The following is a 42,776-nucleotide window of genomic DNA, read 5'->3' on the forward strand; positions in this document are numbered from 1 at the left end:
TTAAATACAAACCGGCGATGGCAATATCGAGATTGAAGATGCTGTAACCCACGGTGGCCTGTAGTGCCGCTTTCCATGAGAAATCGAGGATCCCTTTGATTTTGGATGTAAGTTTGCCGGGCCGTACCCATTTACCGGCACGGATGAGATAACCGGTTTGCCGCACCGTTTCCATCGCCAGAACACCAAACACGATTGACCAGTAACCCAGCCCGTACCATGCCATAAATACAGTGGAAAGCGCGCCGACAGACTCTGACGCTGCATCGACCATCGACAACTTCTTGAAGCGCATCTCCTTGTTGAGCATGGTGCCCGACATGAAACCTATCAGGGAAATCAGGAAAGTGAGGGATGACACGCGGATGACATCTTCCAGCCTGGGATCGTCGTACACACCGGCAAGAACCGGCGCCAGTAGCTGAAGTAACAGAAACAGTGAGGTGTGGGCGATAATGGTCAGTGTATAAAACTGTCCGAGAATGTCATCATCGACGTCTTTTTCCCGGATAAGCGCAGCAGCAATACCGTTTTTACTGAACGCCCACAGCAGTGATGTAAAGAACGACGATAAAGCGATAACAGCGTAATCTTCCGGAAACAGGAAACGCAGGGTGAAGATGGTGGTAAGCCAGCGCACACTCTGTCCGAGGATTTTACCGATAGCCACCCACTTCAGTGAATGCAGAACAATGTTTTTCATTATTTAGACGCTTTCCCTTCACCGGCGGATTGAAGAAAAACGCGGTAATATTGTTCAGCTGTCTCTTTCCAACTGAAAGAGCCGGCATGTTTGACAGCAGCTTCAATCGCCTGCTCTGAAACAGGATTCAGCATCAGTGATTCCATCGCTGACGACAGAGCAGAAACAGATGCCGGATCGACCAGCGTTGCGTAACTGGCGGCAACCTCTTCACAGGCGGTACCTGATGAAGTGATCACCGGGCAGCGCATGGCCATCGCTTCAATAATCGGGATCCCGAAGCCTTCGTAAACAGACGGGAAGACAAATGCGCCGGCACCGGCATACAGCGCAACCAGCTCTTCTGCCGACAAGCGCTTATTGATAATTTTAACCCCGGGTACATCGCAGGTACGGTCACCGGCCAGCTTTAAAATTAGCGGCCACTTGTTGTCTGCTTTGATTTTTTCGTACGCTTTAATAATACGGTCAACGTTCTTGCGGGACTCGTCGTTGGACACATGCAGAAAGTAAGGCGCAGTATTTTCAGCGGGGTTCTCAGGCGGCGTAAATACCGATAAATCCACGCCGTTGAGAATAACGTCGATTTTATCTGACGGAATATTCAGGGTGTCTTTTATTACCTTTTTAGAAAATTCTGACACGGTAACAATGCGGCTGTAGCGACCGGACGCCGCTTTCCACGCTTTTTTCTTACGACGGTTACTTTTATAGATTTCAAAGCGGTGACGCAAACCTTCACTGTAATGTTCCGGAAATACCAGCGGGCCCACACCGTGCAGAGTAATGATTAGCGGCTTTTCCAGCAGCGTCAGCCATTTCGGCGGTGCATGACCACCTCCTGCGCGGGGATCCCAGATAACATCAGCAGCGGATAACTGCGCAGGATCACCGGAACAAAAGTAAGACGCACCGAGCTCCGGCAAATACTGCACGATGTTGTCGATACAGACATTAAAGCTTTCCGGCAGCGTCTGCGGCCGGTACACGCCCACTGTGAACATTTACTACTTTACCTTTTAAAATCTTACTTTTTGCTTTTAACGAACTGTTCCAGCTTTTTAAGCGGCCAGCTGACTTTCCACCACAGTGATTCGTAGGCTTCAAGAAAATGACGGCGGAAGTACACTTCTTCTTTCTTCAGCGATAACAAATGTTCCACCAGCACGGGGGACAAATTGTCCAGATACGCCTGATACCGCGCACTGAGTGCGACCAGTTTATCATGATCTGTTTCCGGTGCAGTAAGTGCGTTATACACCTGCGAAGCAATATCAGACAGTTCACCTTCAGGTACGTTAACGCTTTTCTGATTACGCATTTTCTTGTCAACAAAACCCAGTTTCAGCGCATCCACATCGATGTTGAGTCCGGCAGCATCAGATACGGCCTTTGCCATCTCCTCAGGGCGCTCCAGTAACGTGTGATAGCTTAAGATATAGCGAGGCTTTCCCTGGCTGCAGAAGTAGCCGGTGAGAGTATAGTTTAGCCATAACATTAATGATTTATCGGCAGAGAAGCCGTCACGCTTTTTCAGCGAGCCGTATACTTCAAAGGGAGAGCGCACCATCAGCAGATAAAACGGTGACAACGCCATTTTATCGAACACCTGTTGCCAGAAAGGCAGCAGTAACGTGGTACGGGGATCTTTCATTCCCCAGCATGATTGTTTGCCGTAATCGCTTTCAAGCACCTTTACCGCTTCATCAAGCAAATGACTACCGTTTTCCGGTGGCGCGGTGTACATGTTCTGTGCAAGAGGATCGTCCCATGACCATAAGGCCTCATCAAGAAGCTTTTCGTTCATGTTGACCAGATACGAGTTCTCGTAAAACCCTTTCTCGTTTACCCCTTTTTGTGGCGCAAACAAAGCACTGCCCATGAAAACACCGAGTTCGGCAAGCATACCGGAGACAGCGGAAGTACCGCTGCGGTGCATTCCGATCACAATAACGGCTTTCTGTTCCATTTATACAACTCTCTTACGGAATGATTTCAGGGTGCGCAGCAAAGGCGGCGGCGTAACAGATAACAACAGCCCGGAAATGAGGTATTTCACCTGCCCGGGTTTTACTTTCCAGGCATTCAGATAACAGTGACCGGCATCCTGCGGGTGATTCTGATATAACAAATTATTGGCATAGTGCAGATAAATGCCGTACTCGGCTTGTTTACACAGTGCTTTTTCCTGCGCACTAACACCGTCCATAGCTGCAATTTTACGCACACAAACCAGATCAGCGATCAGCATTTTCTTTTCATTCAGAGAATAATTTTCTCCGTGAATGAAATAAATAGCGAGAGGACGCTTTATTACGGCAAGATTAGAAACACGTGCCATACGCAGCCACACGTGGCGGTCATCCACACCATGCAATTCGCGGCTTTCATCGAAGCCACCAATTTCAAGAAACAGTGATTTACGGGCCATGGCGGTACAGCAGGAAATGAAATTCCGTTTCAGTAACGCTTCAAAACACTGTCCTTCGAATTCCGGCTTACTGACCGACACTTCGCCGTGTTTTCTCACTTCTACCCAGCTGTAAACCAGACCTGTTTCCGGATTATCAAAGGCCGGCAGTTGGTACTCCAGCTTTTCAGGTTTCCATTGGTCATCCTGGTCGCAAAAACCAATCACATCCCCTTCGGCCACGCTGATACCGTAATTACGTGCAGAGGCAACACCACCGTTCTGTTTAGCGTGATATTTCACCCGCGGATCGTGCAGATAGGTTTCGATCAGTGCTTTTGAGCCGTCGGTAGAGCCGTCATCAATAAGCAGTATTTCCAGGTTGGGATACGTTTGTGCCAGCAGGCTGTCTATGGTTAAGCCCAACGTTTTCTCACCGTTGTATACGGCAACAATGACACTGGCTTTCAAAGTACTCAATTTACCTCTCCCTGAATGCTTTAGTAGAAGTACGACAGCAAGCTTTTCAGCAGCAGGTACAACAGAATCAAACTGACAACACTGTATCCGATACCCCGCGCAATATCTTTACCCTGTAACGCCAGCGGCAACTTCGGATATTTATTACGCAAGCGGTAGAAAGACGCCGACACGATTGCCGCAAAAATGTAGAAGAACATGGCATAGCTGCGGCTGATGAAGAATGCCGTTACAGCAAAGCCGATAATTGACACCGCCATGTACAGGCTCAGCGTTTTCTCCTGGCGCAGGCTGTCTCCGGCTTCACCCGGAATATCCGGCATTCTGCGGATACGGAACAGCATGTAAAAGATGAAGATGAAAAACGCCATCCACAGCGTATACCCGATGATGCCAAGCTCGGACATGATGGTTACAAATGAGTTATGAGCAACCTTGGGGTGATACTCCAGAAAGCGGTTTTTACCAAACCCAAACAGAGGCCGGTATTTAACCATCTGGATCCCTTCGTACCAGGCAGTCAGACGGTCCATGGCACTGGCGTCTTTATCGTCAATTGACCGGAAAGACATCAAAGCAATAAATCCGGCAGGCACGCCCATTGCGGCCACCAGCATAGCTTTTACCTTGCCGAAGCGGATATAGAAGAAAGCAAAGAAAACAGCAAACGCGCCAATCATGGAGCCGCGGCTTCCGGTCCAGTAAACCCCGAGCAGTAACAGCGCAAACACACTTAAGGATGCCAGCTTGGCCAGTTTGCCTTTAGCCGTCACCAGAAAGTAAGCAGCAAAAGGAATGTTCATGACCAGGAACATCCCCATGTCGTTGGGATCGTTAAAGATACCGATATAACGAACCTGCTGAATTTCGTTAGCACTGTCGTACCGGTAAATGGCGCTTTCCGCCCAGCCCTGTCCCAGAGGATCTGCAAGCTGGCTCCATGCCTGATGAACCATCACAAGACACGCCACAAGCGATATCAGCATGATAATGCGTTGCCGCTTCAATGACACCAGAAAGCCAAGATACAGAATGAATGGAATAACGTTGGAGTTTACCCAGTCAATTACCGGCGTGAGATCACTTAAGAACCGCCCGGCGCGGAATTCAGACAACACCATGGAAAACAGCAGCAACACCAGCAAAGTACACTGGATATCCCATATTTTCGGTCTCAGGAAAAGCAGATAAGCAACGAATGTGGAGATCAGAATGGTACGCAGGATCGGGAATTCAACTTCCCAGAACGGCCATTCGTGAGGACGAATAAAAACCAGCGCCGTGTATAAACACAACAAAAAGAAACCAAACGGCGAGGTTGCCGCATCGTTAAGCGGCTTTAATTTATGCGCGGAGGGCGCTTTGGGTATGGCCTGCTGTTCGTTCATCGGTTCACACCTTGTGACGAACATCTGCCCCGTAAAGTGTGCCCACTTTCAGCATCCGTGCCATTCATCCAATAATTCATAACTTCCGTACCGGGTTATACAACATTTCGCGCTTAAAACACGCAGAATAAACAGTATTCAAGCGGTATTCAACTAACTCGGCGGTAACGCATTCGCACCACCGTATGCATTACGATATCTTCGCTTAAAGGATCGGAATTATTTCATCCGGACACGCACGACGTACTCAAAACCCTAAAGCTTCGGCTAACGTCTTCATGAATCTGGCGTTTTCATGACCGAAATCAGGTTAAAGAATATTTCACCCACTTTTTCCAGGTATTTGTGACCAAAATGTTGTCGGGGACTTTTTAACCGCTATAATCAGGCAATTACTGCTAATAAGACCGTTGCCGGAGACAGATGTGAAAGTAAAAGCATTGATAGCGATGACTGTTGCTTTGGGGCTCACCACCGCCCATGCACAGGAAATGACAGACGAAGCAATAAAAGAAAGAACAAAGCCTTACGGTGAACTGAACATCGCAGGTGCAGCGGCTGCAGGCGCCGGCGCATCTGCCGCCCGTTCCGGTGAGGATGTATACAATGGCGCGTGTGTAGCCTGCCATGGTTCAGGTGTTTTAGGCGCGCCGCGTTTGCACAATGCTGCAGACTGGCAACCCCGCCTGGATGAGCGTGGGCTGGACGGCGTATGGCAAAATGCTTTGAATGGCATTAACGCTATGCCACCCAAAGGTACCTGTGCCAATTGTAGTGATGACGAGATTAAAGCAGCCATCGAGTTCATGATCGAAGGCATTTAATTAACAAATACTTTACCCTGCACTCATAATAAGCTTTTTGGCTGCAGGGTATTAATCTTCATACACTTCCCCGCCAGTTCCTGACAAATTCCCTCAGATTAACGTCAATAAGTAGCATTTTTCATACAAATCGGTTAATTTATTAGCGGGCACTAAACAGAATAATAACCGGCTTATCAGGATGTCTTCAGAGTCAACGCAGTACGAGTTGTCAGAGGAAGAGCTTCGCGAACTCATACCGCAGCTGCAACAACTTACGGACAAGTACAAACGGTCTGAGCGAGTACAGAAAGCGCTTTTCGATATTGCCGAACTGGCAAGTTCCGTCAGCAATCTAAACCGCCTCTATCCGGCTATCCATGAAATCATTGGTGACTTCATGAATGCGGATAATTTCTTCGTTGCCTTCTACGAAAAAGACGCCAACCTCGTTAACTTCGTTTATTTTGTCGATGAATTCGACGAGCAGACTATCAGACAAATCCCGGCAGAATCGTTGATGGACGGGATCACCGGCCACATTCTGCGTACCGGCCGTCATGTATTCCTTGAAAAAGATAATCAGGAAGCCTTCACCCGTGAAACCGGAGTGAGCATTGTCGGTGCTGTTCCTCACCAGTTTCTCGGTGTACCACTCAAGCGTGGCTCTCAGGTTATTGGCGCAATGGTGGTGCAAACTTACGACGACACAATGTTCTATACAGATGAAGATCTGGAAGTGTTGTTGTTTGTCTCCCAGCACATTGTGAATGCGGTAGACCGGGTAAAAAGCCGCGAGCTCACTGAGCGCACAATCCGGGACAGAACGCGGCAACTTCGTAAAATCAATGATGAGTTACAGGAAGAAATTCTTGAGCGCCAGAAAATAGAGACCCTGCAACAGGCGTTGTATGAAATTTCAGAGTTGTCGGCGAACCTGGAAGGCGACATGGATGCCTTCTACGCCAGCATACACAAAATACTGGCCCGCCTGATCACTGCTCCTAACTGTTACATTGCCACGCTGGATGAAACCGGAGAATACCTCGACTTCCCCTACTTCAGCGATACCACCGAAGATACTATTGAACGCCGGCCGCTGGGACTGGGCTTATCGGAATTCGTTTTACGTACAGGCCAGACGGAGCTTATCAACCCGCCACGGGTCCTGGAACTGACTCAGGCAGGCGAACTGGATGTGGCAGCTGCCCAGCGAATGCTGAAAAGTGCGAACTCCTGGCTTGGTTCCCCGTTAGTGGTAGACGGAAAGATTTCCGGCGTTATAGGCATTCAGACCTACGGTAAGCTGGCTAAATACACGGCTAAAGATCTCGAACTGCTGCGCTTTGTCTCCCACCACATAGCAGCAGCAATAGGCAGAAAGCGGAATACCGACGCGATTCAGCAATACAATGCACTGCTTGAGGAAAAGGTCAGAGAACGTACCCGGGAACTTGATAAGATCAACTCCTTCCTGAAACAGCAGATTGAAGAACGAAAAGAAATAGAACTTAAACTGATCCATGACGCGCATCATGACAGTCTCACCGATTTACCTAACCGCACGATGTTCACCAGCCGGCTTGAGCTGGCTGTTGCCAACAAGCAGCGCTACCCGGAAAACCTGTTTGCAGTACTGTTTATCGACTTAGATCGCTTCAAAACCATTAATGATACCCTCGGGCATCATGCCGGCGATGAGTTCCTTATCGAAGTCAGCCGCCGTATTGCTTTGTGTATCCGCGGACACGATCTGCTTGCCCGCCTTGGCGGTGATGAATTTGTGGTATTGCTGGATAACTTTGAAGATGCTGCCGCTGCTGAAGACGTCGCAACCCGTATCATTGATGCGATTTCTAAACCTTTCCTTCTTGATGGCAAGGAGATGTATTCCGGCGCAAGCGTGGGAATAGCTCATCTTGAGTCATACTACCGCGCCGCTGATGAAGTGCTGCGGGATGCAGATGCAGCTATGTACCAGGCCAAAACGCTGGGACGCGGCCGTTTTGTGATGTTCGATAAATCCATGCGCGACCGCCTGATTGAGGAACTTGAGCTGGAAAACGAGTTCCGTCTTGCTCTGCGTCAGGAGGAGTTCGACTGTTATCTGCAACCGGTGATGGATTTGCGGAACGACAGCGCGTTTTATCATGAACTTTACGTGCGTTGGGAACATTCAAGACACGGTAAAGTTAACCGTAAGCATTTCCGGGAAGTGGCAGAGCAAAGCGGCCTGACACTCGACCTTGATTTATTCCAGCTCCGTAAAGCCTGTGAATTGCTAAACAATGAAACGGAAGCACCTGCCGGCATCGAAAAGATTGCAGTGAATGTATCGATTAATCATCTGCTTCAGGCATCACTGGTCACAAAAATTCTGCAGTTAGTAGAAGAATACAAGGTATCCCCTGAACGGCTGGTGTTTGAGTTTGATGAAAACGATTTAAACCGGCGTTCCCAGTTTATCCTGCCTGCGATTAAGAAACTGAAACGGGCCGGCATCACCCTGGTGCTGGATAACTTTGGTAGTGGTCTGGCATCATTGAGCTACCTGTTTGCCTACCCTTTCGACTACATCAAAATTGACCACAGATTCGTGAAATCACTTCCCCGCTCACAACGGAACCTGAAGCTGATCCAGTCGGTTATGCTGATTTCAGAACATCTGAAATTCGACGTTATCGCTGAAGGCGTCGACGCCAGAGCCCAGCTTAAAGCCTTAAATGAAATTGATTGTCACTATGCCCAGGGCAAAATACTTTCAACTCCGGAACCGGTGGCAAGACAGAAACGCGCGTAACAACGCGCTTTAATTCTTCCCTAACATGGCTTTTAAGCTGGCGAGTCCGGCTTCGTTGGTCTTTTTGCGCTGCTCTGCTGAGGGTTTCACTTTCTTTTCTTCCCACACAACATCATCTACAGGCAGTTCGTAGAGGAAGCGGCTGGGTTCAGGGTTGATAACTTCACCGAACTGTCTGCGCTCTTTCGCCAGACTGAAGATAAGTTCACGCTGGGCACGGGTGATCCCTACATAAGCCAGACGCCGTTCTTCTTCCACGTTATCTTCATCAATACTGCTCTGGTGAGGCAGTAAGCCTTCTTCCATTCCCACCAGAAACACAACCGGAAACTCCAGACCTTTTGAGGCGTGCAATGTCATCAGCTGCACCTGGTCGGCTTCGCCGTCTTCCTCGCCCCGCTCCATCATGTCGCGCAAAATAAGGCGGTTCACCACTTCCTGCATGGTCATCGGTGTATCTAAATCAGACCCTTCCAGCATATCAGTCACCCAGCCAAACAGGGTACTGACGTTCGCCATGGCCATTTCAGCCGCTTTGGGACTGGGGCTGTGCTCATACAGAAACTCTTCGTACTGCATGGAGCGGATCATATCCCTTAATACCGCTTTGCTGTCGCCGCGCACAACGTTGTCTGAGGTTTCCACCACCCACCGTCCAAACCCGGCAACACGCTGATAAGCCGATTCACCTAATACGCCGGAAAGGCCTGAGTGTGTGGTAGCAGCAAATAGCGAAATACCGACCTGATTAGCGAAATTTCCCAGCTTCTCAAGAGTTGCACGGCCAATTCCCCGGTTCGGTGTGTTAACAACACGCAGGAAGGCGTTATCGTCATCCTGATTTACCAGCAAACGCAGATAGGCCATGATGTCTTTTACTTCAGTTCTGCCGAAGAACGACATGCCACCGTTGATACGGTACGGAATACGGTTGCTCATCAGCAGCTTTTCGAACAGACGGCTCTGGTGATTACCACGGTACAAAATCGCGTAGTCCTTGTACTGGGTGCGGTTCATAAACTTATGCGCAATCAGTTCGGCGACGACTCTTTCCGCTTCGTGTTCTTCGTTCTTGGCCGAAAGAACACGCAAGGGTTCACCGTAGCCCATCTCAGAGAAAAGGGTTTTATCAAACAGGTGCGGATTGTTCTGAATAAGAATGTTGGCGCAGTGCAGGATCCGGCCTGAAGACCGGTAATTTTGTTGCAGCTTTATCACATTCAGTTTCGGGAAATCCTCTTGCAGCAAATGCAGGTTCTGCGGGCGCGCACCACGCCAGGAATATATCGACTGGTCGTCGTCACCTACCACAGTAAACCTTGCCCGCTCTCCCACCAGCAGTTTAACCAGTTCATACTGACTGGTGTTGGTATCCTGATATTCGTCCACCAGCAAATAGCGGATTTTACTTTGCCACTTCAACCTGACCTGCTCATTGGTTTTAAGCAGTAAGGTAGGCAGCAGGATAAGATCATCAAAATCCAGCGCGTTATAAGCCCGCAGGTGATTCTGATAATGGCGGTAAGCTTCTGCAAATTCCCGTTCACCGGCACTGGTGGCTTTTTTCGCCAGCGCATCGGGTAATAACAGGTCATTCTTCCAGTTTGAAATACAGCTTTGCAGCAACTGAAGTTGATCTTTGTCGCCGTCGATAGTGTCTTCGGTCAGGTCATTCAGTAGCGCTGTGGAATCTTTATCGTCAAATAATGAAAAGCCGGGTTTTAGCCCAAGCTCTTTGACATGAGCCTTGATGATGGTCAGGCCCAGGGTGTGGAACGTACACACTTTCAGGCCTCTGGCCTCCTGCTTGCCAAGAGTCTGCCCTACCCGCTCTTTCATTTCCCGCGCAGCCTTATTGGTAAAGGTCACAGCGGCAATTTGCCGCGCCGGCAAATCACATTCCCTCACCAGGTGAGCTATTTTATTGGTGATTACGCGCGTCTTTCCGCTTCCGGCACCAGCCAGTACCAGACAAGGTCCGGAGACGTACGTCACAGCAGATTGTTGTGCATCATTTAACTTCATAATGAAAAGGAGCGAGCTAACGGTTTGAGAGAATGACGGTTTTTTAATTGCATGTGCGCGGCATCTAATTAGAATACGAAACACATAGTCGCGATGACGCGCATTATAAAGGAAATAGTATGCTTGATCCGAAAAAACTCGAAGAAATCGCCAAACAAATTTCAGACGCGGTACCACCCGGGGTACGCAATATGGCCGAAGGAGCCGAGGCACGGGTGAAGCAGGTATTGCAGGCCCAGTTAAGCAAACTGGACCTTGTTACGCGGGAAGAATTTGATATTCAAAGCCAGGTACTGATCCGTACCCGTGAAAAACTGGAAGCCCTGGAAGCCCGTCTGGCTAAGCTTGAAGAAGACAACACGCCGGACGCTTAAGTGCTCCGGCGTTGCAACACGTGCCTTAACGCTACAATGCGTTAAGGCCTATTCTGTCGACCATTAACCCCACAGCAAACACTAAACCGACATAGTGATTGTCCAGAAACGCTTTAAAGCAGGCCATCCGCCCGCGATCCCGTGTTTCGTAAGACTGAATAGCAAATAAAACGGCACAGGCCACCAGCGCCACGTACACTGGCCAGCCGTAATTCAGTGAAACCGCAATACTTCCCAGAACACCCAACGTGAACAGTTGCAGTAAGCCAATGATCAGGCGGTCGTTTTTACCAAATAAAATAGCAGACGATTTAATGCCTACAATCAAATCATCATCGCGGTCGACCATGGCATAGTAAGTATCGTAAGCGATGGTCCATGCCAGATTAGCAATAAACAGCAGCCAGCCTTCAACGGGCACATACCCCAGTGTGGCCGCAAAGACCATGGGGATCCCCCATCCGAATGCCGCACCCAGCACAGCTTGCGGCATATGGGTGTAGCGCTTCATAAACGGATAACTGGCAGCAAGTAACAGGGCAACGACTGACAGTGCAATGGTTTGCCAGTTAAGCAGCAAAACCAGTAAAAACGAGATCCCGACCAGCAAAGCAAACAGCTGCAAGGCTTCTTTTTCAGTTACTGTGCCCGCCACCAGCGGACGCTGATTGGTGCGCTTTACACTGCCATCTACTTTTCTGTCTGCGTAGTCGTTGATGATACAGCCGGCAGAACGCATCAATATCACGCCGGCGATGAATATAAGCGAGAGCCCCAAATCCGGCAGGCCACCGGCTGCGATAACCAGCGCCCAGATAGTGGGCCACAGCAGTAAATAAATACCGATGGGTTTGTCCATACGGGTCAGTTGCATGTACGCCCGCCAGTTACTAAAAGACAATTCAAGTGACATGTTTAACGTTCCGTTTGATAAACAGGTGATGCAGGTAAGAACAATTCAGCGACCAGCAGGGCGTGCTGCCGGTAATGAAAGCAGGAGCGCCGGCCAAGAAGCGTGACACCGGTATCGCCGGCGAAAGATGAATTATTCACTTTACATAACTCAAAGGCGCCGCGTTCGAAGCGGTCATCATTAAATAAACGCTTACCCAGAGGCTGACTGCCAAGCTGATTAAATTCAGTTTCCATCAGCGCCAGCGGAATTACCGAGCGGGCGAATACCCAGGGCGTGCCGCCATTCTGCAGCAGGACTTCACGAACAATGTATTTACCGTCGCCATCTGGTGGCGCCACAGCACTGAGACAAGATAATTCAGCATCATGGAGCGGCGCATTGCCTTCCCCCACCAGTGCCAGAGAAAATTTGTCTGTAAGGGATTCTATCCGGTCGGTCAGTGAACCGGTGTCCAGCAACCAGGAACGGGCACGGACCGGCAAAGCCTGAGCAGCACTGGCAGCTTCCCAGGCAACATCAAGACCGGCGGGAAAGGTTAAATCTAATTCCAAAGACTAATACACCATTGAAGATAACGGTCCTATCTTAGCATTGGTATAGCACTGAGCCCAAAGTCCTGTGCAAAGATACCCTATATTGCGGTGTTTATTTCGCGGCGTTTGCTAAACTACACTCATACTTGTAACGCGTTAACTGACTGAAATTCTGTATAGCCTATGAAAATGTTATCTCTTCGTGTATTCGCTGCGTTGTCATTACTTTGTAGCCTGCTGAGCTTTTCAAGCCATGCCCAGGATGCTCCGAACTACGGGTATTTGAGCCTGGAGCCGGACATCATCACTAATTACATTGGTCCTTCTGCGAAAAAGCTTGGCTATGTGCGGGTCACGGTAGAATTGATGATAGACAGTGTGGATGTACTCGATATTGCAGAGCATCACCTGCCACTATTGCGTGCGACAGCCATCGAGATATTTGGTCAGCAACCGGAAGATAAAGTGAAATCGCTCACCGGACGGGAAGACATCCGGCTGGCAATCTTAAAGGCGCTGCAGGATCACATGCGTAAAGAGACCGGCGCCAGCATTGTAAAAGACGTCATCTTTACCAAGTATCTGTATCACAGCTGAGCGGGTTTGCGGCGGCCTGAGCCCAGTGCCAGTAACGCCGCCATCAAACAACCGCTGATGAGGCCGACAGTATGAGCCGTGTTGGCCATGTTCACCCACAGCACATCAGCATAGCCCAGTACCAGCCACACCAGCATAAAGCCAACAATGGCTTTGGGAATAGATAATCCCCAGGATGGTCTCAGCCAGCCAATCCACCATACGAATCCGAGTACGGCATAAACCACACCGGACAAACCGCCGAAGGCAGGACCACTTACCACAGCCTGCGCGAGATTTGATGCTATCGCGGAGACCACAAAAACCAGCAGTAACATGGAGAAACCAAAGGTGCGTTCAATCTGCGCGCCCAGCATACTCCACCACAACAGATTAAAAATAAAATGTAATGCAGAGAAATGTATGAATGCAGGGGTAATCAGGCGCCAGTACTCATGGGTTTGCAGCAACTGCCCCACAGGCTGCATTTTCAGGTACTGACTGACAGTGCCGAAGAAGCCGAGCCAGGATAAGGCATAAACCAGTGTACAGATGAACAGAACGGAGGCTGCAAACGGCGCAGTTTTCGCCCACGACAACAAATTGCCGATGCTGAGATTACCGGACTTCGAAGGATGTAATGCCACGTGCTCACCGTTTTCCCAGGCAGCCTGCTGATATTTAGGATGGCCTGGCTGACGGATGAACTCTTCGCAAATTGCAGTCGCACGGCTAATGTCTCCGCCATCAGCGAGTACAATAATGTACTCACCCTCTTTTTCAGAATCTGCAACCTGAGAAGGTAACTGCTGGCTGGTCAGATAATTCGCCAGCAGATGAGCGTAACTTTCATTGGTAATAGCAATTAACGGTGTACTCACGTTTATGCTGTCACCACATCCTGAGAGAGCTTCCACGCTTCAAAGCCGCCGTCCATGCTGTACACGGAATCGTAGCCCTGCTGCGCGATGACGTTAGCCGCCTGCTGGCTGCTGACGCCGTGATAGCACACCACCAGCACGGGTTTGTCTTTGGCAGTGTTTGTCAGAAATTCAGCGAAATTGTCGTTACTGAGGTGAAGTGCATCAGGCATGTGCCCCGTTGCAAAAGATTGCGGATCACGAATATCGACAACCGCAAACTCGCCGAGTCTGGCTGCTGCATCCTGTACGCTGATATGCTGATATGCTGACATTGTTGATAACTACCAGTTAAGAATAACTTTTCCGGACTGCCCCGACCCCATGGTATCGAACCCTTTCTGAAAATCGTCGATACTGTACTGATGGGTAATAACAGGAGAAATATCCAGACCACTTTGTAACAGACTGGCCATCTTGTACCAGGTTTCAAACATTTCACGGCCGTAAATACCCTTAATGGTTAAGCCTTTGAAAATCACCTGATTCCAGTCTACCGCCACATCAGTTGGCGGAATCCCCAGCATAGCAACCTTTCCGCCATTATTCATCTTATCTAACATGTCACGGAAAGCAGCAGGGACACCGGACATCTCAAGGCCCACATCGAAGCCTTCGGTCATGCCCAGTTCGTTCATGACATCTTTTAATGAGGTGGTACCCACGTTGACCGCACGGGTTGCACCCATTTTTTCGGCCAGTTCAAGACGGTACGGATTTAAGTCTGTGATCACCACATGACGTGCACCAACATGCTTCGCGACTGCCGCAGCCATAATACCGATAGGACCGGCACCGGTAATCAGCACATCTTCACCGACCAGATCAAAGGACAATGCAGTATGTACAGCGTTACCGAACGGGTCGAAGATTGACGCCATATCATCGCTGATATTGTCAGGAATGCGGAATGCGTTGAACGCCGGAATCACCAGATATTCTGCAAAAGCACCGGCCCGGTTAACACCAACCCCTTCGGTATTCCGGCACAGATGACGACGCCCGGCACGGCAGTTACGGCAATGCCCGCAGGTGATATGGCCTTCACCGGACACTCTGTCACCAATTTTGAAACCGGCCACTTCCTGGCCCATGCCCACAACTTCACCCACATACTCATGACCAACGACCATGGGTACAGGGATGGTTTTCTGAGACCACTCATCCCAGTTATAAATATGCATGTCGGTACCGCAGATAGCGGTTTTACGGATTTTGATCAGCAGATCGTTGTGACCCACTTCCGGCTCTGCCGTGTCCTGCATCCAGATCCCGGGTTCGCGGTGCGCTTTTACCAGTGACTTCATCAGATAACTCCTAACTCTTTACCCACTTCGATAAACGCATCGACAGCTTTATCTACATGCTCAATGGTGTGACCGGCTGACATTTGTGTGCGGATGCGGGCCTGACCTTTCGGTACGACGGGATAAGAGAAGCCCACAACATAAATACCTTTCGCCAGCATTTTTTCGGCCATTTCACTGGCCAGACGGGCATCACCTAACATAACCGGAATGATGGCGTGATCTTTACCCGCCAGAGTAAAGCCCGCGTCTTCCATGCGCGTACGGAAATGCACGGCGTTCTTCCACAGTTGCTCACGCAGTGCATGACCGTCAGCCATCATATCGAACACTTTCAGTGAGGCAGATACGATGGGAGGCGCAACGGAATTAGAAAACAGGTACGGACGTGAGCGCTGACGTAACCATTCAACAATTTCTTTCTTGCCGGAGGTGTAACCGCCCGATGCTCCGCCAAGGGCTTTACCCAGCGTGCCGGTAATGATGTCAACGCGGCCAATTACGTCACAGTATTCGTGGCTGCCACGGCCATTTTCACCGAGAAAACCGGTAGCGTGACAGTCATCAACCATCACCATCGCATCGTATTTGTCTGCAAGATCGCACACGCCTTTCAGGTTGGCGATAACGCCGTCCATGGAAAACACACCGTCGGTGGCGATAATTTTAAACCGTGCGCCATCAGCAACGGCCTGCTTCAGTTGCGCTTCGAGTGCGTCCATATCGTTATTCGCATAGCGGTAACGTTTTGCTTTGGATAAGCGCACACCGTCAATGATGCTGGCGTGATTCAGTGCATCAGAAATGATCGCATCTTCCGGCCCGAGTAAAGTTTCGAATAAGCCGCCATTGGCATCAAAACAGGACGGGTACAAAATGGTGTCTTCGGTACCCAGAAAATCGCTGATTTTCCCTTCCAGTTGTTTGTGAATATCCTGCGTACCGCAGATAAAGCGTACCGACGCCATGCCAAATCCATGACTGTCCAGGCCTTCTTTGGCTGCCGATACCAGATCCGGATGATTGGCCAGACCTAAATAATTGTTCGCGCAAAAGTTAATGACTTCACTGCCATCGTCGACGGCAATGTCAGCTTGCTGCTGTGAAGTAATAACCCGCTCATTTTTGTACAGACCTTCTTGTTTTACTTCTTCTATCTGCTCACGCAAATGCGTGATAAATGACTGTGACATGTTTCTCTCCGTCGTCGAAAACACGTATTCTAATGGTTGGGTATTGATGGGTACAGCCTTGCTGTATCAAGGGTTCAAACCTGCAGACGGGGAGTGTAAATTTTTTCGCACACCTTTGCCCGGCATTTGCGGATTATTTCTGAGATCAAAACTCAAACTGATGCTGAGAACTGCCGGCGTTGCGTTTATCCACATTTTGCCAGCAGCCGTCTTTGACGTTTTTCTCCAGCCGCTCCCAGAGTTGCGCTTCAGGAATGGGCGGGCTGATTAAATAACCCTGGGCCTGATGACAGTAAAACTCTCCCAGTTTGCCCAGTTGTTCCGGCGTTTCCACCCCTTCAGCTATCACGGTTCTTCCCAGACTTCTGACGAGGGCGATGGTAGATTCCACAATATTGGCATCTTCCGGATTATCCAGCATGCCACTGATAAAAGACTGATCGATCTTTACGTAATCTACAGGCAGGGATTTCAGGTAACTCAACGACGAATAACCGGTGCCGAAGTCATCGATAGCCACCAGACACCCCATATCCTGCAAGGCTTTGCACACATCAATGGCGGAATCCATATCAGACACCAGCGCGGTTTCTGTCAGCTCCAGCTCCACTTTATCCGGAGCCAGTTCATAGAGCGCCAGTTGCTGGGCCAGAAAATTGGGCAGTGTGATATCTGAAAACTGTGCAGCAGAGATATTAATTGCCATTTTCAGTTCACTGTAACCGCTTATATTCAGCTCATTAAGAATACGCAGAGAACGGGTGAGTACCCAGTAATCCAGTTCCAGCATAAACGGCGTATTTTCCAGCATGGGAATGAATTCTCCCGGGGAAATATATCCTTTTACCGGATGATACCAGCGGATAAGTGCTTCAAAACCCTCCAGCCGGAAAGTATCAATACTGATTTGCGGCTGCAATGCCAGACTGAACTGGTTCTCTCTGAGCGCTACACGGGCTTCCCGTTCAAGTTCTACTTTACGCATGACCTTAATATTCATCGATGCATCGTAAAGTTTGAAAGAGGCACCTTTCAATGCTTTGGCTTCATACATGGCAATGTCAGCATGCCGCAACAGCTCCATCGCCGTTGTTTCGGGCTGATTAGTGATGGCAACACCGATACTGGTAGAAACGTAAAACGGCAGGGAATCTACTTGAATAGGCCGCGAAAACACGTTAATCACTGATTTCGCCACCGCTTCCACTTCGCTTTTATCACGAACTTTGCTGAGTAAAATAACAAACTCATCTCCGCCAAAGCGCCCGACCAGGTCGTGTTCTCCCACAGCATTGGCTATACGTTCAGAAGCAGCATGAATTAATTTGTCGCCGACATCATGGCCGTGACTGTCATTGACCTTTTTAAAATCATCCAGGTCGAGAAATAACACCGCTGCCAGCCCCTGATCACGGGTGGCGTTCACAATGTGTTTTTCAATCTGAAAGGTCATCATTGTGCGGTTTGGCAGGCCTGTCAGGCCATCAAACATGGCCATGTTTTCAAGCTGGGCGTTCGACGCTGCAATCTTTGAATCCTGCTCTTCCAGCCGTTCAGCAAGGTTATGCGCCGTTTCTTCCAGCAAATCGAGTTCATCAGGGAACAGCTTGTCTTTCCATTGACGGCGAAAACTACTGCCATGGGAAAACTCCTGATACCTGTGTTCTGCCAGTAACGGGAGCCGCTCCACCAGCTGAAGCAACTTGGTTTTATATTGGTGGATCAGTAACAGCAGCAAAATAGTAAAGAGAAAGAAAAGTGTGATGGCGGTACCGATAACCATGTTCTGGTAGGCGTTCACCGACTCAACAACCGCCGTAATATCGCGGATAAACAGAATGTAGTAATCCTGTTCAGACATAGGCAGTAAGCTCACCAGCAAGCGCTTCTTATCCTGTTTGACCAGCACGCCCCGTTCAACCATCCCTTCAGTGGTGGCATCAGAAGGTGTCGCCGCCAGTACAGTATTGACGATTTGTTGATTCTGATTCGACAGCTGACTGACAATTTTTAAATCAATATTGTCAGCGCTGTATCCTTCGTAACGCACAATGGCAATTTTATAAGCGCTGGAGAACTGGGAAAGTGCAGCCAGAAGTTCACCGAAGCTGGAACTGAGCACCAGCACCGCGATTTGTTGATCTTCTATCATGATGGGCGCGGTCACGTAGCGGTAACACATTTCACGACAATCAAACCGGTTCTGCGGGCGAATTTGATCCCGGGTATGTTGTTCCATCTCCGGTATGAACACGGGCATCTTTTCACGGTTACCCGTTATCAGCTCACCGTCTGCATTGAACAGCCACATGTCACTGATTTGCAGGCTGACATTCAGCGCATCCTCGGACTCCTTCAAAGCATTAAGTAATTCCTGCTCTGACAAGGTTTCGGTATGGCCCCAGCGGGAGAATGTTTCCACCCAGACCAGCAGCCTTACGGTAAACAATTCGTCCATCCATGCCATCTGACGCTGGTTTTTAAGCTGGAAGTCTTTGTGCTGCTGCTCGATATTGCTTTGCGACTGCGCAATCAGCATAACCGCGATAGCGACTGTTACGGTAAGCATCATTGCAACAACAATGCTCAGTAATTTGGTGGTAACCGATACTTTAACTTTCATATCAGAACCAGTACATAACCTGTACTGCCCACATTCGCCAGTACTCGGCTGTGTCTGGTGTATTCTGAGGGCCGGGAATGCTGGTCAGCCGGCCGGCTCCGTTTACCCAGTGGTGTTCGGCCTGGATACGCCAGTTGGGCCTTGGATCCCACTGAACGCCTACCGTAGCGGTTTTCTCATAGCCAAAATAAGCAGGAATGACACCACCGGTTGCCGCTTCAAGCTTTTCACCATCACGGTCATTGCGGTCGGAGACATACATGTCGTACCCCAGCGTCAGAGTAAACTGAGAATTAAGCATGTAACGGATCTGGGCGTATCCCCCTTCCCCTTTATTTTCATCAAAGAAGGCAGGTGAATAGCCGCCGAAATCACGACTGTGATTACGCTGCAGTTCTGCATTAAACTCCCAGTTTTCCGCATAGTAAACCGCAGACAACGTATATAACCTGACTGTCCTTCCGCCCTCGAACAGGTTTTCATTGGCTGATGGATGGTAAGTGAAGTCGGAATCCAGCCAGCTTGCGCCCAGTTGCCAGTCCAGTGACGGCGGCTGCCAGAACACACTGAACTGATGGGCATAGTCCTGCTTCAATTCTCCCTGTGCAAATTCTCCCAGCAACGCTTTTGTCTGATAGCTGCTCATGGGGGAACTGCCGTAACTCCAGTTTATCTTCAGATTTCCCTCGTCAGAGGAGCGGTACAATTGCAGTAACACTCCATCGCTGCCCAGCGCTACATCACGAAAATTATCGAAATAAATGGACTGCGGCAGAATGATAGTAGAACGGGTTTGCGGTACATCCCGGGTGGCGGAATATAACCAGTGCGGACTTTTAAAACGGCCCAGGTTGATATTTGCGGTCCAGTTTTCCATATCCGGTAAACGCCAGTCGACAAACAAATAATCAATTCTGGCACCGCGCTCATAGCGATTGCCGCCATTCAGATAAACAGCCTGCCCGACCACAGCAAGGGAGGCGTTCATATCGTAGCGCATGTTTATTCCCAACTCAGTGAGGTCAAAGCTGATTTCATCATCTTCATGGATAAAGTCGCTGTCGATTGACTGGCTTATTCCCTGAGAGAGAAACCCGTGCCAGCTGAACGCATCTTCAGCCAGGCAGTGCCGGGCGACCAGTGAAGAAAAGAAAAATACAAAAATGGCAGGAAAAGACTTCATGGTACGATAACCTCCCTGACGTCCTGCGACCAGGTACCCTGATACGCATAGCCGACGGCGCCCGGCGTGCTGGCTACTGCTTCCAGCACTTCAGTTTGAGTAGCGAGAGTCTTAGGCCGCTCTCCCTGACCGGAATAAATAATTTGATTCCACAGCCTTTCCAGCTGATAGGGAAACATTTTCAGCACTTGCCGGCAAAAGTCCCGGTGAGCATCTGAATTTGATTCCAGCACATACACCGTAATTTTTGTGCCATCGGGCCAGTACTGTTTGCGGGCTGAAAAAATATCGCGCACTTCACTGCGGGTAAGTTGATGTTGCTGAATATTTTTATTCAGAATCACTGCCGCTTCAGAAGCATGGGCTGAAAAAGTGATACACAGAATGATGCAGGCTACAAGCATCCGTAGCAGCGGGAGACCCTGTCTGGTCGCAACGTCCTGGCGGAAGAAAATGAGCAAATGACACCTCATCCTTAAAGAAACGTGTCTGATAGAATTTTGCGTATATACAGTGTAGAGGGTTCTGGCCATTTTGCGTGATTTTTTTTGAGGAAAATCACATTCATACAAAATGACCAATAAATCTACAGCAACTGGTCAACCATTTGAATGACACTGACTGTTGAAATCCGGGACATCAAGTCCGGTCCTTTTGCTCTTGTTCCCCAGGGCAATGATTCCCAGGATTTGCCGGTTTGCTCCTTAATACACTCATCGTAAACCGACACGACGTGCTGTAAATCATTGTACGGGCCGGTCCGGCGGGGATTAGAGTGGGCGTATAAACCGATAACCGGAGTGCCGGCCATCGTTGCCATATGTGCAGGGCCGGTATCCGGTGCGATCACCAGTGATGCCCGCTCAAGCACGGCCAGCATATCGTGCAATGAAGTTTTACCTACCAGGTCGCGGGCGATATGGCTGGTGCAACGTAAAATGGCATCGGCAAGTTGCCGGTCAACTGGCCCGGGGCCACCGCACAGTATCACAGGAATGCCTTTTTCATGCAGGTGGTCAGCAACCGCCGCATAGCGCTCAGGTAACCAGTTTCTTTCAGCTTTGCTTGCTGCAGGGCTGATTACCGCATAACGGCCATATTCTTCTGCCAGTTCCTCGGCAAATTCAAAAGCACTTTCAGGCAAGGGTAAATCCCACTCAGGCTTTCCGGCAGGAGGCAGACCAAGTGCGTCGCCGAAATCCATGAAGCCGTCCAGAACATGCGCATGCTGCCTCGCTTTGACCCTTTTATTGGCAAACAGCCAGTGAAGCTCTTTGCTTCGGGCCCAGTCGAAGCCGATCCTCTCACGGGCCTTGATAACCCTTGAAGCCAGATTCGCTCTTAATGCCACCTGCATCATCAGCAATGCATCAAAATATTCTCCGCTGACGGCTTCGCGCAGGGCATTAACGGCCTGTTTGCCCTGCTTTTTATCGAACACGATAAAACGGACGTCCGGCAACATTTTCATCAGCTCATATTCAATTTTGCCGATGACCCAGGTTAACTCTGCATCCGGCCAGTGTTGTTTTATCCGATGGACTAACGCCGCCGCATGGCAGACATCGCCAATAGCAGACAACCTCATCAAACAAATCTTTTTCTTCAAGGACCCACCTCTAAAGCTGAAAACTGTGAAATTTTCATTACAATGACCAATTTACCACATTAACGATGTAGCATGGCGATAAAACAAGTGTCAGCAGGCAGTCACCATATCCTGACCTGCGCAGATGAATATCCGCAAATTACACCGCAGTGGTTTGACCCGCAATGGTGGCAGGAGAAAGGTGCAGTTACCGGTCAGGCGAAAGGCCGGGGAACCACGTTATTTCTGGACGTAGACGGAGATGCGCTTGTGCTGCGCCATTATCGTCGCGGCGGATTACCGGGCAAGTTGCTTGACGACCAGTATGTGTTTGGCGGACTTGAGGCAACACGTCCCTTTAAAGAACTTCGTTTGCTGTCAGCCATGCGTGACCAGGGTTTGAACGTCCCCCGCCCGGTGGCCGCACATGTACAGCGCAGTGGTCTGGTATACCGTGGGGATTTAATTACCGCAATGATTCCTGAGAGTCAGGATCTGCATGCTGTGCTATGCCGCCAACCGTTACCGGAAGACAGATGGTTCGCCACAGGTGTTGCCGTAGCCAGAATGCACCGTGCCGGTGTGTACCATCACGATTTGAATGTGAGAAATGTGATGATAGATAGTCGGGAAGAAATCTGGATCATTGATTTTGATCGCTGTGACTTCCGCGCCGGCGATAAATGGAAAACCCGAAACGTGGCGCGTTTTTTACGCTCACTGGTTAAAGAAAAAAATAAGCATGCCGGATTTCACTGGCAGCAAAGCGACTGGAATGCCTTTCTTGAGGGCTTGCAATCTGTGTGATTGAAACTCAGCCCGCAGACAGGTAATTTCGTTATCTCTACAGAAAAGAAGACACACTATGCACACACGAGCCATTTACCCGGGCACTTTTGACCCGATAACAAACGGGCATGCAGATTTAATCGAGCGTGCTTCCCAAATGTTTTCACATGTCATTGTGGCTATTGCGTCAAACCCCAGCAAAAAGCCACTTTTCTCGCTGGAAGAACGGGTGGAGATGATTCGTGAAGTCACCAGAGACTTACCTAACGTAGAAGTGCGTGGCTTTACCGGACTGCTCGCCGCGTTTGCTGATGAGATTAATGCTACGATACTCATCCGTGGTTTGCGGGCGGTGTCGGACTTCGAGTACGAATTTCAACTGGCGAATATGAACCGCCGCCTGAATCCGAAGCTGGAAAGTGTGTTCCTGACCCCGGCAGAAGAAAACTCGTTTATCTCATCCACGCTGGTCAAAGAAGTGGCTTTGCATAAGGGTAAAGTGACTGACTTTTGTCATCCTGTCGTGGAAGAAGCGCTGAAGCAGCGCTTCCACGGTAAGTGATGGCTGGCAAAATGTGATGAACCGTCTGCCGCAGAGATGCGGCAGTCAGAACACGTTGGATGGGTTTACGCCGTGTTTCTCAATGAAAGCTATTTCTGGCACTCCGGACAGTAGAAGGTATTGCGCTGTCCAATCACCACGCTTTTGATTTCACTGCCACACACTTCGCACTCCTTTCCGGCACGGCCATAGACACTTAAATGCTGGGCGAAATAGCCGGGGTTACCGTCGCTCTGAGCAAAATCTTTCAGTGTAGTACCGCCCTGTTCAATGGCTTTTGCCAGCACTTCTTTAATGGCATCTGTCAGCACAGCATAACGTTTTGCGCTGACACGACCAGCTGCCCGGCGCGGGTCGATACCTGACATAAACAGCGCTTCATTGGCATAGATATTCCCGACTCCCACTACCACGTCATTATCCATGATGAAGGTTTTCACCGGGCTCTTTTTCCCTTTTGCCAGTTCCACCAGCCGTTGCGCGTCAAAATCGTCTGTTAGCGGCTCCGGCCCCAGCTTTAGAAGCAGTTTATGCATCTCGCCTGTTGGCTGCCATAAACAGGCTCCGAAGCGCCTGGGATCGTTAAAACGTAAGCATTTACCGCTCTCAAGCACAATATCGATATGATCATGTTTAACCGGCGGATGCGTGGCGTCAATCACACGTAATTTACCGGACATACCCAGATGCATCACAATCTCTCCGTTGCCGGTATCTATCAGTAAATATTTCGCCCGCCTGCGGATATTACGGATCTCACAGCCCTCCGCCTTAAAAATATCATCCGGTACAGGCCAGCGAAGCCGCTTATCACGAACAATGATTTTGCTGATTGTCTGATTCATCAGCCAGGGCGAAATGCCGAGGCGGCTTACCTCAACTTCAGGTAATTCAGGCATAGAACATTACTTCCTATTGATCCCAGGGCAGTAAACCGGTGAGTGTAGCATCACTCAGGCGGTACCAGGCATTCTCTGTTTTCACCAGCGTTTTATCTTGTTGGGGATAAAAGGCAAACACCAGGCCGTCAGACTGGCCGGCCAGCCACACCACTGCTACCAGAGGCTCAGTTTGCGGCTCCGCCGACATTTCTTCAGGCTGCAACGTTGCTGAGCGCCAGGCGCTGATTTGCTGCGCGGGAGTAGTGACAATATCCGGGTCCGGAGACACCTGCCGCCACCCCTGTCCGTTTCTGACCAGCTGGCTCTGCCCCTGCTCTATTTTTAACACATAAGCGTCTTGCGGGATCAACGGCACCACGGCGGGCGCTTTTGCCGATGGCAGAAATGTATCCAGATTGAACAAGGCAATCATAAGCAACATAGAAAATATCACTACGTTATTCATACCGCGCTGTGAAAGAAAAGCCATATTTTCTCAGTTTTGAAGTTACTTTTATTAGGATAATGGTCAATACCGGAGTCTACGCAAATTCAGAAACGAAAATAGCTACCTGTGTCACTGGGCGTTCAGAAACACGGCGTAAACCCATCCATGGGGCCCCGGCTGCCGCATCCCTGCGGCAGACGGTTTCTGAACGCCCAGTGACTCCGGTTTTACGCTATTTTCGTTTCTGAAGCCCGCCAAGTCCGGTGTATTGCTCTTTCCGCTAAGATTAACGCACTGGAGGCTAAACGCAAAAAACCCGGCAAAAGCCGGGTTTTCGTGGAGACAAAAGCAAGTTTTATTACTTGATTTTTGCCTCTTTGAACATAACGTGCTTACGCACAACGGGATCGTATTTTTTGATCTCCATTTTGCCAGGCATGTTACGCTTGTTTTTGTCAGTGGTGTAGAAGAAACCTGTACCTGCTGAAGAAACTAATTTAATTTTATCACGCATTGTCGGCTTCCTTAGATTTTCTCACCACGGGTACGAAGATCAGTCAGAACTGAATCGATACCCTTTTTATCGATGATACGCATGCCTTTAGCAGACAGACGCAGTTTAACAAAACGGTTTTCGCTCTCAACCCAAAAACGGTGAGTTTGAAGATTTGGCAAAAAGCGACGACGAGTCGCATTGCGCGCGTGCGAACGGTTATTACCAACCGCTGGACGCTTACCAGTAACTTGGCATACTCTTGACATTGTATTTGTCTCCAGAACTACAAAACTGTCGCGCCAATCGATCCCACCTAATAAGTATTCCGGGTCAGTTGACGATATTACGATAAATTAGAGGGCGCATTTTATACAGCAAACAGACGCAGATTTCAATAAAAAAGGCTAAAAACCTTCTTTTCATCGCGACATTTTTTACGCTAACTCATTTTTTAGCCGCGCGCAGACCATGAAAATTCATCCGTCACGCACAATCGGGGGCGCATAATACCACCTAAAATCGATCCTGTAACGATCTGATCGCAGATCTTTTACTCAATGATCAGATCAATCCAGGAATGACGATCGCGCATTCGTGAAATCAATCAATCTCGCCGGCCGTCTTAACATTTGTCCGCCATCACGTGAAATCGGGATCCAGGGGAACGTACCACGCCCTTTCGCCGGTTTCAGCGTAAATAAATCCAGCGGCACGGAAATATAGAAACCTTTGGTAAAGCTTCCTTCTCCGTACTCTTCTGACGATACATCGGTAAATGCTGCATACGCTCCCACCACAATACCGCTGTCGAAGCGCTTGGCGAAATCAATATTCACCCCTTTGTCCTTAGCAAGGAACTGTCCGGCGCTCACCGTCAGCATGGTGTCATCCAGAAACTCAGGTTCCCAGTAAGCACTGATGTGGCCGGTGAAGGCTGTATAGTCCAGGAAACTGAACTGATCATCATAATCACGCTGCTTAACGTAATTTACGTCCACACCAAACGCCAGAGAACTGTCTACAGGACGCCAGAGTACTTCACCACCAGCACCGCCGTACATGGTTTCCAGGTAACCACCGTATGCCTGCGCGAAGAAATCATTGCCAAGACTGTCATTCCACTGCATGAAGGCGGTATCAACCCACAAGTCATTTTCCACATATTCACGCACGTAGGTTCGTACACGGGGAAGGGTTGAGGTATCCTGGTCAACAGTAAAGCTGAACTTGTCGAAATTGTCGAAGAGTGTGGCGCGGATACTGGAAATTGCGGTCCAGTTCTGGTTTATCGCATAGCCGCCACTCAGGATCAGGCCGCCCTGATAAAGATAAAAATCTTCCGGGTTACCGAATGTCTGCGTATAGAAGAAGTCGACAGAATGGAACAATCCGCTGGTTTTTTCCGGGTCGTACTTATCGAGTACATTGTCTTCCGGCGCCTGTCGTGTGTATGTCTGCTTAATATCTGCTTCGATATCTTCGTATTTAGCAGCCACTTTGAATGCATCCGCATCAATGACAGTATCCACCAGCGGCAGACGACCTGCATTTTCGACGATATGATAAGACTTCACCGACTCAGGCAACTCAGACGCAGCAATACGCCCAATACGCTCAGCCGCCTCATTTTTGTCACGGTACGCAATCTGATTACCGTAGAAAATGGCTTTGTCTTCTTCAATAGAGGCATCAGAAAGAATAAAGCCGCCATCAAATGCCAGGTCACGGTATAAGCGGCGCTTATTAACGGAATCCACATCTGCAGCAGGTTTTGACTGCACAATATCTCTGGGCGGCTTATCTATTTTCACCTGTTTAGCGGTATTCATATTGAAGTGATAAGTCACACCAAATCCGAATGTATTCCCGCGCTGATAGTTTGCAGAGAAGTCGAACTCTTTCCAACGGTACACGGCACCGATGTTAAAGCGGGTATCCTGCTCCAGTGCACCCGCCCGGTCATTGGTATAATTGTTTCCTTCGTATTCCAGCTTAAGGCGCAGAGGCTCCCAGGGAGTCTGATACTCAATACCACCAAATACAGCCATAGGGCCTTTGAAGAATTGCTGATAGTCAACTTTACCGCCCCGGCCTGAGAATCCGGTTGGTCTGTCGCAGTAACTGTCTTTCAGCTTACAGAAAGGACTAGTAATATCGTCGGCAGTGCCCATATAACCCCAGCCAAGGCCAAGGTGAAAGTCGAACGGCCCCCATGCTTTTGATGCTGTAATATATTCGCTTTCAAAAAATCCGGTGCCACCAAAGTCACGGAAACCAAGCGACACTTCAGGGAAATAAAACCCTTCTTTCAATAATCTGAATTTTACATCCAGACCCTTGTCTTTCAGCGTTTGATCGCCACTGAAACTTGGTACATCGCTGTAAAGCCGGGTACGTACGTCGGTATAACGGGCAGTGGCCTGCATCCAGTCGTACAACTGTAAATTCACCGACCAGAACCGGTATTCCTGATTGTCGGTGTAATTAATAAATAAGTCACCTTCTTCTCCCATCCGCGAAGTCGGTGTCTGAATCAGTCCGGTTCCGCCCTGCACCATCTGTGAAGGCTGAACCTGTAGCGTTACGCTGTCGTTACTCATCGCAGCACTACTAAAACAGGCAGCAACAGCTATCGCACACCGTGTGTGCGTTCCTTTAAATTTCATCATGGCAGCACCCTGTGAACAGCAAGACTGGCCACTTTTTCATTTAAATCATCAACGTCAGGCGATAACAACCAGGTAAACAACGGCACATAAATTTGACTGCCGGGCATGACTTGAGAATAAGATTTCCCCCAGTATGCTATATTCTGTTTAGTGATTTCTCCACGGGGGGAAATGACGTACACATAATCAGGGTCGGCATAGCCTCTCAGATTCACCCCTTCAGCGTAATCTGCCGGCGTACTTTGATTACGGTATTCATATGACCCCGGCGTTTTCACCATGCCACTGAGCCACACGGTATCCGGTCTGCCGGTAAGGTAAATGGCGTAATTTCCTTCCTGCAGCATAGGATTTTGCTTCACGTCAAGCCGGGCCGCGTTCCGGTTCAACTTTACAGGCAGGCGTTTTGCCAGCGTCCAGTTTTCTACCTGTCTTTTAAGCGCGTTCAGTGCAATCGCTTTATCGTCGTTCACACTTAAATCTACAGCTACCGCATCAATGGACTGCAACACGTCTTTGCGCATGGCTTCAACGTCTGCAGTGTCTTCGCTGTAAATAGCACAGGCGGGCCAGTACCAGTCGCCATTTTTTGCCGTGGTCTGCAAAATAAGAGACAGCCTGACCGGGTTAAGATAACGGTACTGCTGACCGTTTATTTTTACGTTTACCAATGCCTGCGTGGATACACTGAATAATGAGATAATGATTAGTGCCAACAATCCTTTCATGGCTTCACCTCCTGACCATCAATCAGACGCTGGGCACGGCTAAGATACGTCATGGAAATTAACTCTCCGGCCGGCGATAACAGTTGTTCAGATTTCAGCATTTCACCACTTTTATCATCAAACCAGTAACGGTTTACCCACTGTGTCCCCGTTTCGTAAAAAGGACTGGCGCCGTTAAAATTAACAGTTTGTTCAATCAGATATACGGAAAATTCATGTTCCATAACCGTTAACTGGCTAGCCTCACCGCGCTGCCAGACAGTTTGCACATCCAGTCCGTAGCCATAATTTTCAATGTCCACCAGATAATGCCATGACAACGCTGCGCCGGTTGGATCAAACAGTGGATTAGCCAAAAGATCTGAGTGATAAATTAAATCGTTTGCGAGCCCGTGGGTTTCGGTAATCACGCCCTTTTGCATGGAAAGTAAGGCATGATCAGCGGATACCCAGGTTTGTGTTTCACCTTCGATATAGGCCAGCGCCATGATGATCTGCACACGATCACCATGTTTAACGGCCATTAAATCCGCTTTGCTTTGTCTCAGAGTTTCAGAGGAAACGGTATTGTCAGATTGCGTGAAGGCCAGTTTGAGCGTGTCGTAATAAGCTTTATTCGTGCTGGAACAACCGCTGACCAGTACCAGGGCGAACAGAGAAGAAAGAATCCTGCGGAACATATTCCTAAACATCTTATTAGTAAAGCGATGAAAAAACGGCGGGGTACACCAGAAATAAAAAAGCCGCTCCGGTTAAGGGGCGGCTTTCAAAATACATTCAGCACTTACTGAGGTGCGTAAGTATAGGTTACTGTGATAGGAGTAGTAACTGTAATAGTTTGCGTACCAGAAACAGTGACAGTATCTGTAACTGTAGTAGTTGTACCAACACATTCAGTTCCTACCAACTCGTCACCATCGTTACAAGTTGGATCTGGATCTACAACATCGTCCAGGTCAGCTGAGCCACGGTTATTGCTCACGATTGCGCCTAATACGCCCAAGCCGATAACACCAGTAGCGATAGAACCGGCAGTCATGCTACCAGCAGCTCCAGTGGAACCTTCCCCAGAATTGTCTTGTGCAACAGCACCAAAAGCCATGGTTGCACCGATGACCAATGAAATTAATGACTGTTTCATAATTGTCCTTTATTAAAAATCCACCGACGCACTATCCTAAAGCATTTGTCACGAAGTGACTACTCTCCAGGCATAATTTGGTCGTAAAAAATATACGTTTCACATGCTCGTCGCATGGATCGCCGACGATCTGTCAGGATCGTAGACTTCAGTATAGCAAGGTTCAAAATTACATCAATCCTTTCTGTGCTAAAGAAAACACAGAATTATCTCCCACGATAAAATGATCTAACACACTGACATCAATAAGATTGAGCGCATGTTTTACATCCTTGGTAAGACGAATATCGGCATCGCTGGGATCTGATACGCCAGAAGGATGGTTATGGACCAGAATGACCGCAGCGGCGTTGTCATCAATGACCTGCTTTACAATCTCACGGGGATAAACGGCTGCTGCATTCAATGTGCCGGTGAAAAGTGTTCTGAAGGCAATAAGATGGTGCTGGCTGTTTAGGCACATAATGGCAAAATGCTCTTTATACTCATGACGCAGAGATGCCAGCAGGAAGGCTTCTACATCACTGACATGATTAAATACCGATCTCGATTTCAACGGAGTTTCCAGCACTCTGCGGGATATTTCCGATACTGCGGCAATTTGTGCATAACGCATATCGCCTACTCCTTTGATATCACATAAACGGGCTTTTTTTGCACACACTACTTCCCGCAGAGAACCGAACTCGTCCAGTAGATTCCGCGCGATACACAACGCCCCTGCACCACCCATACCGCAGCCAAATAACACTGCCAGCACTTCTGCATCAGAAAGGGCTGCCACGCCTTTTTCAAACAACTTTTCCCTTGGCCTTTCAGCCAGCGGCCATGTTTTTAACCCGGTCATATCTGTTCCTTTATCATACGGAACAACAGCCTACGCTTTATCAAACAAGCTCACTACTGGCTGCAATGCCAGATCGGTCTGTCTACCGGTAACAGAAAACATCTGGTAGGCTTACCGCAATCTTATTGTCTGAAAAATGCACTATGCACTTATTCAATAAAAAAATTCTTCTGGGTGTTACCGGCGGTATTGCTGCCTATAAAACACCGGATCTGGTAAGAAAACTGAAAGCGCAGGGCGCTGACGTGAGAGTGGTACTGACACGTGGCGCAACAGAATTTGTCAGTTCATTATCTTTACAGGCAGTTTCCGGTCATCAGGTTCACAGCGAGTTGCTGGACGAGCAGGCTGAAGCCGGAATGGGTCATATCGAACTGGCGAAATGGGCCGATGTTTTATTGATTGCACCGGCCACGGCGCACTGCATGGCTAAACTGGCGCATGGCCTGGCAGATGACCTGCTTTCAACATTGTACCTTGCAACCACTGCTCAGGTTTTCATTGCTCCTGCCATGAATCAGCAAATGTGGCAGGCACGGGCAACGCAGGATAACCTGCAAAAATTGCAAATTCGTGCCATCCGTTTCATCGGGCCGGCAGCAGGCGAACAGGCATGTGGCGATGTGGGACCGGGCAGAATGGAAGAACCGGAACTTATCGTATCTGCATTAGCCAGCGCCCTGACCGGTAATAAGCTGGAAGGTAAAAAAATTGTCATTACAGCGGGACCAACCAGAGAGCCCATTGACCCGGTCAGATACTTATCAAATCACAGCAGTGGCAAAATGGGATACGCCGTAGCACAGGCTGCGGCTGAGCAGGGCGCAGAGGTTGTGCTGGTGTCCGGCCCGGTTTCCCTGACAGTACCCCCCGGGGTTAAACGCATCAGTGTGCAAACTGCTGATGACATGCTCGAAGCAGTTATGAGTGAGATCAACTCAGCGCAAATCTTCATTGCAGCGGCAGCCGTTGCCGATTATCGTATCAACCATCAGGCAGAAAATAAGATTAAAAAATCTGATGATGAGTTAACACTTACTTTTGTTAAAAACCCTGATATTCTTAAGACTGTAGCCGCATTACCCTCTCCACCGTTTACGGTAGGGTTTGCTGCTGAAAGCCAGAATGTGGAAGCTTATGCACGGGGCAAATTAGAAAATAAAAACCTCGACATGATTGCTGCGAATGACATCACCCTGGAAGGGCTTGGCTTTAATAGTGACGAAAATGCGCTGCATGTCATCTGGAAAGAGGATGACGTACAGTTGCCTCCGGCGAATAAAACAGAGTTAGCCAAATCGCTAATCGCGCTGGTTGCAAAACAATATAATAATAAACAATCAAATTAATGGTCTGCCGGTCGATAAACCGACATAAGATAATCAAAAACACAGACCACTTTAAAATGGAACCGGGATTGAGAACTGATCCTGAAGCAGAGGAAACACTCGCCTTATGCCTGCTGTAAAGAAAACAAACCGCCGGGCCCAGATACTTCAAGCACTGGCCGGCATGCTGGAAACGCACCAGGGCCAGCGCATCACAACCGCAAAACTCGCTGAAAAGGTGGGTGTGTCAGAAGCGGCACTTTATCGTCACTTCCCGAGCAAAGCCCGGATGTTCGAAGGGCTCATCGAATTTATTGAAGAAACGTTATTCTCCCGGATCAATAAAATTCTGAACGAGGAAAAGGATTCAGCGGCACGGTGCCAGCTCATTTTGCACTTGTTACTGGGCTTTGCAGAGAAGAATCCGGGTATAACCCGCATCTTAAACGGCGATGCCCTGATGGGTGAACAGGACCGGTTGCGTGCACGGATTGCCAAGTTATTCGAAAGGCTGGAAACCCAACTGAAGCAAATTTTGCGTGAACGCAAGTTACGGGAAGGTAAAACGCTGGCTGCAGACGAAGGTGTAGTAGCCAATATGATGATTTGTTATGTCGACGGCCGGATAAACCAGTTCATCCGCAGTGGCTTTACCCGCAAGCCTACTGAACAGTTCAACGAACAATGGCAGATGTTCAGACAGGTCTTTATCTGATTTCTCTGCACCGGAAATACAAAGAGCGCGATACCGCGCTCTTTTTCGTTAAGCTTACAAACACTGAAACTACTGCTTACTGAATGTATTGCCGAAGAAGTCTCCGTCATTCCACTCAGGACGGTTAGCCTGAGTAGCCAGTGTCAGTCCGATTTCAGCGTTCACACGGGTGAAAGTTTTTGCAGCTTCCCAGTTAAATGGCTGGTTAATATCGTCACTGGGCTTGTGATAATGGGTTGCCAGAAACTCACCGAATTTTTTACTGCCATCTATATCGGGATCTTTCGATGTCAGGCCGGGTACCATAAACACCGAAGGCACACCCTGCTTTACAAAAGCATAGTGATCAGAGCGGGTAAACAATGCCTGCTCTGGCCAGGGGTCCGGGCTCAGAGTAATGCCGGCATTGCCTGCCGCCTCTTCTACTGACGCTTTCATGTCGCTGTGACTGGCACCAAATGCAATGACATCAGCAAAGGGATAGGTCAGGATTGGCATATCCAGATTCACGTCAGCCACAATGGATGTTACCGGTACAGTTGGATTACGCGCGAAATAATCAGCGCCCAGCAGCCCTTTTTCTTCGCCGGTTACGGAAACAAACAAAATAGAACGTGCTGGTTTTTCAGGTAATTCACTGAACAGCCTTGCGGTTTCGAGCATCACGGCAGTACCTGAGGCATTGTCCATGGCACCGTTATTGATGTTGTCTTTCTTAACGGTTTTCGCAAAGCCGATATGATCGGAGTGGGCAGAAAAAACCACATACTCATTTTTAAGGGTTGGATCGCTGCCTTCAATCATACCCACCACATTCGGGCTGGAAATTTGAGAATGCAGACTCTTTTTACTCAGAGAAATCGTTCCCGGAATCACAAAACCTGCCGGCGATTTGTCTTCTTCCAGTTCCGCATAAATATCATTTAAAGAAACAGGAGCATTGGCAAATAATTGCTGTGCGGCCGGTTCGCTAAGATAAGCACTGCCTTTCAACTGTGCGAACGTGTTCGCCGGTACGCCGTTTTCATCCAGCCATGCCATACGGGGAGTATGAATGTAGCTGAGCATATTCTGATACGGGCGTACTTTTTCAGCCACTGGCGTAGAAACCGTGATCATACCAATGGCACCATGCTGTGCAGCATAAGACTGTTTCTGATAACCCGACGCGAAGTGCGCCCCTTCTTCACTGGGGAAAGAAGCCGGCTTACCGGAGAGTACCACTACAATTTTGCCTTCCACATCCAGACCGGCGTAGTCATCGTGATTCAGTTCATCAGCAATGATGCCATAACCGGCGAAGACCATCTCACCGCTCAGAGCAGAGTCGGTGGCCATTAAATCAGGACCGGTCAAATAATCTTTAGGGTAAGCAAAAGACAATGTCCCGCCTTCCGTCTGATAAGTAAATTCGGGAGATTCCTGCACCAGACTCGCCTTGCGGAAAGGGACTGGTTGCATAAAACCATCCGTACCAGCTGGTTTGAGACCATATTTGGCAAATTCGGTGGCAATATATAACGCAGCAATATCGTGACCGCGGGAACCGGTATCACGGCCTTCCAGCAAATCATCAGCAAGGAAGAACAGGTGAGATTTGATTCTGTTCGTGTCAGGATTGAAATGGCTGCTGACGGCATCATCCTGCGCCGCAACACCCGTAACAGCAGACGCAGCAAACAGCCCGCTCAGGATTAATTTTCTTATCATAATCATCTTCAAAATTGCATAAACCACGGGCATGTTAACCCGGAAGATGATTTAAGCAAGGCGATTAACCCTATCCCTTGATACTTCCATGGTTTACGCTACGCTCAATAGAAGTACACACTAATGCGACCGCTATGCCAAGAAGCGCACAATACGATATAGACGAGATACTCGGACAGGCTGTGGACATATTCCTTGAATATAGTTTCCACGGCGCCATCATGGATGAAATTATCGCCCGCACCTCCTTTAACCGGCGCGGTTTTTATCTGGAATTCGGTTCTAAACAACAGTTCCTGTACAAAGTTTTAGAGCATTATCAAAAAACTCAGCTGATGCCTGTAGTCAGTGAACTGGAAAACCACCACGGCATCACCGCCATCAATACTTTCTTTTTGCGATATATCCCCCTGGTCTACGGCAGAGGCTGTTTACTGATTAACTGTGTCTGCGAACTGGGGAAGCAGGATCCCACAATCAGAGAAATGGGAAGACATTATCTGGACCGTCTGCAACTCGACTTTATCGGTTGTCTGGAGAAAGCCAAATTGTCAGGGGAAATAAAACCGGACATCAATATTGAGTCTGCAGCCCTGCAGCTTACCAGTTATGTTCAGGGTTTTGCCGTAAACGGCATCCTTGCTGAAAACCGTGAAGAGATGGTCATTGCCACAGAAGCTCTGCTAACCCCGTTGCAGGTTTAACAGAAAACCGTAAAATCATGCTCCCGAATGTGCATCTTAGGTTTTCAATTTCATGAGTAGTAACGACCCTTTGTACCGCATCCAGTTTGTCAGTAACGGCGAACGTTATGAGTTATATGTGAGGGAATTAAGTCAGGACAGTATGTTCGGCTTTGTAGAAATTGGTGATTTTGTCTGGGATACTCATACCAGTCTCGTGGTTGATCCCAGCCATGAGAAACTGAAAACAGAGTTTTCAGATGTCGAAAGGACGTATGTACCTATGCACAATGTGTTACGCATTGATGCAGTAAAAAAACAGGGCACGGCAAAAATCACGCAACTTTCTGAAAAAGTAACCGCGTTCCCAAGCCCGATTTACACGCCGAAGAAAGACTGAATTTCCTTAACTGACCGGAGTTGTTGCTTTGCTGGCTTTTAGCATTATTGCAGTATTAGTTTTAATCCTGATATTTTTTGTGCTTAAAGTGCAAAGCTTACAGAAATTAGTCAATTCAAATAAGCATCTGGCAAAGCAAAATGCCAGTAAAGCCAATAGTGCTTTTGTCACTTTGAGTACTACGGCCAAATCTCTGCAGCAAATCTTTATCGAACGGGTTGAATCCGCAAGTAGCAAAGGCCTTATCAGTGGTAAAAAGTATGATGTTTTAATCTTGATTGTGTCCTCATCTGCAAAGATTATTTTTGATAATTGTGAGAAGGGACATTCAATTGAAGAAGGGCTTAATATCGCTTTGCGTGATACCGAACTTTCTATGGAAGACATCAAAAGCTTTATGCAGGAACAACCCAATGATGTACGTATCAGTTGGGTTAAAAATACCGCCGATGGCTTTATTAAAGCCTGTGATCTTATGACATCAGGGTTACTGGCTCCCCGCGCCTCTTCTTCCGCGTCTGAATAACATTTCTTTAGAAAACAATCACTCTGTTGAAAGATAAACAGGTGTCTTGATCACTGTTTTTTTCTGCCTATAATACTGTATAGATATACAGGTAAATTATTATGGCAAATTCGCTTTCTCTGGTTGAAATGCACCCCGGAGTCTGGCGTGGCAGTCAGGCTCAGATGAAACAAAGCCGTCTGCTTCCGACGGGATTCACTCATTTTGATTCAGCATTGTCTGGAGGCTTCCCTGCATCCGGGGTAATCCGCATCGTGTGTCTGCCGGGTTGCGGTGAATTGTCATTTCTTAAATCTGTATTCAATTCTTTACAAGCTGAAACGCTGGCGGTGTTTATTAATGCGCCCGGTATGCTTACCGCCCCCTGGCTGAACCGGACCGGCTTCAATCCTTCTGACTGCAAACTTGTCACCGCACCGGATGATTTGAGTGGCTGGGCAACGGAAGAAGCCATCAAATCTGATGCCTGCTCACTGGTTTGCTGCTGGACAAAATCTATCCTCCCCGGACAGGCCCGGCGGCTTCAGGTGGCGGCGGCTCAACATGAATGTATGGTGGTACTTTTCGAGCACCCTGTGAATATACAACACCCGCTTCCCATCGCCTTAGATTTACTTTTTATGCCGGCAACTGAAGGCTTTGAAGTGAATATCAATAAGCAATTGAAAGGCTGGCCAGTCCGGGGAGTAAAAGAGCGCTTTAAATACACGCCGGATAACAGTGCTATTGCATCAGCAATGTCCCGTTTTAACCGTCTGCCGGAGCAGGATGGTGCCCGTCATGGCTGATCAGCGCTGGCTGTATGTATACTGTTACCGGCTGACGCTGGATAACGCTCTGCATGCTGGAGCCACTGACAACAATTTACCTGTTGCGGTTTACCACCAGAAACGCAATGCCCTTATTCAGTTAAACCGGGTTGCCCGTGCAGCAGGCATTGAGCAGGAAATGGGACTGGCTCAGGCCGCGGCCTTATGTGAAAACCTGGAGCTCATCGATTACGATGAATCCATGGAATTGTCATTACTGAAAAATCTGGCCTCTCAGCTTTATGAGTGTGTCGCTGAGATCTCAGTAAGCCCGCCGGATGGACTGGCAATACGTATCGATAATCTGGTGCGCTATTACGGCAGCTACGAACAAATATGGGAGGCCGTAAAAGCAGTGATCCTCTCACGCAACATACGGTGCCATTATGCTTCAGCATGGAGCCCGGACGCGGCCCGCGTACTTGCAAGGCAACAAACAAATATTCTGCTGCTGGAGAATGCATCAATTCGCCGGGCCCTGAATGAACTTCCCGTTTCTTCATTACTCCTCAGTCAGAAAGAGAGTCATGCGTTATACAGAGCGGGCATAAAACACCTGGGAGCCCTGTTTGAATTACCTGCCACTGAAATTGGTAAGCGCTTTAACAGCGATTTACTCAAATACCTGTTCTCACTGAAAGGAGACAGTTTTCGTGCCGGACCGTTTTATCATCCGCCCGCGACCTTCGAACAAACGGTTATTCTGCCTTTTGAAGTAACCGGCACAGACAAACTGAATGCGTACCTCGGTAAAATTTTGAAGGATTTAGGTATTTTTCTGCGACTCCGGAATGCCGGCACGCAGTGGCTTATCCTAACCCTCTGTTACAGAGAAACAGACCCTGTGACGCTGGATATCAGGAAATCAGATCTTCGCTTCAGCTTTGATGAATGGGCGAACCTGATCGCCCTCAAACTGGAAACGACAGAACTGGCAGAGCCGGTTATTCAATTCACGTTATGTGCCGGTGAAATCAATGAATATGCCGGTAAAGAAGCTGACTTTTTTAATGCCAGGAAGCATTTCTTCGCCCGCCAGCAATTACTGAGTAAACTTACTGCCCGGTTGGGTAATCAGGCGGTTTCCGACGCCGGCTGGCCGGAGGACCACCGGTTTACGATGGCAAAAGCCTCCCGCTCTCACGCTTGCAGTGAACAGGCTGCACAACATATTCCTGCCTTTATTTTATCTCAGCCACAACGCCTGACAGAAACGCCTAAAATTGAGTTCGGCCCGGTGAGAATAGAAAGCGGTTGGTGGGACAATGCACCGGAACAAAGAGATTACTTCATCGCGCTGAATCAACACGGTCAGCGCATGCAGATATTCAGGGAACAGGGTGGATGGTATATCAGTGGCTGGTATGCCTGAATGCAATATGCAGAACTCGTTACTCAAAGTAACTTCAGTTTTCTTTACGGTGCGTCTTCACCGGAAGAACTGGTAACCACAGCAGCGTTTCTGAGCTATCAGGCTATTGCTATCACTGATGAATGTTCTGTGGCTGGTATTGTGCGGGCGCACAGCGAGATATCGCGCCATCACTTACCGCTAAAACTGATCTGCGGAAGCCTGTTTAATTTCGGCGAATCATTGCAATTTGTACTGCTCTGCCCGGATAAAAAAGCATGGAGCGAACTGTGCCGTATCATCACCAATGCCAGACGACGCAGTCCCAAAGGAGAATATGCGCTGGCAGAGTGGGACATCAAATCTGTCCGGCACTGTATTATCATCTGGCTTCCTCACCATAGTGATGAAGAAAATGTCCGCTGGGGAGAATGGTTCAAACGCTTTCATCCTGAAAGAACATACATCGGCGCTGTCCGTCACCTTGATGGCAGAGATCATCTTCGTTTCGCTCAGTATGAGGCACTTCATGATAGTTTTTCATTGCCGGTAACAGCGTGTACCCACGCCCTTTTTCATCACAGCGAGCGGCTTGCATTACAACATGTCATGCATGCTATGAAAGAAAATACCACGGTAGACAAACTGGGCTTTAATGCTGTCTCTAATGCAGAAAGAGCACTCCGTCCGCTAAGTAAATTACAAAAGCTGTATCCGGCAGCCTGGCTTGCAACCGCATCCAGAATTGCATCGCAATGTGTATTCAGTCCGGACGAACTCAAATATCAATATCCTGCGGAACTGGTTCCGGCTGGTTATACCGCAACAAGCTGGCTGAGGAAATGCGTCGAAGAAGGCATTACGAGGCGATTTCCGGAAGGGATATCTGACGCTGTGCGGGCCATCATAGAAAAAGAGCTGACACTGATTGAGGAACAGCAATACGAATATTTCTTTCTGACCATTTACGACATTGTTCAGTTTGCCGCCGCTAACGATATTTTATATCAGGGTCGGGGCTCTGCTGCGAACTCGGTTGTGTGCTATTGCCTTGAAATCACCGCTGTCGATCCCAGACAGATTAATGTGCTATTTGAGCGCTTCATTTCTAAAGAAAGAAATGAACCACCGGATATTGATGTGGATTTTGAGCACAGCCGGCGGGAAGAAGTCATTCAGTATATTTACAGCAAATACGGCCGTGAACGCACAGCCCTGGCAGCGACAGTAATCAGCTTCAGGTTTAAAAGCGCATTTCGCGAAACAGGTAAGGCGCTGGGTTTTCCCGAATCCCAACTGGATTATGTGATTAAAAATATAAACCGGCGCGACAGAGCCGTGCCCTGGCAGACTCAAATCGAATCCTGCGGTTTAAATCCGCAAAACCCTAAGGTAAGTCAGTTAATCAGCTTAACTGAACAAATTACGGGTTTCCCGAGGCATTTGTCTCAGCATGTGGGAGGGTTTGTCATATCAGCTGGTCCGTTATATGAACTGGTACCTGTCGAAAATGCTGCGATGGCAGACCGCACTGTTATTCAATGGGACAAAGATGATTTAGAAACCTTAGGATTACTGAAAGTCGATGTTCTTGCTTTAGGCATGTTAACCGCCATCCGGAAAACCTTCGCCCTGCTAAACCGTCAGTTTCCGGTGCCGGTATCGATACCGTTTATCACCGCGCTGGGCGATGATCAGCAAGTCTACGATATGATTTGTAAAGCCGATACAGTGGGCACATTCCAGATTGAATCCCGAGCGCAAATGACCATGCTGCCTAGGCTCAGGCCACGTTGTTACTATGATTTAGTGGTGCAGATAGCTATTGTCAGGCCGGGGCCGATACAGGGAGATATGGTGCATCCTTACTTACTGCGTCGTCATGGCAAAGAAGCCGTATCTTATCCGTCAGAGGAAGTCAGACAGGTACTATCCAGAACCATGGGCGTGCCTATTTTTCAGGAACAGGTTATTCAACTGGCGATGGTCGCTGCCGGCTTTTCGGGCGGGGAAGCCGATCAGCTTCGCCGTGCTATGGCGAGCTGGAAAAAAGATGGCCGGATTTACGAATTCCGTGACAGGCTGATTAAAGGCATGACGGAACGGAACTACGAACCGGCTTTTGCGGAACAGCTTTTTGAACAAATAAAAGGTTTCGGGGGTTACGGGTTTCCCGAATCGCATTCAGCCTCTTTCGCTGTACTGGCCTACGTATCCTGCTGGTTGAAATGCTATTTTCCGGCTGAGTTTTATGTTGCCCTGCTCAACAGTTTGCCTATGGGCTTTTATTCGGCTTCACAACTGGTTCAGGATGCCAGACATCATGAGATCACTGTGTTACCTGTCTGTGTAAATGCGTCGGACTTTGATCACAAGATAGAGTTGAAGGGAGAGATTAAGCAAATCCGGCTTGGACTGCGACTGGTGAAAGGATTATCAGAAAGTGGCGCTGTACTGCTTGAATTAAAGAGACCAGAAGAGGGTTACCGGAGTTTAACTGAACTTAAGATGTCCGGTTTAACAGAATCTGATTTGTCTTCTCTGGCCAGTGCGGATGCGTTTTTCAGCATATCCGGTAATCGTTACCGTGCAAGATGGCAAATGATGGATAAGCACAGCACACTACCTTTATTCACTGATCAGAATGAGCAACTGCCCTTCAATTTTGCACCTGATGACAAAGATGCATTACTGGAAGATTATGCCTCAACAACATTATCGTTAAAGCAGCATCCGGTTGATCTTATCCTGCGAGACTATTCTGTCAGACAACTGACACTGGCGCGGGAGCTAATAAACAAACCCAATAAATCTGTTGTACACGTACTCGGCTGCGTTACATGCAGACAAGCCCCCGGCACGGCATCCGGTGCGACTTTTTTTACCCTTGAAGATCATACCGGTAATATGAATGTGGTTGTCTGGCAAGCTACCGCCAGACATCAGCATCAGGCATATCTCAAATCACAGATCCTGCAAGTTGATGGCATTCTTGAACGTTCACCCGAAGGGGTTATTCACATTATTGCAGGAAAGCTGACTGACAGAAGTAGCTGGCTGGATACATTGAATTCAGGAGCAAGGAACTTCCACTAAACCTTTTATACTGTTTTCTACTATGAAAGATTTACTTAGCTTTACACCAACTTACAAACATCCTTGAATGTTTGTTTTTAAATCTCCATTTATCTCCCTGTAAATTAGCGCATTTTTTATTGGTGAGCATTTTGCAAACGTGTTTACACAAACATGTTGCAATACTCAGGAGGAACACATGTTTTCATTTTTCAGATACAGTTTATTTGCCGCGTTTTTATCCGGCATCACATTCTCTTCAATGGCAGGCCAGTCTGTAGCGATCGATTATCTTCATGGCTTTGATGACATTAAAGGTGTCAGAGTTGCTTATCGTCCCGTTACCACCTCTTTGTATACCGACTGGTTTGGAGACATTAAACTATATTGGGAGGCAAGCTTTAATGTTTGGGAATACGGCCGTTATAATGATCACGACACCAATCTCGCACTGGCACTTTCTCCGGTTCTGGTAAAACAAATTTCAACGGTATACGACAAGTATCCGCTGTATCTTGAAGCCGGTATCGGGGCAAGTCTGGTTAATGACCGTCATTTTGCCGGAAAGAACATTGGTTCACATTATCAGTTTGAAGATCGTCTCGGACTACTCCTTAGTTTAGATGAACAAGAAGTCAATCAACTCGCTCTGAGGTACATGCACTATTCTAATGGCGGCCTGAACAGTGATAATCCCGGTCTGGACTTCCTGAACGTGTCTTATTCGTACCATTTTTAGTTAAATAGATCTTGTTGCCGGTTTGTAAACCGGCACTTGCAATTGTGCATTGATTCCATAAAATATGGTCAATTTTCAAGCTCTCTTAATCAGAGTAAGCACCGGCATGAACAGTGTTATTTAAAAATAATAAACAGCCGCTAAAGCGCCTCTCATCACTTGCTTTGCTTTTGTCATGCTTTATTAACCCAAGCCAGCCGGCAAAAGCAGAAACCTACATTGTAGGGCTGCAAAACTTTGATTATTACCCTCATTATAATTTCACCTCAGATCAGGACAGAGGCTTCATCTGGGCAGTTCTCGAGCTTTATGCCAGTGAGTCCGGTCATACATTCATTTATCAGACAATGCCTGTTCCACGCCTGCAGATAGAGTTGGCTAAAGGCACGGTTGATTTAATATATCCGGACAACCCAATCTTTCATCCGGGTATCACTGAATCAACTGAAAAACACTACTCTGTGGATGTGGTGAAAACCTTAAGCGGTGCAATTATTAAGCACACCAATGTGAACATGGAAATCAATGAAGTTTCAAAAGTGAGTTTACCATTTGGCTTTACACCTCTCGACTGGAAGGGTAAAGAGAAAAATGGTGACATTGATTTTGTAGAGACTGAGGACAGCCTGTCGGCGCTGCAATTGGTTGAGCAGGGTAAAACCGATGTGGCAGAAGTCGATTACTTCGTTACCAGCTATCTGTCTGAAGCAAATCCCACGATTGGCCAATTCACGTTATCACCGGTTCTGCCTCACAATATCGTTGGTTTTAAGCTTGCGAGCATAAAGCAACATGGTCTTATCAAACAGATTAATGACTTTCTGACCGGCAACGAATCACGTATTGATGAATTGAAATTGAAGTATGGTATTCGTGATCCTGAAAACCTGATCAAGGATATCCAGTCAGCTTATGTCAGAAGTGAGTGAGCATTAAGAATTGAAGAGTCTTGTATGACGTAAGCAGATACATGATTCAGAAACGAAAAAAGCCCGCTCAGATTGAGCGGGCTTCTTCGTAATTGGGAGCCTGACGGTGTGCTACTCTCACATGGGGA

Annotated in this window: 42 protein-coding genes; 16 read left to right on the plus strand and 26 right to left on the minus strand. The window is 48.4% G+C overall.

Annotation, left to right across the window (positions count from 1 at the left end; all coding sequences use genetic code 11):
- From AC4PME_RS16045 to AC4PME_RS16065, 5 genes are all read right to left on the minus strand, one after another.
- A partial coding sequence (locus tag AC4PME_RS16045) for an oligosaccharide flippase family protein (protein WP_491529654.1) occupies nucleotides 1-703 on the minus strand: 703 nt, incomplete at its 3' end.
- Nucleotides 703-1,707: a glycosyltransferase family 4 protein gene (locus AC4PME_RS16050; RefSeq protein WP_491046622.1), complete on the minus strand. Its 1,005-nt coding sequence runs from the start codon at nucleotides 1,705-1,707 to the stop codon at nucleotides 703-705. The genes AC4PME_RS16050 and AC4PME_RS16045, both read right to left, overlap by 1 nt.
- Before the next feature lie 23 nt (nucleotides 1,708-1,730).
- Nucleotides 1,731-2,672 (minus strand): sulfotransferase family protein, encoded by a 942-nt coding sequence (locus AC4PME_RS16055; RefSeq protein WP_491046623.1) that lies wholly within the window; start codon nucleotides 2,670-2,672, stop codon nucleotides 1,731-1,733.
- Nucleotides 2,673-3,593: a glycosyltransferase family 2 protein gene (locus tag AC4PME_RS16060; RefSeq protein WP_161599056.1), complete on the minus strand. Its 921-nt coding sequence runs from the start codon at nucleotides 3,591-3,593 to the stop codon at nucleotides 2,673-2,675.
- A 20-nt stretch (nucleotides 3,594-3,613) separates the two neighbouring features.
- Entirely contained in the window at nucleotides 3,614-4,981 is a 1,368-nt protein-coding gene (locus AC4PME_RS16065; protein ID WP_119499480.1) for an O-antigen ligase family protein, read from the minus strand.
- Between the two features lie 425 nt (nucleotides 4,982-5,406).
- Between AC4PME_RS16065 and AC4PME_RS16070 the strand changes: the two genes are divergently transcribed.
- Nucleotides 5,407-5,805 carry a c-type cytochrome gene (locus tag AC4PME_RS16070; RefSeq protein WP_474844119.1) on the plus strand — a complete coding sequence of 133 codons (399 nt, stop codon included), beginning with the start codon at nucleotides 5,407-5,409 and terminating at the stop codon, nucleotides 5,803-5,805.
- A gap of 181 nt (nucleotides 5,806-5,986) precedes the next feature.
- Nucleotides 5,987-8,584, plus strand: a complete 2,598-nt coding sequence (locus AC4PME_RS16075; RefSeq protein WP_491046624.1) for a sensor domain-containing phosphodiesterase — start codon at nucleotides 5,987-5,989, stop codon at nucleotides 8,582-8,584.
- 9 nt (nucleotides 8,585-8,593) lie between these two features.
- On the opposite strand, the gene rep is transcribed toward AC4PME_RS16075, so the two are convergent.
- Complete coding sequence (gene rep / locus AC4PME_RS16080; protein WP_303573167.1) at nucleotides 8,594-10,609, minus strand: DNA helicase Rep; 2,016 nt, start codon at nucleotides 10,607-10,609, stop codon at nucleotides 8,594-8,596.
- Between the two features lie 119 nt (nucleotides 10,610-10,728).
- Between rep and ubiK the strand changes: the two genes are divergently transcribed.
- On the plus strand, nucleotides 10,729-10,983 hold the full coding sequence (ubiK, locus tag AC4PME_RS16085; protein WP_119499477.1) for a ubiquinone biosynthesis accessory factor UbiK: 255 nt from the start codon (nucleotides 10,729-10,731) through the stop codon (nucleotides 10,981-10,983).
- A gap of 31 nt (nucleotides 10,984-11,014) precedes the next feature.
- Here the strand turns inward: ubiK and ubiA are convergent, their stop codons facing one another.
- The gene (ubiA, locus tag AC4PME_RS16090; protein ID WP_491046625.1) at nucleotides 11,015-11,896 is read right to left on the minus strand and encodes a 4-hydroxybenzoate octaprenyltransferase; all 882 of its coding nucleotides are present in this window, start codon (nucleotides 11,894-11,896) and stop codon (nucleotides 11,015-11,017) included.
- 2 nt (nucleotides 11,897-11,898) lie between these two features.
- Nucleotides 11,899-12,450: a chorismate--pyruvate lyase family protein gene (locus tag AC4PME_RS16095; protein WP_491046626.1), complete on the minus strand. Its 552-nt coding sequence runs from the start codon at nucleotides 12,448-12,450 to the stop codon at nucleotides 11,899-11,901.
- A 171-nt stretch (nucleotides 12,451-12,621) separates the two neighbouring features.
- Here AC4PME_RS16095 and AC4PME_RS16100 point away from each other — a divergent pair, with 171 nt between their 5' ends.
- Nucleotides 12,622-13,029 (plus strand): flagellar basal body-associated protein FliL, encoded by a 408-nt coding sequence (locus tag AC4PME_RS16100; protein WP_491046633.1) that lies wholly within the window; start codon nucleotides 12,622-12,624, stop codon nucleotides 13,027-13,029.
- Here the strand turns inward: AC4PME_RS16100 and glpG are convergent.
- From glpG to AC4PME_RS16140, 8 genes are all read right to left on the minus strand, one after another.
- Complete coding sequence (gene glpG / locus AC4PME_RS16105) at nucleotides 13,020-13,889, minus strand: rhomboid family intramembrane serine protease GlpG (RefSeq protein ID WP_474870011.1); 870 nt, start codon at nucleotides 13,887-13,889, stop codon at nucleotides 13,020-13,022. The two genes, AC4PME_RS16100 and glpG, sit on opposite strands and share 10 nt — an antisense overlap.
- Before the next feature lie 2 nt (nucleotides 13,890-13,891).
- A complete protein-coding gene (gene glpE / locus AC4PME_RS16110) occupies nucleotides 13,892-14,203 on the minus strand; it encodes a thiosulfate sulfurtransferase GlpE (protein WP_491046627.1) in 312 nt (103 codons plus the stop codon).
- 9 nt (nucleotides 14,204-14,212) lie between these two features.
- Nucleotides 14,213-15,235 carry an L-threonine 3-dehydrogenase gene (gene tdh, locus AC4PME_RS16115; RefSeq protein ID WP_119499472.1) on the minus strand — a complete coding sequence of 341 codons (1,023 nt, stop codon included), beginning with the start codon at nucleotides 15,233-15,235 and terminating at the stop codon, nucleotides 14,213-14,215.
- Nucleotides 15,235-16,428 carry a glycine C-acetyltransferase gene (locus tag AC4PME_RS16120; protein WP_491046628.1) on the minus strand — a complete coding sequence of 398 codons (1,194 nt, stop codon included), beginning with the start codon at nucleotides 16,426-16,428 and terminating at the stop codon, nucleotides 15,235-15,237. Before AC4PME_RS16120 ends, tdh begins: the two co-directional genes overlap by 1 nt.
- A gap of 145 nt (nucleotides 16,429-16,573) precedes the next feature.
- Nucleotides 16,574-19,051, minus strand: coding sequence for a putative bifunctional diguanylate cyclase/phosphodiesterase (locus AC4PME_RS16125; protein ID WP_491046629.1), 2,478 nt, complete (start codon nucleotides 19,049-19,051; stop codon nucleotides 16,574-16,576).
- A 1-nt stretch (nucleotide 19,052) separates the two neighbouring features.
- Nucleotides 19,053-20,234 (minus strand): hypothetical protein, encoded by a 1,182-nt coding sequence (locus AC4PME_RS16130; protein ID WP_232373451.1) that lies wholly within the window; start codon nucleotides 20,232-20,234, stop codon nucleotides 19,053-19,055.
- Entirely contained in the window at nucleotides 20,231-20,638 is a 408-nt protein-coding gene (locus AC4PME_RS16135; protein WP_119499469.1) for a type 2 periplasmic-binding domain-containing protein, read from the minus strand. The genes AC4PME_RS16130 and AC4PME_RS16135 overlap by 4 nt, the downstream gene beginning before the upstream one ends.
- A gap of 182 nt (nucleotides 20,639-20,820) precedes the next feature.
- Entirely contained in the window at nucleotides 20,821-21,822 is a 1,002-nt protein-coding gene (locus tag AC4PME_RS16140) for a glycosyltransferase family 9 protein (RefSeq protein WP_491046634.1), read from the minus strand.
- Between the two features lie 93 nt (nucleotides 21,823-21,915).
- Here AC4PME_RS16140 and AC4PME_RS16145 point away from each other — a divergent pair, with 93 nt between their 5' ends.
- Both AC4PME_RS16145 and coaD read left to right on the plus strand, forming a co-directional pair.
- Complete coding sequence (locus AC4PME_RS16145) at nucleotides 21,916-22,629, plus strand: 3-deoxy-D-manno-octulosonic acid kinase (RefSeq protein ID WP_491046630.1); 714 nt, start codon at nucleotides 21,916-21,918, stop codon at nucleotides 22,627-22,629.
- A 58-nt stretch (nucleotides 22,630-22,687) separates the two neighbouring features.
- Complete coding sequence (gene coaD / locus AC4PME_RS16150; RefSeq protein WP_119499466.1) at nucleotides 22,688-23,173, plus strand: pantetheine-phosphate adenylyltransferase; 486 nt, start codon at nucleotides 22,688-22,690, stop codon at nucleotides 23,171-23,173.
- Between the two features lie 89 nt (nucleotides 23,174-23,262).
- On the opposite strand, the gene mutM is transcribed toward coaD, so the two are convergent.
- From mutM to radC, 9 genes are all read right to left on the minus strand, one after another.
- Nucleotides 23,263-24,072, minus strand: coding sequence for a bifunctional DNA-formamidopyrimidine glycosylase/DNA-(apurinic or apyrimidinic site) lyase (gene mutM / locus AC4PME_RS16155; protein WP_491046631.1), 810 nt, complete (start codon nucleotides 24,070-24,072; stop codon nucleotides 23,263-23,265).
- Between the two features lie 13 nt (nucleotides 24,073-24,085).
- Entirely contained in the window at nucleotides 24,086-24,544 is a 459-nt protein-coding gene (locus tag AC4PME_RS16160; RefSeq protein ID WP_491046632.1) for a hypothetical protein, read from the minus strand.
- Between the two features lie 316 nt (nucleotides 24,545-24,860).
- Entirely contained in the window at nucleotides 24,861-25,016 is a 156-nt protein-coding gene (gene rpmG / locus AC4PME_RS16165) for a 50S ribosomal protein L33 (RefSeq protein WP_012516577.1), read from the minus strand.
- Between the two features lie 11 nt (nucleotides 25,017-25,027).
- Complete coding sequence (gene rpmB, locus AC4PME_RS16170; protein WP_491046781.1) at nucleotides 25,028-25,264, minus strand: 50S ribosomal protein L28; 237 nt, start codon at nucleotides 25,262-25,264, stop codon at nucleotides 25,028-25,030.
- Between the two features lie 300 nt (nucleotides 25,265-25,564).
- Entirely contained in the window at nucleotides 25,565-27,598 is a 2,034-nt protein-coding gene (locus AC4PME_RS16175) for a YjbH domain-containing protein (protein WP_491046782.1), read from the minus strand.
- A 65-nt stretch (nucleotides 27,599-27,663) separates the two neighbouring features.
- Nucleotides 27,664-28,395, minus strand: coding sequence for a capsule biosynthesis GfcC family protein (locus AC4PME_RS16180; RefSeq protein ID WP_491046780.1), 732 nt, complete (start codon nucleotides 28,393-28,395; stop codon nucleotides 27,664-27,666).
- Complete coding sequence (locus tag AC4PME_RS16185) at nucleotides 28,392-29,075, minus strand: YjbF family lipoprotein (protein WP_491046779.1); 684 nt, start codon at nucleotides 29,073-29,075, stop codon at nucleotides 28,392-28,394. The genes AC4PME_RS16180 and AC4PME_RS16185 overlap by 4 nt, the downstream gene beginning before the upstream one ends.
- 104 nt (nucleotides 29,076-29,179) lie before the next feature.
- Nucleotides 29,180-29,536 carry a hypothetical protein gene (locus AC4PME_RS16190; protein WP_491046778.1) on the minus strand — a complete coding sequence of 119 codons (357 nt, stop codon included), beginning with the start codon at nucleotides 29,534-29,536 and terminating at the stop codon, nucleotides 29,180-29,182.
- Between the two features lie 169 nt (nucleotides 29,537-29,705).
- Entirely contained in the window at nucleotides 29,706-30,383 is a 678-nt protein-coding gene (gene radC, locus AC4PME_RS16195; protein ID WP_491046777.1) for a RadC family protein, read from the minus strand.
- A gap of 143 nt (nucleotides 30,384-30,526) precedes the next feature.
- Between radC and coaBC the strand changes: the two genes are divergently transcribed.
- Both coaBC and slmA read left to right on the plus strand, forming a co-directional pair.
- Entirely contained in the window at nucleotides 30,527-31,732 is a 1,206-nt protein-coding gene (coaBC, locus tag AC4PME_RS16200) for a bifunctional phosphopantothenoylcysteine decarboxylase/phosphopantothenate--cysteine ligase CoaBC (RefSeq protein WP_491046776.1), read from the plus strand.
- Nucleotides 31,733-31,838: 106 nt separating this feature from the next.
- Nucleotides 31,839-32,426, plus strand: coding sequence for a nucleoid occlusion factor SlmA (gene slmA, locus AC4PME_RS16205; protein WP_119499458.1), 588 nt, complete (start codon nucleotides 31,839-31,841; stop codon nucleotides 32,424-32,426).
- Nucleotides 32,427-32,495: 69 nt separating this feature from the next.
- On the opposite strand, the gene AC4PME_RS16210 is transcribed toward slmA, so the two are convergent.
- Nucleotides 32,496-34,136, minus strand: a complete 1,641-nt coding sequence (locus tag AC4PME_RS16210) for a M28 family metallopeptidase (RefSeq protein WP_491046775.1) — start codon at nucleotides 34,134-34,136, stop codon at nucleotides 32,496-32,498.
- 134 nt (nucleotides 34,137-34,270) lie between these two features.
- On the opposite strand from AC4PME_RS16210, the gene AC4PME_RS16215 reads away from it, so the two are divergent.
- The 8 genes from AC4PME_RS16215 to AC4PME_RS16250 all read left to right on the plus strand — a co-directional run bounded on the left by AC4PME_RS16215 (nucleotide 34,271) and on the right by AC4PME_RS16250 (nucleotide 42,648).
- A complete protein-coding gene (locus AC4PME_RS16215; RefSeq protein ID WP_119499457.1) occupies nucleotides 34,271-34,840 on the plus strand; it encodes a TetR/AcrR family transcriptional regulator in 570 nt (189 codons plus the stop codon).
- A 52-nt stretch (nucleotides 34,841-34,892) separates the two neighbouring features.
- A complete protein-coding gene (locus tag AC4PME_RS16220) occupies nucleotides 34,893-35,219 on the plus strand; it encodes a DUF1820 family protein (RefSeq protein ID WP_303573149.1) in 327 nt (108 codons plus the stop codon).
- A 28-nt stretch (nucleotides 35,220-35,247) separates the two neighbouring features.
- Nucleotides 35,248-35,745 (plus strand): hypothetical protein, encoded by a 498-nt coding sequence (locus tag AC4PME_RS16225; protein WP_349582261.1) that lies wholly within the window; start codon nucleotides 35,248-35,250, stop codon nucleotides 35,743-35,745.
- A 101-nt stretch (nucleotides 35,746-35,846) separates the two neighbouring features.
- Nucleotides 35,847-36,533: a hypothetical protein gene (locus tag AC4PME_RS16230; RefSeq protein WP_491046774.1), complete on the plus strand. Its 687-nt coding sequence runs from the start codon at nucleotides 35,847-35,849 to the stop codon at nucleotides 36,531-36,533.
- The gene (locus AC4PME_RS16235) at nucleotides 36,526-37,926 is read left to right on the plus strand and encodes a Y-family DNA polymerase (RefSeq protein WP_491046773.1); all 1,401 of its coding nucleotides are present in this window, start codon (nucleotides 36,526-36,528) and stop codon (nucleotides 37,924-37,926) included. The genes AC4PME_RS16230 and AC4PME_RS16235 overlap by 8 nt, the downstream gene beginning before the upstream one ends.
- Entirely contained in the window at nucleotides 37,927-41,001 is a 3,075-nt protein-coding gene (locus tag AC4PME_RS16240; RefSeq protein ID WP_491046772.1) for an error-prone DNA polymerase, read from the plus strand. It abuts the gene before it with no gap.
- Nucleotides 41,002-41,179: 178 nt separating this feature from the next.
- Nucleotides 41,180-41,719: an acyloxyacyl hydrolase gene (locus tag AC4PME_RS16245; RefSeq protein ID WP_303573145.1), complete on the plus strand. Its 540-nt coding sequence runs from the start codon at nucleotides 41,180-41,182 to the stop codon at nucleotides 41,717-41,719.
- 113 nt (nucleotides 41,720-41,832) lie between these two features.
- Entirely contained in the window at nucleotides 41,833-42,648 is an 816-nt protein-coding gene (locus tag AC4PME_RS16250; RefSeq protein WP_491046771.1) for a hypothetical protein, read from the plus strand.
- The last annotated feature ends 128 nt before the right edge of the window (nucleotides 42,649-42,776 follow it).

The sequence above is a fragment of the Alteromonas sp. genome (assembly GCF_984505615.1).

Bases quoted from the DNA above. Each gene is read 5' to 3' on its own strand.
- coaD (WP_119499466.1), top strand. From the start codon at position 22,688: ATGCACACACGAGCCATTTACCCGGGCACTTTTGACCCGATAACAAAC.
- AC4PME_RS16125 (WP_491046629.1), bottom strand. From the start codon at position 19,051: ATGAAAGTTAAAGTATCGGTTACCACCAAATTACTGAGCATTGTTGTT.
- AC4PME_RS16180 (WP_491046780.1), bottom strand. From the start codon at position 28,395: ATGAAAGGATTGTTGGCACTAATCATTATCTCATTATTCAGTGTATCC.
- AC4PME_RS16240 (WP_491046772.1), top strand. From the start codon at position 37,927: ATGCAATATGCAGAACTCGTTACTCAAAGTAACTTCAGTTTTCTTTAC.
- AC4PME_RS16220 (WP_303573149.1), top strand. From the start codon at position 34,893: ATGAGTAGTAACGACCCTTTGTACCGCATCCAGTTTGTCAGTAACGGC.
- slmA (WP_119499458.1), top strand. From the start codon at position 31,839: ATGCCTGCTGTAAAGAAAACAAACCGCCGGGCCCAGATACTTCAAGCA.
- AC4PME_RS16075 (WP_491046624.1), top strand. From the start codon at position 5,987: ATGTCTTCAGAGTCAACGCAGTACGAGTTGTCAGAGGAAGAGCTTCGC.
- AC4PME_RS16235 (WP_491046773.1), top strand. From the start codon at position 36,526: ATGGCTGATCAGCGCTGGCTGTATGTATACTGTTACCGGCTGACGCTG.
- AC4PME_RS16130 (WP_232373451.1), bottom strand. From the start codon at position 20,234: ATGAAGTCTTTTCCTGCCATTTTTGTATTTTTCTTTTCTTCACTGGTC.
- radC (WP_491046777.1), bottom strand. From the start codon at position 30,383: ATGACCGGGTTAAAAACATGGCCGCTGGCTGAAAGGCCAAGGGAAAAG.
- AC4PME_RS16055 (WP_491046623.1), bottom strand. From the start codon at position 2,672: ATGGAACAGAAAGCCGTTATTGTGATCGGAATGCACCGCAGCGGTACT.
- AC4PME_RS16190 (WP_491046778.1), bottom strand. From the start codon at position 29,536: ATGAAACAGTCATTAATTTCATTGGTCATCGGTGCAACCATGGCTTTT.
- AC4PME_RS16230 (WP_491046774.1), top strand. From the start codon at position 35,847: ATGGCAAATTCGCTTTCTCTGGTTGAAATGCACCCCGGAGTCTGGCGT.
- AC4PME_RS16175 (WP_491046782.1), bottom strand. From the start codon at position 27,598: ATGAGTAACGACAGCGTAACGCTACAGGTTCAGCCTTCACAGATGGTG.
- rep (WP_303573167.1), bottom strand. From the start codon at position 10,609: ATGAAGTTAAATGATGCACAACAATCTGCTGTGACGTACGTCTCCGGA.
- AC4PME_RS16245 (WP_303573145.1), top strand. From the start codon at position 41,180: ATGTTTTCATTTTTCAGATACAGTTTATTTGCCGCGTTTTTATCCGGC.
- AC4PME_RS16135 (WP_119499469.1), bottom strand. From the start codon at position 20,638: ATGCTTGTAGCCTGCATCATTCTGTGTATCACTTTTTCAGCCCATGCT.
- AC4PME_RS16160 (WP_491046632.1), bottom strand. From the start codon at position 24,544: ATGGCTTTTCTTTCACAGCGCGGTATGAATAACGTAGTGATATTTTCT.
- AC4PME_RS16140 (WP_491046634.1), bottom strand. From the start codon at position 21,822: ATGAGGTTGTCTGCTATTGGCGATGTCTGCCATGCGGCGGCGTTAGTC.
- AC4PME_RS16215 (WP_119499457.1), top strand. From the start codon at position 34,271: ATGCCAAGAAGCGCACAATACGATATAGACGAGATACTCGGACAGGCT.
- rpmB (WP_491046781.1), bottom strand. From the start codon at position 25,264: ATGTCAAGAGTATGCCAAGTTACTGGTAAGCGTCCAGCGGTTGGTAAT.
- ubiK (WP_119499477.1), top strand. From the start codon at position 10,729: ATGCTTGATCCGAAAAAACTCGAAGAAATCGCCAAACAAATTTCAGAC.
- glpE (WP_491046627.1), bottom strand. From the start codon at position 14,203: ATGTCAGCATATCAGCATATCAGCGTACAGGATGCAGCAGCCAGACTC.
- AC4PME_RS16120 (WP_491046628.1), bottom strand. From the start codon at position 16,428: ATGTCACAGTCATTTATCACGCATTTGCGTGAGCAGATAGAAGAAGTA.
- AC4PME_RS16210 (WP_491046775.1), bottom strand. From the start codon at position 34,136: ATGATAAGAAAATTAATCCTGAGCGGGCTGTTTGCTGCGTCTGCTGTT.
- coaBC (WP_491046776.1), top strand. From the start codon at position 30,527: ATGCACTTATTCAATAAAAAAATTCTTCTGGGTGTTACCGGCGGTATT.
- AC4PME_RS16185 (WP_491046779.1), bottom strand. From the start codon at position 29,075: ATGTTCCGCAGGATTCTTTCTTCTCTGTTCGCCCTGGTACTGGTCAGC.
- AC4PME_RS16065 (WP_119499480.1), bottom strand. From the start codon at position 4,981: ATGAACGAACAGCAGGCCATACCCAAAGCGCCCTCCGCGCATAAATTA.
- mutM (WP_491046631.1), bottom strand. From the start codon at position 24,072: ATGCCTGAATTACCTGAAGTTGAGGTAAGCCGCCTCGGCATTTCGCCC.
- AC4PME_RS16100 (WP_491046633.1), top strand. From the start codon at position 12,622: ATGTTATCTCTTCGTGTATTCGCTGCGTTGTCATTACTTTGTAGCCTG.
- AC4PME_RS16145 (WP_491046630.1), top strand. From the start codon at position 21,916: ATGGCGATAAAACAAGTGTCAGCAGGCAGTCACCATATCCTGACCTGC.
- ubiA (WP_491046625.1), bottom strand. From the start codon at position 11,896: ATGTCACTTGAATTGTCTTTTAGTAACTGGCGGGCGTACATGCAACTG.
- AC4PME_RS16050 (WP_491046622.1), bottom strand. From the start codon at position 1,707: ATGTTCACAGTGGGCGTGTACCGGCCGCAGACGCTGCCGGAAAGCTTT.
- rpmG (WP_012516577.1), bottom strand. From the start codon at position 25,016: ATGCGTGATAAAATTAAATTAGTTTCTTCAGCAGGTACAGGTTTCTTC.
- tdh (WP_119499472.1), bottom strand. From the start codon at position 15,235: ATGAAGTCACTGGTAAAAGCGCACCGCGAACCCGGGATCTGGATGCAG.